The sequence below is a fragment of the Clostridium sp. TJA038 genome (assembly GCF_058310255.1).
The window spans coordinates 230,686-288,356 of sequence record NZ_JBZEFA010000001.1; the positions used below are offsets into that span (position 1 = coordinate 230,686).

Here is a 57,671-nt window from a genome sequence, read left to right on the forward strand (position 1 = left end):
ATAGCCTTAAAATATAAAAGGATTTTAAATAGGCACATAGAATATATATAATAAGGTGATGCTATGAAAATAAGAGAGAATATTGAAAGTTTTGAAAGAATTAAGTTAAACAAAGTCGCAAAATTCTCAAGTGAATCCTTAGGGAGAGAGCGTTTTGAGAAAGAAGATGAAATAAGAACTTGTTTTATGGTAGATAGAGATAGGATAATTCACAGTAAGTCTTTTAGAAGATTAAAGAGAAAAACTCAAGTTTTTATAAGGACTTATGGAGACCATTATAGAACAAGACTTGTTCATACTTTAGAGGTATCTCAAGTGGCTAGAACTATAGGAGTTGCTTTATCTTTAAATGAATATTTAATAGAGGCAATTGCCTTAGGACATGATTTAGGTCATGCAGCCTTTGCTCATATAGGAGAAGATGTTTTAAATGAATTTCTTCCTACAGGATTTAAGCATAATGAACAAAGTGTTAGAGTAGCAAGAAGAATTGAAAAAGGTGGTTTAGGTCTTAACCTTACAAAAGAGGTTTTAGATGGAATATTAAATCATAGTGGATTTTCAAATGTTAGTAAGGTATCAGGAACATTTGAAGGACAAGTAGTTAGATTTGCTGATAAAATAGCTTATGTGAATCATGATATAGATGATTCAATTAGAGCAGGAATTTTAAGAGAAGAGGATTTACCTAAAGATATAATAAATCTTTTAGGAGAAAGAGGAAGTGAAAGAATAAATACCTTAGTAAAAGATTGTATTTTTAATACTCTTTCAAATATAGAGAAGGGTGAGTTAAAGGTATCTTTAAGCAAAGAGATAGGAGATGCCTTTGTAAAGCTTAGAAAGTTTTTGTTTGATAATATATATTTAGGGAAATACTTAGAAAATGAGAGGAAAAAAGCAGAATTTGTACTAGAAAAAGTTATAGAATATTATTATAAAAATTGGAATGAAATGCCTACATTATATAAAGAAATATGCAAGGAAGAAGGAATACATAGAGGAGTTACAGATTATATTGCGGGTATGACAGATGATTACTGCACAAATGAATTTAATAAAATATATATTCCTAAGTTTGTTATGTACTAAGGATTTTTGGAATAATTAGGTCAAAATGTTGCTAAAATATAATTATTATACATTTACACTTGAAAATTTATAAAAAAAAAGTTATATTTAAAATTTGAGAAGGATTTTATCAATTGATGTCGAATAATAATTAATTGTCAAAAAATATTAAGAAGGTGAGTAGATTTCTTGCGAATTTCAGAAGAAATTATAGAAAAAGTTAAAGAACAAAATGATATTGTGGATGTTGTTTCTGAGGTGGTAAGACTAAAAAGAGCTGGTAGAAATTTTTCAGGTCTTTGCCCTTTTCATAGCGAGAAAAGTCCGTCTTTTAGTGTGTCTCCAGATAAACAAATATTTAAATGTTTTGGCTGTGGAGAGGCTGGAAATGTAATTAGTTTTGTTATGAAAACTAAAAATTTAAACTTTGTAGATGCTGTTAAAGATTTAGCAGAAAGAGCTAACATTATAATACCTGTAGAAGATGGGAAGCAGAGTGAAGCTCAAAGAAAAAAGCAAATTTTATATAACATAAATAAATGTGCAGCAAGATATTACTTTTCTAATCTTCAAAACCATAAAGAAGCAAAGGAATATTTTTTTAAAAGAGGTATAAAAGAAAATATATTAAAAAGCTTTGGTCTTGGTTACGCTAAGGAAGGATGGCAAAACACCATAAACCATCTTAGAAAAGAGGGATTTAGTAAGGAAGCTATTGAAGCAGCGGGTTTAGGAATAAAAAGTCAAAAAGGAACTTTTTATGATAGGTTTAGAAATAGAGTAATTTTTCCTGTTTTTGATTATAAGGGAAGTGTAATTGGATTTGGAGGTAGAGTTTTAGATGATTCAAAGCCAAAGTACTTAAACTCTCCTGAAACCCTAATCTTCCATAAAGGAACAAATTTATATGCTTTAAATTTTGCAATAAAGCATGGTTTAAAGGATAGAACTTTAATAATTGTTGAAGGTTATATGGATTGTATTTCACTTCATCAATATGGAATAACTAATGTAGTTGCTTCTTTAGGAACAGCATTAACTGACAATCAAGCAAGATTATTAAAAAGATATGTAGACAGAGTAATAATATCTTATGATGCAGATATTGCAGGACAAATGGCTACTATAAGAGGTCTTGAGATATTGCAAAATGCAGGATTAGATGTTAGAGTACTAACTGTACCAAAAGGAAAGGACCCTGATGAGTTTATAAGAGCTAATGGAAAAGAAGCCTTTGTAAAATTAATTCAATCTGCTAAGAAACTTATAGATTATAAGCTAAGTAGGGCAAGAATTGGAATAGATTTTTCAGATAATAATGGTCTTATAAAATATGCAGAAAGGGTTGTTAATATATTATCAGATTTAAATCCTATCGAAAAAGATGTCTACATAAAGAAAATTTCAGAAGAAACATCCATAAAAGAACAAGCATTTTATGATTTATTAAATAAAAAATCATTAAACTATAATAAAAACTATGAAAAAGTGAATAATAAGGAAGATTATGGAACAAAATTATATGTAGAGCCTCCTTATGTTAAAGGAGAAAGAAGCATTTTAAAGCTTCTTTGCATGGAGGAAAACCATTCATTAGTAAAAAAATACTTAGAAGAGGATGATTTAATATCTCCTACTATTAAATCCTTACAAAAGATAATAAATGAATCCATAGAAGAGGAAGGATTTAATGATTTAGGAAGGCATATAGAAGCTAAGTGTGAAGATCCAAAAGTTTTAAAGGAATGGTTAGAAGTAAAAGACTTACTTATTCTAGATCATTCTTCTAATATAGAAGTTCTTGTTAAAGATTATATTAACTTAATTAGAAAGTATAAATTAGAACAAGAACAGACTACTGTACTTAAAGAAATTAAAAAATGTGAACAAAACAATAGGTTTAAAGAATCACTTGAATTAGTTAAAAGAGCTAAAGAAATAAGTGATAAACTAAAAGAACTAGAAAGGAGTAAGTAGTTTTAATGGCGGAAGGAGGTAATAAAATGAAAGCTAAAACAACAAAAGCAAAAAAAGGTGAAGGTAAAGAAAAAGTTGACAAAATGGTCTTAGTAAAAAGACTTATAGATAAAGGTAAAAAGAGTGGTTCATTGACTTACAAGGAGATTATGGATGAACTTGATGAAATAGAATTAAATCCAGAACAAATAGAAAAAATCTATGAAGTTCTAGAATCTATGGGAATTGAGGTAATTAGTGAAATTGAACAAGAAGAGGAAGAAGAAGAGGAATTAGACCTTTCTGTTCCTGAGGGAATTGCCATAGATGACCCTGTAAGAATGTACCTAAAAGAAATAGGTAAAGTTCCGCTATTATCATCAGAAGATGAAATAGAGCTTGCAAAGAAAATAGAAGAGGGAAGCAATTATGCTAAGAAAAAATTAGCTGAAGCTAACTTAAGACTTGTTGTAAGTATAGCAAAAAGATATGTTGGTAGAGGTATGTTATTCTTAGACCTTATACAAGAAGGTAACTTAGGTCTTATAAAGGCTGTTGAAAAGTTTGACTATAGAAAAGGGTATAAGTTCTCAACTTATGCTACATGGTGGATAAGACAGGCAATAACTAGAGCAATTGCAGACCAAGCAAGAACTATAAGAATACCAGTTCACATGGTAGAAACTATAAATAAGCTTATAAGAATTCAAAGACAGTTAGTTCAAGAATTAGGAAGAGACCCACTTCCAGAGGAATTATCAAAACAAATGGATATGCCAGTTGATAAGGTAAGAGAAATTTTAAAAATAGCTCAAGAGCCAGTTTCTTTAGAAACTCCAATTGGAGAAGAAGAAGATTCACATTTAGGTGATTTTATACCAGATGATGATGCACCAGCACCAGCTGAAGCAGCAGCATTTACTATGTTAAAAGAACAACTAATAAATGTTTTAGATACTTTAACTCCTAGAGAAGAAAAGGTATTAAGACTAAGATTTGGATTAGATGATGGAAGAGCTAGAACTCTTGAAGAAGTTGGAAAAGAGTTTAATGTTACTAGAGAGAGAATTAGACAAATTGAAGCTAAAGCTTTAAGAAAATTAAGACATCCAAGTAGAAGTAAAAAATTAAAAGATTATTTAGATTAACATATAAAAGATTAGCACCTTTAGATAAAGGTGCTAATCTTTTTTTCTATATTTTTATAAAATTTTTGAATTAATCTTAAAAATTGTTATTTATATAGAGTTTAAGGGAAATAATAAGGTCTAAAGGCTAATTTCTGAATAAAGCTTTATTTTATGATATAATTTAAATGAGGTGAAGTAGTAAATGACAAAATTTAAGGCTAAAAGAGGACATGGAGTTTTTGAACTTCTAGTGTATCTTTTTGTAGGAAATATGCTATTAGTTATATTAGATAAAATAATTAAGGGCTATTTAGAGGAAAAGTTTATAATATTAGCAGGAGTTATTTATAGTATTGTATGCATTTATTACATTTTGCTTGATTTATCCTTAGTTTATGAGGTTTACGAAAACTTTATTGAAATAAATTGCTTTAAAGGTTTAAAAAAGTTTAGGATAAACTTTAAAGATATCAATGGTTTTTTGGAACAGTATAAAGTTATAGATGGATTTAAGTTATCAGGATTTGGAAAGCATAAATATTGTTTTGGAATATGTGTAGTTCATAATGTTGGCATAGCTAGAATGTTTGTTACATCTAGTAAAAAGGTTATATATTTACATACTGAGGATATAAGTTATGGTATATCTCCAGAGGAATTTGAAAGCTTTAAAAAATTAATATTATTAAAGGGGATAAAGGAAGAAAGTTTTAAGATAAAAATAAATAATGTACGAGATATTATAAAAGATAAAAGATTTTATATTCCCTTTATAATAACATCAATATTAATATTAGGAATTATATTAATACCAGCTATATTATATTTATTAGGAAAAATGCCTGATAAGATGCCAATTGATTTTAGTGCTTATTTAACCCCTTGTACTATAGGAAGTGCAAAGGACTTTGTAGTAAGACAAATTATATATGGAATAATGAATATGATTTTGCTAATATGTATTTATTATGCAAGTCATTTTTGTGCTAAATATGATAAAAAATTAGCTCAAAGATATATTTATTTACCTTTAGTAATAGCATTGGTGTTTTTAGTTTCACAAATACAAACACTAGTAAATTATTTGTAGAAAGTGGGATATTATGGAGTTAAGTAAAAGATTAAAAAAAATTGCAGAACATGTAGATAAATGTGAAAGCGTAGCAGATATAGGTACAGACCATGGGTATATACCTATATATTTAGTTAAAGAAGGCCTATGTAAAAGAGCTATAGCTTCAGATATAAACAAAGGACCTATAGAGAAGGCAAAGGTTAATGTTAACTTTGAAGGAGTTTCAGACAAGGTAAAATGTCTCTTAGGCCCAGGTCTTAATCCTTTAAAGGTAGGAGAAGTAGATGGAGTTATATTAGCAGGAATGGGTGGAAATTTAACTAGGGACATTTTATTAGAAGATTTAGATAAAGTAAAAAAATATGATTTTATAATATTACAACCAGCACAAAACCCAGAAGTTTTAAGAGAGTTTTTATATAAAAATAATTATAAAATTTTAGAAGAAGATTTAATTAAGGATGAAGGTAGATTTTATGAATTATTTAAGGTTAAGTATGATGAAAATTCAGAAAAACTAATTTTTGAGGATGAAATAGATTATGAAATAAGTCCTTTATTAAAAGATAGTAAGCATCCTTTATTTAAAGAATTTATTGAAGAAAAAATAAAAAAATATGAAAGTATATTAAGCTTTATAAAAGAGGATACAGAATCTGCTAATAAAAGAAAAGACTATTTAAAAGAAAAAATAAGAAAACTTAAGGGGATGATATAATGAAATTAAATGATATTATAAGAATAATAGAGGATATTGCCCCAATTAATTTAAAAGAAGGCTTTGATAATGTAGGTCTTATGGTTGGGGATAGAGAAAAAAACATAACTAAAATTTTACTAGCTTTAGATTGTACAGAGGAGGTTATTAAGGAGGCTATTGAGCTTAAGGCAAATCTTATATTAACTCATCACCCTCTTTTATTTAGAAAGCCAAATTCAATAACAACAGATACCCTTTTAGGAAGAAAAATTATAAGCCTAATAAAAAATGATATAAATCTTTATTCAGCTCATACAAATTGGGATTCAGTTAATGGAGGATTAAATGATACCTTAGTTGAAATTTTAGGTTTTAATAAAGGAATAGTAATGGACAAAAATCAATTTAATCCTGAATGTGGTATTGGTAGATTTGTAGAGTTAGATAAGGAAATTACTATTTTAGACATAATAAATGTTATAAAAAAATCTTTAGGGGTTGAAAATTTAAGATATGCAGGAGATTTAAATAATTCTGTAAAAAGAATTGCTATTATAAATGGGAGTGGACAAGATTTCTTTGAAGAGGCAAGAAAGCTTGGAGCAGAATTAATAATAACTGGAGATACAACATATCATTTTGTTTCAGATTATAAAGAAATGGGATTAAATATTTTAGATATAGGACATTTTAAGTCAGAATGGCCTGTATTAATTAAGGTTAGTGAGAAAGTTAAAGAAAAGTTAGGGGAAGATGTAGAATTTGTTATTTCAAAAAAATCTAAAGACCCTTTTGAATTTATATAAAATTTAATAGTATTAATAAGATAAATATTAAGTATTATATTTTAGTAATATTTGAATTTATATTCTTTTATTATATAATAGGTATGGTATGCATTTTTACCATACCTAAAATTTTATAAAATCCAAGCTTGTATTGGTAGAGGTTCGTAACCATCCCTCTATAAAAAACTAAGGGCTGTAACTGTATTATAGGATAGTTATACTCTTTAGTATGCCTGTAATATAGTTTTTATTATTTTTAATAGGTTTTTCTTTAAAAATAATTGCAGTTCCTTTTGGTTAATTTAAATCAAAGGGAGGAAACAAAAAATGAATAAAAGAAAGGTAATTATTGATTGCGACCCAGGAATAGATGATGCTTTAGCCATTATTCTTGCATTAAAGTCAAAGGATATTGAGGTTTTAGGGATAACTACAGTATCAGGAAATGTTGAAAGCTTTCAAGGAGCTAAAAATGCCTTAAAGGTTCTTAAACTTTTAGGAAGATTAGATATTCCAGTTTATTTAGGAGAAAGTAAACCCTTTAAAAGAAAACTTATAACTGCACAAGATACTCATGGTGAAGATGGCTTAGGAGAAACTTTTTTAGAAGAAGTACCTCTTTCTTATATTAGAGAAAATGCAGTTGATTTTATACTAAATACTTTAAAGCAGGAGGAAGAGGTTAGTATTATTGCACTTGGACCTTTAACAAATTTATTTAGAGCAATAAAAAAAGATAAAAAAACCTTTCATAAAGTTAGTGAAATAGTATCTATGGGAGGAGCTTATAAAAGTCATGGAAATTGCTCTCCTGTAGCTGAATTTAATTATTGGGTAGATCCTCATGGAGCTAGGGAGTTTTTAAAAGAGTTTGAAGGGGAATTTACTATGGTTTCTCTAGATGTTACAAGAGAAATAGTCCTAACACCAAATTTAAGAGAAATGATACATCAATTTAAGGATGAAATTGGTGATTTTATATATGATATTACTAGGTTTTATGTTGATTTTCATTGGGAACAAGAAAGAACTCTTGGTTGTGTTATAAATGACCCTTTAGCTGTGGAATATTTTTTAAATAAAAATATTTGTAGTGGTTTTAAAGCTTATGTAGATATAGCCTGTGAAGATATATCAATTGGGCAAAGTGTTGTTGATGTAGCAAATTTTTATAAAAAAAGAAAAAATGTATTTGTTTTAGATAAAGTTAATAGCAAAGAGTTTATGATTAGTTTTTTAAATAAGATATTTAAAAATCATAAAGAAGATATTGAAAATATAATAAATAATCCTAAATACGGTATTTAGGAGGTATTTATTTATGAGAAATTCAAAGAGCTTAAAATTAACAATTATGGGTATTGGAATAGCTTTAAATATGATTGGAGCTTTTATAGCTTTAAATTTAAGGCTTCCTATATATTTAGATTCTATAGGGACAATAATGGTTGGCTTTGTTTTAGGTCCTGTTTATGGTATGGTTACAGGAGTTTTAGGAAGCTTAGTTAGTGGGATAACCTTTGACATATATTCTTTATATTTTGCACCAGTTCAAATATTTACTGGTTTTTTTGCAGGATATTTCTATAAAAAAGGTTTTATGAAGGGGAAGAAAGTATTTGTTAGTGTTTTTATAATGACCCTATTTATAAGCCTTATAGGAGCCATTTTAACTGCATATATTTTTGGGGGATTAACTTCTTCAGGGTCTAGTTATTTAATAATAATTTTAAATAATTTAGGTGTAAATCCTGTTTTAAGTGCTTTTATAACACAGTTTTTAACAGATTATTGCGATAAATTAGTTGCAGTTTTATTAATGTTACAGGTTGTAAAAAGATTACCTAAAAATATTTTGATAAAATTACAAAATGCTTAATTGGAGATGAAAAAACTTGGATAGATATAATATTATAGATAATAAAAATAAAAGAGAGATAGTTCTTTTAAAATCTTTTCCTTGCCTATGGGGAAAATGTGCTTTTTGTGATTATATAGAAGATAATTCAAAAAATACTTATGAGATAGTTAAGTTAAATAAAGAGGTACTTAGCAATGTAAAGGGAGTTTATGGAGTTTTAGAAGTAATAAATTCAGGAAGTGTCTTTGAAATTCCAAAGGAAACCTTAGAGGAAATAAAGAAAATTGTAGAGAGTAAAAATATTAAAAAGCTTTTTTTTGAAGCTCATTGGTGTTATAGAAATAAATTAAAGGATATTGAAGAATACTTTGGTGTTCCTATAATATTTAAAACTGGCATTGAAACCTTTGATGATTATTTTAGGAATACGGTTTTAAATAAGAATGCTAGATTTAATAGTGTAGATGAGGTTAAAAAGTATTTTAAATCAATATGTCTTATGGTTGGAATAAAAGGTCAGACTAAAGATATGATAAAAAAAGATGTGGATATACTTTTAAAGAATTTTGAATATGGAACTGTTAATATCTGGACTGAAAATACAACCTCTTTTAAAAGAGATGAAGAACTTATCAAATGGTTTGAAAAAGAATATTCTTTTTTAAAGGATAATGAAACTATAGAGGTTTTATTTGAAAATACAGATTTTGGTGTAGGGGATTAAAGAACAGCTTAAAATAAATTTATAAATTTTTATTAAAAACCTTGTTTTATGGAAGAAACAAGGTTTTTTTCATATAATGTTATATAAAGATTTTAGGAGACATTATTTATGTGGTCAAACTTTAGAGATAATTTTCATAAAGACTGCTTTAAGGATTTAAAAAGAGATTTTAATAGATTAAGAAGAAATTTTAGAAAAAATATATATAAAAGATATTCTTTTAATAATTGTTATTTTAGAAAAGCCTTTAAATGGGGAACTATAGGAAGTATATTAACTTTTCTTATTATAAGTCAAATAGGTATTCCATTAGCTATTTTATTTATAGGAATTTTGGCTATATTTGTAATTTGTAGTAAGTGGTGAAAAAATAATTTGAAAAAATCTATTATATGTGTTAATATTAATCTTGCGAGTAAGCCAGACAATCGCTGCTAGTCTTAGAACTAGGAGAGGAAAGTCCGAGCTCCATAGGGCAGGATGCTGGATAACGTCCAGTGGAGGTGACTCTAAGGATAGTGCAACAGAAATAAACCGCCTAGAGTTTTTAGGTAAGGGTGGAAAGGTGAGGTAAGAGCTCACCAGTTTATAGGTGACTATATTGCTATGTAAACCCCATCTGGAGCAAGACCAAATAGGAGGACATTACAGGGGTTGCCCGCTCCGTCCTCGGGTGTGTCGCTTGAGCCTATTGGCAACAATAGGCCTAGATAGATGATTGTCAAATACAGAACTCGGCTTATAGACTTATCTCGTACTTTAAAACACTAGGTTAAAAGACCTAAGTGTTTTTTATTTTATAAAAAATTATACCTGTGTATTATTTCCTTATTGCCTTTAATATTACAGTATTAATTTAATTTTATTGGATATACATAATAAAGTAAGAATATAAATTGAAATGAATTGTTAATTTAGAAATTTATTAATTTATAAGAAGAAAATACAAAAGATAAATGTAATATTAAAGGAGATTAAACTAATGAAAAAAATCTTTGAGATTGTAAAGGTTATATTTTTAGTTCTTTTTTTAGGATATGATGAAAGAAAATTTAATCTATAAACCTCTTTAATATGAAAAGAATTTAAAAATAGCTCATATAATTAAAAAAATATATAAATTTTATAAATAAAATATAACTTTGTCATAATATTGTATTAAAAATAATGTATAATAGATAAATGATATTTTAAAATTTGAATTTAACTTATGAATTTGTTGGTATGGATTTTTTATTAAACTAAATTATTTTACATCGAGGAGGAAAAATGGGGAGAGATAGTAAAAAAAAGAGGAGAAGTAAAAGGAAATGGAAGACATTAGCTTTATTTATTGCCTTTGAAATCATATTTACAGCTATTACAGCACCTTTTATACTTTTATATGGACCGTTCCAAAATGCTAAGAGGACTTACGTAGGAGCCGCTATGACTAGTTTAAGTCATCAATGGATGGCCACTACATTTTTATCAGATGAAAAAATTAATAAAATATTAAATTCAAATATTGATGAAACAGATACAAACGAAAATGTAAATCATAAAACTACAAATACAAATGTAAAATTACCAACTAAACATGATAATAGTATAGAATTATATTCTTTTGAGAATTTTAAATATAATGGATATTACATAGTTATAAAAGACCCAACTAGGGTAGAGATAGGAGTTTCTAAGTACTTAGGCAAAGAAGGACAAACCACTTCTGAGATTGCAAAAGAATATAATGCTGTAGCTGCTATAAATGGAGGAGCTTTTACAGATAAATCTAGTACAGCTCAATGGACAGGAAATGGAGGTTTACCAGCTGGAATAATTATATCAGAGGGTAAATTAATATATAAAGATGTTGCTGATAATGAAAAAATAGAATTAGTTGGAATAACTAAAGAAGGTAAAATGATTGCAGGAATGTATTCTTACGATGACCTTAAAGCTTTAGATGTTAAGGAAGCTGTAAGCTTTGGACCTGTACTTGTTAAAGATGGAGAACTTACACCTATGAAAGGTGATGGTGGATGGGGAGTTGCCCCAAGAACTGCTATAGGACAAAGAGCTGATGGAGCTATAGTAATGTTAGTTGTCGATGGTAGAAGTTTAACAAGTGGAGGAGCAACCTTAAAGGAGTTACAAGAGATATTATTAAATACTTGTAATGTAGTTACTGCAATAAACTTAGATGGAGGTAAATCAACTACAATGTATTTAAATGGAAAAGTTATAAACAATCCAGCATCTAACGTAGGAGAGAGATCTATACCTTCAGCTGTAATAGTAAAGTAAAAAGAGGAGAGTTTTATGAAGAACCTAAAGCGATTTTTAAAATGGGGATTACTGTCTATAGTTTTACAGTGCTTAGTTTTGTTTGTCTTTGATAAATTTTACTTTAGGCTAAATTCTAATGTTAATGTAAAAGCAATAGACATAGCTAGTCAATATAAAAAAGAAAATAAAGAGGTTAAATTACCTTTATATATGAGAGATGAAAAAGTATCTTATGATGGAGAATATTTAGCTTATTTAAATGATAGTGGAGAACTTAAGATACTTAATACTTTAGATGATAGTGAAACTAATGTAGAACTTGATGGAGAAAAAGCATCTTATTACACATGGCTTAAGGATAGAAATAGATTACTTGTAACTACAGATATTCCTTATAACAATAAAAAGAATACAGTAATGCTATACTCTGTTGATGTTGACACAAATAAAACTAAGAAAGTTGAAGTTGGCAACATAAGTTCTTCTTATAAGGTAACAGAGATAACAGTTTCAACTAAAACAGGTGTTATTTATATTAAATTCACTAATGAAGAAACAAAAGAATCTATAGTTAAGAGAATAGATAATAATGATGATGTAACAGATGTTGATTTAACAACTAATTTATTAGGTGATATAGAAATTATGCCAAGAGCTGATAGATTAGTTTATGATAGTGAAAGAGGAACAGGAATATACTTAACTCAACCTAATAAGAAGCTAGGAATTAATCCTTCCTTTAAGGTTAGACTTTTAGGTATTGATGAAGAAGGTAATATATACTTTGGAGAAATAAAGGACAGAAAAGTTTTCAAGATTGTTTATGGAGATGTAGAAAATCCTATTGATTCTTGGAATAAGATGCCTTTAGATAAGAACATAGATATGGATGATATATATATAGGAAAAGATGGAGAAATCTATGTTTTAGATAAGGAAGAAAAAGTTGTTAAAGACATTAAGAATGGAAAAGAATTTAAATATGAAGGCGAGTTCTTACAAATGTATTCTAATGGTTTTGCAACTATAATAGATGGAAATAAACTTCATAGAGTATATTTTGATTCTGCTAAAACTGTATAAATAAAAAAATAGGAGATAACTTATTTTAAGTTATCTCCTATTTATATTTTAATATAAGAAAAGAATTAAAAAGCCCAGTTACCTTCCTTAAATATAGGAACTTCAATATTATCTTCAGTTAAGCCTGTTATTTTTAAATCCTTTGTTCCTATCATAAAATCTACATGAGTTAAAGAGTTGTTAGCACCAGCTTTTTCAAGTTCTTCACTACTCATTTTTTCTCCATCTTTTATACAGGAAGAATAGGCTTTTCCAAGAGCTAAATGACAGGAGGCATTTTCATCATATAAAGTGTTATAGAATATTATTCCTGAATTTGATATAGGAGAATTATAAGGAACAAGAGCTACTTCTCCTAAATATTTAGCACCTTCATCTGTATCTAAAAGGTTTTTTAGTGTATCATATCCTTTTTCTGCTGAAAAATCAATTACTTTACCCTCTTTAAAAGTAAGAGAAAAATTATCAATTAGATTTCCACCATAATTTAAAGGTTTTGAACTTACAACCTTTCCATTTACTCCATATTTATAAGGCATAGAAAAGACTTCTTCAGTAGGAATATTAGCTATAAATTCAATTCCAGATTGAGTGTATTCAGAACCACCAGCCCAAATATGACCTTTAGGTAATTCTATTGTTAAATCTGTTCCAAGAGAATTTTCATAATGTAATGATTTTAAATTTTTTTCATTTAAATAATTCATATGATATTTTAAGTTTTCCGTATGTTTATTCCAAGCTTCAATAGGGTCTTTAGTATCTACTCTAACAATTTTGAAAATTTCATTCCATAGTTTTCCTACAGATTCTTCTTCAGATAGCTCTGGAAAAACTTTTTTAGCCCAAGCTTTAGTTGGTATAGAAACTATTGACCAAGAGTTTTTATTGCTCATTAGCATTTCTCTAAATTCTTCTAAGGCTTTACTTGAAGATTTTCTAAAAGCTAATATTTTATTAGGGTCTATGTCTTTTAACAGTTCAGGGTCAGAGGCAGAAATTGTTAAGAAACAAGCACCTTCTTTAGCATAGCTAAGTCTTGATTCTTTCATCCATTCTGGAAAGTTTTCAAAAACTTCTAAAGGAGAGTATTCATATTTAAGTTTTCCGCAGATTTCATCACTCCATTGAACAACAACCTCTTTTGCACCTTTTTCATAAGCAGCTTTAACAAGCATTCTTGTGAAATCAACACATTCTACAGGAGATGATATAACAAGAGTTTGTCCTTTTTGAACATTTACTCCAATGTTTGTAGCTAACTTGGCATAATTTTCTAACATATTTTCAAATTTATTCATAATATCCATCCTTTCTTTACAAATTCTTACCATTATTATAATGCACTTACATTTATAAAACAATTGATTAAAATATTATTTTATAACAAACCTTCCTTTTTCATAATTTCATCATAATAAGTATCTCCATTAAAAGAAGTGCATCCATAATCTATTAAATAATAAATATCATTTATAAGTCCCCAAGAGCTTTGAACATATAAGTCTTCTTTGTATAAGAAAAAAATTTCTGAAAGAGTATATATATCTTCTAAAAAGGAGCTTTCCTCTCTAAAATTTTTTATATCAACAAAAGGACTTTTATATAGATTTGGAATAACTTCAGCTTTTGGCATGATTATAAAATTTTTATTATAAAATAAAACAGGACATAAGTATCTTTTAAATTTATAAGGGGAGTTTTTAAATACATAAGATTCAACAAAGTTTTGATGTAAGCCATCATGGTTTTTAGCAACCTTTATAACTAAGTTTTTATTTAAAGAAAATACCTTTCTTGAAATACCTTCTCCTAAAAAATTAAAATTTTTATTAAAATCCTTAAGAGATAGAGTGTTTAAATAGGAAATTAAAGTATTTAGTTTTTTTAAATCATTTAAATTCATAAAAAATCTCCAAAGTCTTTTAATATATTTTATGGATATTTTTATAAATATTTGTCCAAATCTTATAAGTTTTATATATTAAAAAGAATGATGATATTAAAAGGAATTTAAATATTTATAATAATTCTTTGAAAATGTTATAATGTTTATATGTTAAGTATTAATAAATTTAATAAAAATTAAACTAAGGAGCGAGTAAAAAGTGAAAAATTTTCTTGAGAGTTTAATAGAGAACAATAAACAATATGTTGAACATGGAAAACTGGCATCTTACATACCAGAATTAGAAAAAGCAAATAAGGAAGATTTAGGTATATATATAGTTACTCTTGATGGAAAAGAAGTTGGAGCAGGAGATTATGATAAAAAGTTTACTATTCAAAGTATATCTAAAGTAATAACTTTAATGCTTGCCATATTAGATAATGGTAAAGATAGAGTTTTTTCAAGAGTAGGCGTTGAACCAACAGGAGATAGTTTTAATAGTATAGTAAGCTTAGAGAGAAAGCCATCTAAAAAACCCTTTAATCCTATGGTAAATTCAGGAGCAATCTTAACTACCTCATTAATTGAAGGAGATAGCGAAGAAGAAAAATTTGAAAGAATTTTAGAATTTACTAGAAAAGTAACTGGCAATGAGGATATTCAATTAAATAAAGAGGTTTATTTATCTGAAAAGGAAACAGGAGATAGAAATAGAGCCTTAGCATATTTTATGAAAAGTAATGGCGTTATAGAAGGAAATATAGATGATATATTAGATTTATATTTTAAACAATGTTCCTTAGAGGTTAATGCTAAAGATTTAGCTAGGTTTGGAGCAATGCTTGCAAATGATGGAGTACTTCCTTGGAATGGCGAGAGAGTAATATCTAGAGAGATATGTAGAATTATAAAAACAATAATGGTTACTTGTGGAATGTACGATGATTCTGGTAAGTTTGCTGTGCATATAGGAATTCCAGCAAAAAGTGGTGTTGGTGGAGGCATAATGGCTGCAGTACCAAGAAGAATGGGAATAGGGATTTTTGGACCTTCCTTAGATGATAAGGGTAATAGTATAGCAGGTACACATGTTATGAAAGATTTATCAGAGGAATTAGATTTAAGTATTTTCTAAAATGTGTTAATATTATTAGAACTAATGGGAAAAATCATTAAAAGAGATAGTAATAGAATAAAATATTGGAGGATTAGAATGAAAAGATTATTAATATTAGACGGAAACAGTCTTTTAAATAGAGCCTTTTATGCTGTGCCTTTGCTTAGTAATAGTGAAGGAATTCATACAAATGCTATATACGGTTTTACAAATATGCTTTTTAAAATGAGAGAAGATATAAAACCTGATTACATAGTTTGTACTTTTGATAAAAAAGCACCGACCTTTAGACATTTAGAGTATGAGGACTATAAGGCTGGAAGAAAGAAAATGCCTCCTGAGTTAGCTGAACAATTTCCAATTGTTAAGGAAATGTTAAAGCTATTTTCAATAACAACTTATGAACTAGATGGCTTTGAAGCTGATGATATTATTGGAAGTTTAGCTAAATTTGCTGAAAGTGAAGGAATAGAAGTCTATATTATGACTGGAGATAAGGATGCACTTCAATTAGCATCTAAAAATATAAATGTTTGCATAACTAAAAAAGGTGTTTCTGAAATAGAAGTATATAATTATGACAGAATGGTTGAGGAGTATGGTGTAACTCCTACTCAATTTATAGATGTTAAAGGGCTTATGGGAGATAAATCAGATAATATACCAGGAGTTCCTGGAGTTGGAGAGAAAACAGCCTTTAAATTAATAAAAGAGTATGGTTCTGTAGAGAAGGTTTTAGAAAATATAGATAATATAAGTGGTAAAAAATTAAAAGAAAACTTAACTGAATATAGTAATCAAGCTATATTTTCTAAAAAGTTAGCAACTATAATGACAGAGGTACCTATAGAATTTGATTTAGATGAGATAAAATCAAGAGAGGATTATAATAAGGATAAATTAAAGGCTTTATTTACAAAGCTTCAAATGAAATCTGTATTAGATAGATTATCAGAGGGAGAAGAAAAAGAGCCTGAAATAAATATTGAAGTAAAAAAAGTAGAAAACAATGAAGAATTAGAAAAGTTACTTAAAAGTATAAAAAATGAGGTATATATTACCTTTTCATATTTAAATAAAGAAAAGTATTCTACTATAGAGATTAAGGAAATATTTATTAATTATAATGGAGAAAACTATCTAATTAACTTTAAAGAATTAATTAATGAAGAGGAAAATATTAATTTATTTAAGAAGTTTTTTGAGGATGAAACTATATTAAAAAATGGATATAGCGTAAAAAATGCTATAACAGCTTTAAAGAAATTAGAAATAGACTTTAAAGCACTATCCTTTGATTGTGAAATAGCTGCTTATTTAATAGATTCATCAAAGGGAGAATATACTCTATTATCCTTAATAAATGATTATCTTTCAAAATTCCCAAAGGTAAAAGAGGGAGAAGAAGACTTAGTTGGAATATCTTTTATGAAGGATTTAACCTTAATATTAAAGAAAAAAATAGAAGAAGAAAAAATGGAAAAGCTTATGTATAGTATGGAACTTCCTTTAGAAAAAGTGCTATCTTCTATGGAATCAATAGGATTTAAGGTAAATAAAGAGATATTAGATAATTTATCTGTAAAGTTTAAGAAAGAGTTAGAAGAAACTCAAAAAGAAATATTTGACCTTTCAGAAGAAGAATTTAACATAAATTCTCCAAAGCAGTTAGGAAAAATATTATTTGAAAAATTAGATTTACCTGTTATAAAGAAAACAAAAACAGGATATTCAACTAATGCAGAAGTCTTAGAAAAACTTAAGGATAAACATCCTATAATAGAGAAAATAACATATTTTAGACAACTTTCAAAAATATATTCAACTTATGTTGAAGGATTAAAGTCTGTTATAGATACAGATGGTTCTATACATTCAACCTTTAATCAAACTGTAACTACAACGGGAAGGCTTTCATCAACAGAACCTAATCTTCAAAATATACCTATAAAGTATGAAATGGGAAGAGAAATAAGAAAGGTTTTTATACCTAAAAATAAGGGCGATTTGTTAATATCAGCAGACTATTCACAAATAGAACTTAGAGTTTTAGCTCACATGGCTAAGGATGAAAATATGATAAATGCTTTTAATCATCATTCAGATATACACACCAAAACAGCTTCAGAGGTTTTTAAGGTTCCAGTTGATGATGTAACTCCTTTAATGAGAAGTAGGGCTAAGGCAGTAAACTTTGGTATAGTTTATGGTATAGGAGATTTTAGCCTTTCTCAAGATTTAAATATTTCAAGAAAAGAAGCTAAAGAATATATGGATATATATTTTGAAAGATATCCAAAAATAAAGGAATATATAGCTAAGGTTATTGATGAAGCTAAAACAAAGGGATATGTTTTAACTATGTTAAATAGAAGAAGATATATACCAGAGATTAATGCTTCAAATAAAATAGTAAAATCTCTAGGAGAAAGGCTTGCAATGAATGCACCAATTCAAGGTACTGCTGCAGATATAATAAAACTTGCTATGGTAAATGTATATAATAAGTTAGAAGACTTAAATTTAAAAAGTAAGTTAATATTACAGGTTCATGATGAACTTATAATAAATGTTTCTGAAGGAGAGTTAGAAATTGTAAAAAATATTCTTAAAGAAGAAATGGAAAATACAATAAAATTAAGTGTGCCTTTAGAAGTAGATGTGAATGTTGGAGATAATTGGTACAATTTAAAGTAAAGGGGGATTTTTTATGATTAAGGTAGGCCTTACAGGAGGAATATGCTCTGGAAAGAGCACTATTTCTTCCATGATAAAGGAATCTGGCATTGAAGTCATAGATGCAGATGTTATTGCAAGAGAAGTTTTAGAGAAATATCCCGATATACTTTTAAGAGTTAGAGCAACCTTTGGAGGTCATTTTTTTGATTGGAGGGGGGACTTTAGAAGAAGAGAGTTTGGAAATCATATATTTAGATTTCCTAAGGAGAGAGTAAAGTATGAGGAAATAATAATGCCTTATATAAAAAAAGAAATAGAAGATAAAATTAAAGAGTATGAAAAAATAAATACAAAGCTTATAGTTATAGATGGAGCTACATTAATAGAAAATGATATGCATAAGGATATGGATATCATGGTTCTTGTTTGGGTTGATAAAAGCAGTCAAATACAGAGAATGGAATTTAGAGATAAGCTTAGTAAAGGGGAAGCTATAAATAGAATAAATTCTCAATTAAGTCTTGAAAGAAAAAAGAATTATGCTAACATAATAATTGACAATAGTTCTAATTTAATTAAGACTAAGGAACAGGTAGACGATTTGTTAGAATTTTTTAATTTATATCAGTAGGAGCGAAACATGAAGAAAATAATAAGGCTAGTTATAGTTGTTTTAGCCATATGTTTACTGTTTTTAGGTAGTAGGTATGTATTAAAAAACGTTATATTTCCCTTAAAATATATGAATTATGTGGAAAAGTATAGCAAGGAATATGATTTAGATCCTTATTTCGTTATGGCAGTTATAAAAGCTGAAAGCAACTTTGAAGTTGATGCTAAGTCTAACAAGGATGCAAGGGGCCTTATGCAAATTACAACCTCTACAGGAAAGTGGATAGCTGAAAAACAGGGAATAGTAAATTTTAATACTGACTTATTATTAGAGCCAGAGATTAATATTAAGTTTGGCTGTTGGTATTTAAATAATCTTCATAAGGAATTTAATGATTGGGATTTAGTAATTGCAGCTTATAATGCTGGAAGAGGAAGAGTTCAGGAATGGTTAAATAGCAATGAACATTCTGATGATGGAAAAAAGCTTACCTATATACCTTTTAAGGAAACGGATAAGTATGTAAAAAAAGTAAATGTATATTATAATATATATAGGTCACTTTATAAATAAGTGGCCTATGTGTTTTAATTAACTAGGGATAAATTATAGGGGGAGATTTTTTGAAAAAATTGCTTATTATCTTAGGGGGAATTTTAGTTATTCTAATAGGCTTTTTGCTTTTTAATATGGAATATATAAAGCCCATTAATATGGAAGTAAATTGGGAAGATAATTTTAATCCTAAGGAAGAAAAGATACTTTTAAATTTTATTGAAAAAGATTTAAGTAAAAAAGGATATGGAATTTATACAAATTACATAAATAATACCTCAGAAGGGGATATAACTAAGGGGCATTCAGTTTTATCAGAATCAGAGGGGCTTATGATGTTATATGCAGTAAATGCTAATAACAAGGAGCTTTTTGATGAACAATTTGAAATAGTAAAAAATATGAGGCTTAAAAATGGTCTTATTAGTTGGAGAAAAGAAGGTGATGAAAATTCAGATTCTTCAGCTACTATAGATGAACTTAGAATAATAAAGGCTTTACTTTTAGCATATAATAGGTGGGATAAGTTTTACTATAAATTTTATGCTATAAATATTGCTAACTCATTATTAAAACATGCAATTGAAAATGATACTTTAGTAGATTACATAGATGTTTCTGGAAAGGGTAATACAACAACTCTTTGTTATTTAGATTTACCAACTATGAAGCTTTTAAGTCAAGCAGATGATAAATGGAAAGTTATTTATGATAAGTCTAATACTTTAATAGAAAAAGGAAAAATTTCTAAAGAGCTTCCATTATATAAAAAGGTATTTCTTCAAGAAACACAAAAATATGATGAAGAAGAAAATATTGACCTTTTATTATCTACAATAGTTATTTTAAATAGAATAGAAGCAGGAGAAAATGAGGAAGAATCTATTAATTGGATAAGAAATAGGTTTAAAGAGGATGGCTTCTTAGTAGCTACTTATAATGATAAAACAGGGGAAGCTACCTCAAAAGTTGAATCTCCTTCTATATATTCTTATGTTGCTTTAATAGCTAATAAAATTGGTGATGAAGAATTATTTAATAAGGCTATAGAAAAATTAAAGTATTATCAGATAAAAAATGAAAAAAGTATTTTCTATGGTGGATTTGGTGATGAAAATTCGAAAACTGTATATTCCTTTGATAATTTAAATGCCTTATTAGCTTTTCAAAAATATAAAGGTGAAAATTAAAAGTAATAATACTTAAAAGTAAGATTAGATAGACTAATCTTACTTTTTTCTTTAATTTATAAAGTTTAAATTTAGTCATTTTTTAATTTATACTTTGTATAATATAGTATTAATACTTTTTATAGGTGAAAAGGGGTACAATGAGTAAGAATTTTGATTATAGCTTAAAGGAAATAGATAAAGATTTAGAAAAAGCTTTAAAAGAAGCTAAAATTTTAGGAGAAGGTCATAATGGTATTGTTTTTCTTCTTAAAAATAATAAGGCTATAAAAATTTTTCGAAGAATAAGTGTTTGGGAAGATGAAAGCAGCATTTTAAAAAGAGTAGGAAGTTCAAGATTTTTTCCAAAGGTTTATGAATGTAAGAGAGGATATATTGTAAGAGAATGTGTATTAGGAATTAGGTTAGACAAGTATTTAAAGGAAAACTCTTTAAATGAAGAACTTTGTAAAGAGTTATATTTAATGATTTTAGAGTTTGAAAAATTAAATTTTAAGAGAATAGATACAAGATGTAAGGATATATATATTCAAAAGAACAATAAAATAAAAATAATTGACCCTAAAAATAATTATAAAAAAAAGGTGGATTTTCCAAGACATCTTTTTAAGGGCTTATTTAAAAGAGGACAGTTAAGCTATTTTTTTGAGTATTTAGACTCTGTAGATAAAGAAAGAAGTAACCTTTGGTTAAAAGAATTTTTATCTTATGCTAAGGATAAAAATTTTTTTGAAGAATAAAATATAAAAATTTTCTTTAAAGATTTTAAATTAAGTAGTATCTTATTAAGTAAGAAAGATTTTATACTATTTAGTTTAAAAGGAGTTGATTAATTTGAGAGAGACTTTTAAATTTAAAGATAAAGAAGGATTAGAATTACAAGGATATAAATGGAGTAATGGAAAAGATTTTAAAGCAGTAGTTCACATACTTCATGGTATGGCAGAACATTCCCTGCGTTATGATGAATTTGCAGAAAAGCTTGTTAATGCAGGATTTTTAGTTTTTGCTCATGACCATAGAGGACATGGATTTACGGCAAAGGATATAGAATCTTTAGGATATCAAGGAGAAGGGGATGGCTTTCAATGGATGATTGATGATGCTGTAACCTTAATAGAAGAATCAAAAAGAAAATATTTAGGACATAAAATAATACTTTTTGGACATAGTATGGGTTCTTTTGTAAGTCAAAAGTTAGTTGAAGAATATAATGAACTAATTGATGTTTTAGTTTTATGTGGAACAAATGGTGAGCCAGATAAACTAGTGCCTTTAGGAGAAGCTGTAGCTGAAATGGAGATTTTACTAAAGGGAAGAAAGCATAAAAGTAAGCTTATGGACAAACTTATTTTTGGTGATTTTAATAAGCATTTTAAACCAAATAGAACAGAATACGATTGGATTTGTAGTGTAGAAAAAGAAGTTGATAAATATATAGAAGATGAAAGATGTGGGTTTATTTGTTCTGCTTCATTTTATCATGATTTATTAAAGGGAATAAAGAGCATACATAAACCAGAAAATTTAAAGAGGATAAGAAAGGACATGCCTATTTATATTTTTGGAGGAGATAAAGACCCTGTAGGACATTTTGGAAAGGGAATACCTAACTTAAAGAAAAAATTAGAAGAGTATGGTGTTGAAAATGTTCAATATAAAATATACAAAGACGGAAGACATGAAATGTTAAATGAAAAAAACAAGGAAGAAGTTATGGATGATACTATTTCTTGGATGTTGAAAAATATTTAAAAGATGTATATAATTAATTAAAGTGTTTTAGGAGAGTGTCAAAATTTGATACCTCCTTTTTCCTTTCTTTAAGTTAATAAATTTTATAATAAAATAGGAGAAATTATGAAAAATGACTATAGAATTATAGATAATTATATACGTAGTGGAGATAAAGCCCATGATGAAGGTAATTTAATAAAGGCTTTAAACTATTATTTAAGAGCAGAGGAGCTTTTAGAAAATGAAAAGGATATTGATTTAACTATAAGCATAGCTTTAATGTTAGATGAACTTGGAGATAGTCTAAATGCTATAGAAAAATATAAGGAAGCTTTAAAGATAAATAGTTTTGAGGTTAGGGCTTATTATGGTTTAGCAGTTATTTATGATGAAAAAGGAGATTATTTAAAGGCAATTGAACTTTATAAAAAAGCTATTGATATAAATCCTTTTTATGATAGAGCTTTCTTTTTTTTAGCTAATGCTTTAGATAATATTGGAGATAAAGAAGGAGCTATAACCTATTATAAAAAGACTATAGAAATTTGTAAGGATGATTTTTGGGCCTATACAAATTTAGGGTCAATATATGAAGAAAAAAACATGTTAAAAGAAGCTTATAGAATGTTTTCTAAAGCCCTTGAGATTGATAAAGAACATTATTTAGCACTTTTTAATATGGGAGTTATATATAAAAAATTAAATTTATTTGATAAAGCAAAAAAATATTATGAAAAAGCAATTAAAAAGAATTTAGGATATGCCTTTTCTTATTTAAATTTAGCTGTAATATATAAAGAAGAAAATAATTTAAAAAAAGGAATAGAAGTATTATCTTTAGGAATAAAATTTAATCCTGAAAATCATTTTTTGTATTATAACAGAAGTTGTTTTAGAGCACTTTTAGAAGATAACTTAAATAATGCTATAGATGATTTAATTAAAGCTTTAGAGTTTTATCCAGAATTTAAAAAATACATATATAAAGATAAAGAATTAGTTGAAGTTATAAATAGCAAAAGGTTTAAAGAATTTTTAGAAAGCATAGATATTGTTTAAAACAATATCTATGTTTTTTTCTTTCTTTATATACAAAAATTTACAAAAAGTTATATAAATTTTTCTTATTTTTATGATAATGTATAGTTATATAGGTGTGCTAAGGGGGAATAGTTTGTGGAGTGCATAGAAAAGGATTATATGTATTTAAAGTTTAGTAAAATGCAAAATTCACTGAATATTTTAGTGTTTATTACAATTAGTTTATATATAATATATTTTTTTAAGCCAAGTACAGCTATTTACTTATCTACAACTATTGAAACCATATTAATATTTACCATAACTTTTATTGCAACTACAGTATTTAAGTTTTCTAATAAGAAGATTTTTAAGTTAATAAGTATTTATCTTCTTTTAGTTGCTATATTTAAATTTGATACTTTAGTTTATTTAATATCTTTTTTAGAGGAGAAGGATATCTTAGAAGCTTTAAGTTTAAGGTCTGTAGCATTTTGTACAATTTTAGAAAGTATTTATTGTTTTATTATGGTCTCTTATGTAAAGAATATAGATTTAAAAACTAAGGTAATAGTGCTTATATTATCCTTAATTTCCTTAACTAGCGTATTCTTTTTTAAGATAAATATTTTTTGGATATTTTCTGCAAGCCTTCTTTTAGTTGTTTTATATTCCTTGAAAAGCTTTAAAATTTTTGAAAATAAGTTTTTTAATTATTTGAAGGCCTTTGTAATAATAAATTTATCTTTAGTTATATTAGATTTTTTAGCTTATAATATGGGTTTAAAATCCTTTGTTTTGTTAGGAGATTTATTGAAAATAGGAATATACTTAATAATTTATTTATGGATTTCTGAGATGTTAATTATAAAGCCTTATGAAACTTTACATGAGGATATAATAGATAAAAATAAGAAATTAAAGGGATTAAGTAGAAAAATTGAGGAGAGTAATAGAGAGTTTAAGGAATTTAAAAAGAAGTTAAAGGAAAATGAGCTTTATTTCAAGGATTTTTTAAATAATGCTCCTATGGCTATAGTTATTTTGAATGATTATAATCATAGGATTTTAAATGTAAATGAGCGTTTTTTGTATGAGTTAAACTTAAAAAGTAAAAAGGATATAGTAAATAAGAATTTATTTAAAATTATAAATGTTGAAAATAAGGAAGAACTTTTAAGTAAAAATAAAGGGGAAGCTTATTTAGAAATTTTAGGAGCAGAAATTTTTTGGGAACTAGATATATTATTAAAATCAAATAACTACTTAATAATATCTATGAAAAATATTACGGAATTTAAGTACTCTGAAAAAATAAAATATAATTTAAGTCAAAAGACTTTATCAGAACAAATAAAAAATGATTTTTTATCTAGTATTTCTCATGACCTAAAAACACCTATAAATGTTATTTATTCTTCTGTGCAAGTTCAAGAGAAATTTTATAGTGAAGAATATATAAACAAGGTTGATTATTATAATCAGGTAAACAAGGAAAATTGCATGACTTTATTAAGACTTGCTAATAACCTAATAGATTCATCAAGGATAGATTACAATTATTTAAAACCAAATCTTAAAATATATAATATAGTAACTTTAATTGAGGATTCTATAGGTAGTTTATCAGATTATATAAAAGAGAAAAATTTAACTTATATTTTTGATACTAATGAAGAAGAAGTATATATAAAGTGTGATCAAGAATTTATACAAAGAATAATATTAAATTTAATTTCTAACTCTATTAAGCACACAAAAGAAGGAGGAATTGGAGTAGAAATTAAGGCGAAAAAAAAGAGGGTTATTATTAGTTTTACAGATACAGGAGAAGGAATGGACAAAGATTTTTTAGAAAGAGCCTTCTTAAGATACAGTAAGGGAAATGAAGTTGGTGAAAAAAACAAAAGTACAGGGATAGGACTTTATATTGTTAAAAATTTAGTTGAATTACAAAATGGTTCAATAAGCATAAGTTCTATAAAAGATGCAGGAACTAATATAAGACTAGAGTTTAATAGGGAGAAAAGTTGTGGAATATAAAGTAAAATATGAAAATCCTAAATTGCAATATTATATACTAAGGATTATATATTTTTTAATAATAGTGTCTGTATTAATTTATATAAAAGATAAGAAGTATCTTATGTTTTATAAATTTTTAGACTTGTCTTCAGTAATAATGTTAGGAGCAGCTTTATTAATAGGGGTAAGTAGTAATGTTGATAAGGAAAAGAGTTTAATATCTTATATTAACTTAGGTATATTTTGGCTTATAATACCAGAGATGTTTTCATCCTTTGTATTTTTAGAACTTTATGTTGTAGATAAAATAATAGCTTATAAACTTGTGGTTTTGGTCTTTCAATACCTTGTTATTTTTACTACTATTTTAGGAAAAAAAAGAAATTATACCTTTTTAAAGGTAAATAAAATATTATTAGTAATAAATATAGTTTTTAATTTATTTTACCTTACAATTATAAGTAATGTAGAGCTTATGAAAGGGTTTATTAGATATATTTGCTTAAATAGTTATATATATATATTTCTTATTATACTTTTTGTTGTATTATTTCTTTTAATTATTTCTGATGGAGAAAATAATTCTGATAAATTTTTTTATTATTTAATAATATATATAATAATTTTATCTGTTGGAAATATTATTTTTTTAAATAACCTTCATAATTTAACAAGGTCTAATATGCCAGGTGGATTTTTATCTCAGATTCTTGATTTATCAGCTTATTATATTTTAGCAGAGGGAATAATAAGATTTTCTTTAAATAAAAGTTTTAATAAAATAAATAGAATTATGATATTAAAAAGAAATGAGTTTAAAAAAAATAAAAAGTATTTACAAAAGAAAATTGAGGAACTTAGAGCCTTAGAAAAGCTTTTAAATAGAGAAGAATTACTTTTTAATAATATAATATCTAATATAGGAGATTATATTTTTATATCTAAGGATGAAAAATTATTTTATTTAAATAATGAAGCTTTAGAATTTTTAGAAGTTAAAAATAAAGAATCCATACTTTTTGAAAATATGGAGGTTTTATATGAAAAAATATTAGAAAAACAAGTTTACTTAAAGGAAAGAGTAAACTTAGATTATTATAAAGAAATAATCTTTAAAAATGTAAAGGGTGGGTATTCTAATGGTGAATTTTATAAGATTCCCTTTGGAGATAATTACAAGATAATAATTATAAATGATATAACTAAGAAAAATAATGCTTCTAGATTAAATAAGTATTTAAAAAACAAATTAGAAGAGGAGAATATAAAGGGAGAGTTTTTTACAAATATATCTCATGAAATAAGAACACCTATAAATGTTATAAATTCAGCCCTTCAACTAAATAACATAAATATAGAGAGTAAAAATTTAAATTCTATAGAAAGAAATAATTTAGTTATAAAACAAAATTGCTTAAGATTAATTAGAACTATAAATAATTTTATTGATGCAAATAAAATTTCAGAAGGACATTTTGAAAGTAATTTTATGGTTTTAAATGTAGTTGAAGTGGTGGAAGATATATTAGAGGCTGCATCAGAGTATATAAGTAAAAAAAATATAAATTTTGTTTTTGACCCAGATTTTGAAGAATTATTTATAGCTCTTGATATGGAGTTTTTAGAAAGAATAATATTAAATTTATTATCTAATTCTGTAAAGTATGGTAACTTTGGTGGAAATATATATGTGAAAATATATTTTGACGGGAAAGACTTAGTAATAATGATAGAAAATGATGGGGTTTCCATAAGTTATGATGAACAAAAGTATATTTTTGATAAATTTACAAAAAGTAATAAGGCTTTAAATAGAACACAAGAAGGAAGTGGACTTGGCCTTTATATAAGTAAAGCTTTTATGAAAATGCAAGGGGGAGATTTAAAGGTTGAAATAAGTAAGGGAAATAAAAATAGATTTAAGCTTTATTTTTATGATGTAGATGTTTTTAAGGAAACAGATAGAATAGGACAAGTTTTCAGTAGAAATTATTATAATTTAAAAGAAAAAGCAGAGATTGAATTTTCAGATATATACATATAATATATCTATTTGAGGAAACATATAATTACCTTGGAGGTGATTTATATGAATATATTTAAGGTAAATAAGGAGTTTAATTTAGGAGATTTAATAATAAGCTTGTTAATTACTTTAGGTGGTGGATATATTATAGGTATGATTATAAAGGATAGTATCTTTATTTATCAAAACTTAAATAAACCTTGGTTTAGTCCACCTGGTATAGTTTTTCCAATAGTCTGGACTATTTTATATGTATTAATGGCTATAGCAGCTTATAGAATATTTTTAATAGGTAAAAGAGGAGAAAACACAAAAGGTGCACTTTATATTTATGCTATACAACTTGTGTTAAATTTTGCTTGGAGCATTATCTTCTTTTATTTTAAATTATATGGATTAGCCTTTATAGAATTAGTTATTCTACTTATATTAATAATAATATGCACAATTAAATTTTTAAAGTTTGATAAAATATCAGCACTTCTTATGGTCCCATACATATTATGGGTTTCTTTTGCAGGGGTTTTAAATTTCTTTGTTTGGATGTTAAATGAAATGTAAGAGAAGAATCCTTCTTATTTTAATATTTAAAATAAGAAGGATTTTTTTATTAGTGATATAATTAAATATAGAAATTTATTAAATATAATTTGTATATTTAAAATATATAAATAAAAAAGGGGATAAGAAAATGTTAATTAAAAATGGCAAGATATTTACCTGTGAAGATGGAATAGTCTATGAAAAAGGTGATATTTTAATTAAAGAAGGAAAAATAGAAAAGATTGGAGAAGATTTAGGGGAGTTTGAAGAAGAAGAAATAATAGATGCTAAAGGGCTTATGGTTTTTCCAGGATTTATAGAGGCACATAGTCATTTAGGAATTCATGAAGAAGGAAATAATGGCGCTGGAAATTCAATAAATGAGGTTAGTAATCCAATAACACCACAGTTAAGAGCTATAGATGGAATAAATCCCTTTGATGGTGCCTTTTCAGTAGCAAGAAAGGCAGGAGTTACAACTGTAGCCATAGGACCAGGAAGTGCTAATGTAATTGGTGGCCAATTTGTAGCTATTAAGACAGAGGGAATATGTATAGATGATATGATAGTAAAGGAACCTTTAGCCATTAAGGTTGCCTTGGGAGAAAATCCTAAAAGAGTATATGCAGGAAAAAATAAAATGCCAAATACAAGAATGGCTATTGCAGCTATGATTAGAGAAACTTTAATAGAAACTATAAATTATAAAAATAAAAAGATTGAAGCTGAAATAGAAGATAAGGATTTTACTAAAAGCTTAAAATATGAATCTATGTTACCTCTAATAAATAGAGAAATTCCTATGAAAGCACATGTACATAGAGCAGATGATATTTTAACTGCTATAAGAATAGCTAAAGAATTTGACCTTAAACTAACTTTAGACCATTGTACAGAGGGGCACTTAGTAAGTGATTATATTAAAAAATCAAAGGCTCCTGCTATAGTTGGACCAACTTTAAGTTTTAATGGAAAGGTGGAAACTTTAAATAAAAGTTTTAAGACTCCTAAGGTTTTGATAGATAAGGGGGTTAAGGTAGCAATAACTACAGACCATCCTGTTGTAACAATAGATAATCTTCCACTTTGTGCAGCTATGGCTATGAAAGAAGGGATATCTTTTAAAGATGCTCTAAATTCAATAACAATAAATCCTGCAGAAATTTTAGGTATAGATGATTCTGTTGGAAGTTTAAAGGAAGGAAAAGATGGAGATTTAGTAATTTTAAATGGAAATCCCTTTGAAATAGCTACAAAAACCATTTATACAATTATAAATGGAGAGGTAGTTTATAAAGACTATGAATAAATATATTTTTATATTATAATAAATAATGTTTGAATTTGATTTTAATATTTTTAAAAGAATTTAATGGAGCTGTATCAATATAACATAGCATATAAGTAAGCTTATGTTTTGACACAGCCCTTATTATTTTAAAAAGTGAAATAAATTTTAAAATATGTCAAAGATATAGGATATAATGTAAAAATATAAAGAAAATAAAAGGAATTATAAATTAGGAGTGGTACTTTGAAAAAGGTAATAATTGCTGAAAAGCCATCTGTTGCTAGAAATATTGCAGATGCTTTTAATATAAAGAAAAGAAAAGATGGATACTTTGAAGGCGAAAAATATCTTATAACATGGGCTTTTGGTCATTTACTACAACTTTTTGATGCAAAGGATTATGATGAGAATATGAAAGGGTGGAGAATGGAGAAGTTCCCTTTTATACCAGAGGTTTTTAGATATAAAATAAAGCAAGATTCGTTAAATAGAAATATAACTGACAAGGGTGCAGAAAAGCAAATAAAAATCATAAAAAATCTTATAGATAGAGAAGATGTAGATGGTATAATTTCTGCTACTGACTTTGATAGAGAAGGACAAGTAATTGCAGATGAAATATTTCTTTATTTTAATGAAAAAAAACCAGTATATAGACTTTTATTAAATGAATGGACTTCTGATGAAGTGAAAAAAGGAATGGAAAATTTAAAGCCTAATGAACAGATGCAATCTCTTCAAGATGCTGGTATAGGAAGGCAATGGGCCGATTGGATAATAGGTATAAATTTAACTTCTGTAACTACTATAAAATACAGATTAAATGAAGGAAAGATTTTAAATATAGGTAGAGTATTACTTCCTACTTTAAAAATAATTTATGATAGAGATAAGGAAATAGAAAATTTTAAGGCAAGTTCATATTATAAGTTAAATACAATCTTTAAAACTTTAAAAAATGAGGAGTTTGAGGGAACTTATTATGAAAATAACTCAGAAAAATTTGAGGATAAAAAGTTTTTAGAAGAAATTAAGGAAAAGATAAAGGAAAAAAATGCTGAGATTATTGAAAAACAAACAGAAAGAAAAAAAGAATATCCACCATTTTTATTTAATCTTTCTAATCTTCAAGGATATATAACAAGTAAATATAAGGGATGGACTTCAGATAAGGTTTTAAAGGTAGCACAGTCTTTATATGAAAAGAAATTTATAACTTATCCTAGAACAGGGAGTATTGCCCTAGAGGAGAGTTTAGTTGATAGAACTAGAAATGTTTTAGAGAAACTAAAAATTGGATTACCCTATGAGAAAGAAATAAAGTTTGTAAAAAATAAAAGAATTTTTGACAATTCAAAAGTAGAAAGTCATAGTGCTATAGTTCCTACGTATATTAAGCCTAATAATTTAACACAAGATGAAAATATAGTATATAATGCAGTTAAAAATAGATTTATTATGCAATTTATGCCTATAGCTGAATTTGAAGAAACTAAAATAACTACTAAAGTAAAAGAAAGTTCTGTTAAGGGAGTTTTCATTTCAAAGGGAAAGGTTCAACTTGTAGAAGGTTGGAGAGTTGTTGAAAAAATAGATAGTAAAGATACAATTCTTCCAAGGGTAGAGGAAAAGGAAGTTGTAGATTTAGTAGATAGTAAAATTAATAAGGTTACAAAAAAGCCACCTAAAAAGCATACAGAAAAAACACTACTTAGAGTAATGGAGACCTGTGGAAAGAGTTTTAAAGAGGATTCTGAAGAAGATAATGAAGAAATGATGGCTTCAATATTAAGTGGATTTAGTATAGGAACACCTGCTACTAGAGCTGAAACAATAAAAAAGCTTAAGGATGTAGGATATGTTACTACAAAGGGAAAAAGTTTAACTTGTACAGAGCTTGGTAGAACTATAGTTGAAATATTTCCTGTCAAGGAACTTTTAGATTTAGAATATACAGGAAGGTTAGAAAAAACACTTTCTGATATTGAAAGAGGAAAAGTTAAAAAAGAAGATTTTTTAAAACTTATAAAAAACTTTACTATAGAAGGTGTTAATGCTATAAAAAATGATGATTCTATGGTTAAAAATTTTAAGATTGAAGCTCCAGAGGGTGTAGAGATTTTAGGAAAATGCCCAAACTGTGGAAATCCAGTTATAGAAGGAGAAAAAGGTTTTGGTTGTGTTAACTGGAAAAATGGTTGTAAATATACAATATGGAAAAATGATAAGTACATAGCATCGTTTGGGAAGCAAGTTACAGCACAAATGGTAAAGATTTTATTAGCTAATGGAAAAGTTGGTTTTAGAAATTTAAAAAGTAAAAAAGGAAATACCTTTGCAGCCTATTTTATATATGAAAAAGATAAGGATAAAGGATATTTTACTTGGAGAATGGAGTTTATTTAGTAAGGTTTTATGAAACTATAAAGTATTAAATAAGGATATGCACTTTTTTTAAAAGGGCATATCCCTAAAATATTTTATTTTTCATAAAACTTTTTTATTTATACTTTTAATAATAGTCAAAGGTAAATTTATAAGTTAATTTTGAGAAATCTTTATTTTTTAAATTAAAAAATTGATTTTCTACAGGTAGTAAAATTCTTCTTCCTTTATTTGAGGAGAGACCTTCTGGAATAAGTACTGTTTTAAAATTTTTTGATAAAATTTCTTTGTTATTAGTATCATATAAAGATATATTGAAGTTTTCTAATTTTTCAAAAGTTATATTTTCTGTTGTATTTAAGAGATAGGCATCTATAAATAAAGTATTATTTTGTTTAAATAATTTATTTATTATAAGGTTTAATTTATCCTTTTCTGTTGAAAAAGAAGTAACTTCATAAATTAGTTCTGTTTTATTTAAATTCTTAGAAATATTAAGGGGCTTTGCGTTTATTGATAAAGAACTAAAGTTTAAAAGGGTTATTAAACTTAAAATCATTAAAATTTTTTTTTGTAGTTTCATCTTTTTTCTCCTTAAAAATAGATTATAAACTTAGTATATCTATAATTAAAGAAAATATAGGATAAAATAAAAAAACAGTGAATTTTATTCACTGTTTAAACAAATTTTAATATAAAGGCTGAAAGCATGTATATAGGTGGTGCAAGGAAAACTGTTATTAATCCAGCAACTCCTATAGATAATGAACTCATAGCACCATGAGTTTCACCTATTTCTAAAGCTTTAGTAGTTCCAACAGCATGGGCAGCTGTACCCATAGAAACTCCCATAGCAACTTCGTGGTCTATTCTTAATACTTTGCAAACCATAGGAGCTATAATTGCTCCAGTTATACCAGTTATTATTACAGCTATAACTGTTATTGAAGGTATTCCACCAAGTCCACTAGCTACTTCAACACCGATTGGAGTAGTAACTGATTTAGGAACTAAAGAAGCTATAAGCTCATGCTTAACTCCTAAGAAGTATCCCATTATTATAACACAACACATAGAGGCAAAACTTCCAACTATTATTCCTGTCATTATTGGAACAAAATGATTTTTTAAAAGCTGTAACTGCTTATATAAAGGTACTGCTAATATTACAGTTGCAGGTCCTAAAAAAGCATTTATAAAACTTCCACCTATGTTATATGTTTCAAAACTTATATGACAAGTAACTAAAACTGCGATTATAATTGCAATAGATATTAATAAAGGATTAAGTAGGGGAATTTTGGTCTTTTTGTATATGGTCATACCAATTTCAAAAGCAAAAAGAGTTAATAAAATTCCGAATAAAGGATTATTAATAAGATTATTCATTAACTTCATCTCCTAGTAGTTTTTTTTCTTTTCTTCTTATTAAAGTTTGAACAACTAAACCTGTAACTCCTATTACAACAAAAGTTGAAGCTATACAAATAAATAATAATTTAAGAACATTTCCTTCTAATAATCCAACAGATGTCATAAGTCCAACTCCTGCAGGAACGAAGAAGAAGGCTAAATGATCTAAGAAAAATTGAGCTACGCAGTCAATAGACTCTACTTTAACAACTTTAGTACATAGTAAAACTAGTAATATTAACATTCCTATAATATTTCCAGGTACACTATGTATAAAACTTTTAGAAATAAACTCGCCTAAGAAGTATATAAATACAACTATAAGCATTTCTCTTAAAAGCTTCACTAGATAATCACTTCCTTTGTTTATTCAAAAAATATAAGGAACATTTTAAAGTTCCTTATACATTATAGAATGAATTTAAAATTAAAGCTATAATCAAATATTACAATAATTAAGGATTTATACTTATTAAAGCGTTTTCTATATCATTTTTTGATAGGTTACTTAAAATAGACTCATCATACTTAAGTGCCTTATTAAAAAATTCTTTAGCCTTATAGAAATCTTCTTTTTCCTTTGAAATAATTCCCATAAAGTAATAAGGCTCAGAAAAATTTACACATTCTTCGATTAGTTCATTAAAGTAAAAGTAAGCTTTTTTTAAATCACCTATTTTATAAAATATTTCTCCAAGATTAGCTCTTATTATTTGGCTTAAATCATCAATTTTTAACCCTTCATTACTTATAGAAATTGCCTTTTCAAAATCTTCTGCTTTTATTAATACATAACTATAAACTTCATAAAAATCTAAATCTTTAAAATTATTTTCTTTTAAATCTTTCAATATTTTAAGGGAAGTTTTAGTATCTTTTAATTTCCAGTATATTATAGCTTGAAGTAAGTCAATTTTATTAGCATCTTTAGGTAAAAATTTTCTTTTAGATAGAATTATATTTAAGCTTTCTAAAGCTTTTTTATAAGAGCCATACTTTAATTCTAAGAAGATATATGTTTTTATTGAGTTTACATTAGAGCTATTACATAGAGCAGCCTTTCTATAAAATGATAAAGCTTCTTTTGTTTTGTTAGCTTTAAGTTTTTTAGCTCCTTTAAACATGTAGATTAAATGCTTATTTATAGATAGTTTAAAAATTAAAAATGATATAAGAAGTAGGCTCCCCAAAAGCATACTAATTTTAAGCATTAGAAAAACTACAAGAATTATTGCAAGGATATTAAATAAATTATTTAATATAATAGAGCTTTTCATAATAATTATCCCCCTTTTAGTATTATTTTATTAAGAAAATTATACTATATTTACAAGGAGGATAATAGATTGTTAAAATTAAAGTTTTTATATTTATTATAAAAGATATATATTATTTTTTTCACAAGTATTTATCATTTCTTCATCCCACATAGAAGCTTGAACTTCTCCTATATGAGCTTTTCTTAAAAAGAACATACAAATTCTAGATTGACCAATTCCACCACCTATAGTGTATGGTAATTTTCCTTCAAGAAGCATTTGATGGAAAGGTAAATTTTTTCTTTCCTCACAGTTAGCTATTTCTAATTGTTTTAATAGACTTTCTTCACTAACTCTTATTCCCATTGAGGAAAGTTCTATAGCTTCATCAAATAGAGGGTAGTAAAATAATAAATCTCCATTTAATGACCAATCATCATAATCTGGACTTCTATCATCATGTTTTTTTCCAGATTTTAATTTTCCACCAATTCCTATAATAAATACAGCACCAAATTCTTTACATATTGCTGTTTCTCTTTCCTTACCAGTAAGGTTTGGATATAAATTTTCTAATTCTTGAGAAGTTATAAATTTTATTTCTTTTGGAAGTATTTTTTCTATATGAGGATATTTTGAGCATACAAAGTCTTCAGTATCTATAAAGGTTTTATATATTGCTTTAACAGTTTCTTTTAGAGTTTGTAAATTTCTATCCTCTTTATGTATTATTTTTTCCCAGTCCCATTGGTCTACATAAATTGAGTGAATGTTATCTAAGTCTTCATCTCTTCTTATAGCATTCATATCAGTATATAAACCTTCTCCAGGATTAAATTCATATCTATGAAGAGCTAATCTTTTCCATTTAGCTAAAGAATGGACAATTTGTATATCTTCATCTTTCATAGCTTTCATATCAAAGCTTACTGGTCTTTCAACACCATTTAAATCATCATTTAATCCAGACTTTTTATTTACAAATAGGGGAGCAGAAACTCTTGTTAAGTTTAAATTTTTTGCTAATGTATCTTCAAAAAAGTCCTTTAATTCTTTAATTGCAACTTCTGTTTCTCTAAGAGATAATAAAGGCTTATATCCTTCTGGTATGAATAATTTTTCCATTTGTTAAACAACTCCTTAAATTTAAATTTACCTATATCTTTTGTTACATAGATTTTTTTATAATTTTTTGGCCAAAGTATTTTATATATAAAATAAATAATTTTTTAGTATAATTGATAAAATAAAAAAGCCCTCATCCTATATGTTAATAGGACGAAGGCTAAATATCATCTCCGCGGTACCACCTATGTTAGTACAAATGCACTCACTTTATTAAACAGTGCTTTATAACACTGTCCTTCTTTTAACGGAAAGAAACCCGTCTAAGTCTACTGTTCAAAATTGAAGTTCGGTTAGAAGCTCAAGGATGTTCTTCATCAAAGGTATAGTATGAGGCTTACACCATTCCTCAATCGCTGAAACTCTTTCCTAGGATTACTTTTTCCCATCAATGCTTTGTACAATTTATTTATTTAATAATTAATATATACTAAAATTCTTAATTTGTGAAGGGGTTTTTTAAAAAAAAATTAAAATTATGATATAATTATTAAAAAATATATACTTTATAAAAGGAGAAAACCATGATAAAAGCAGTATTATTTGACCTAGATGGTACTTTGATAAATAGCAATGATTTAATTTTAAAATCATTTAAACATACATTTAAATCTATTTTAAATTTAGAATTAAGTGATGAAGAAATAAGTTTAAATTTTGGTAAGCCGCTTCAAGAGATTTTTAAAAATTATGATTCTGAAAAAATAGAGGAGATGATTAATACTTATAGAAAAATAAATTTGGAATTACATGATAAAGAGTGTAAAGAATTTTTGGGAGTTAAGGAAATGTTAAAAGCCTTAAAAAATAAGGGGATTAAGATTGGAGTTGTAACTTCTAAAAAGAAAGATATGGCAGAGCGTGGTGCTAAGTTAATGGGAATATTTGATTATTTTGATGTGTTTATAACACCAGAATGCACTAAAAAACATAAACCTTATGGTGAGCCTGTATTAAAAGCTTGTGAGATTTTAGGAGTATCTCCTAATGAGGCACTTATGGTTGGAGATTCTCCCTATGATATTTTAGCAGGTAAAAATGCTAAGACAAAAACCTGTGGAGTTAACTATACAGCTTTACCAATAGAAAAATTAAAAGAAAGTAAGGCAGATTTTTACATAGATAAACCTTCAGAGATTTTAGAAGTCATTAAAGACATAAAGTAAAATAAAAAAGATTTAGTCATAGACTAAATCTTTTTTTATTTAGAAGATATTTCTTCTACGTCTTCTACGTTTTCTTGTATTTATAGTTTTTATTATAAGAAGTATTACTAATACTACAACAATAGCTAAAACAAATATTCCTAAGTAACTTAAGAAATTAGCTTTTATAAGAGTGAAAGTTCCTATGTCTGCTTTCACAGGATAGTCTTTTACATAAGCTCTTTGAGAAACTGTAACAGAAGCAGATTCAGGTTTAGAGGCTAATTGCCAAGCATTTAAGCCATTTAATTTGATTTCTTCTGTTGTTTCTTCTTTGTTTACATAGTTATCATAATAGTTTATATCTTCTGTTGCAACAAAAGGCACTTCTATAGTTTTAGTTGGGCCGAACCATCTAAAAAGCTTATATTCTACAGGAAGTGTAGCTAATGTTGTTCCAGCTTTTATATAAGGAACTCTATTTACAGCATAACTATAATCTATTATTTTATTCATATCGTTAAATACAATTTCGTCTTTAGCATCATATTGAGAATTTAAAACAGTACCAACTATTTTTCTTCCATCTCTTTCATAAACTGATACTAAACATCTTCCAGCGGGAGTTGTAAATCCAGTTTTTCCACCAATATTTCCGTTTATTCCAAGTTCTTTATTTCTATTTTGTAAAAGTACTTTTTTTCCGTTTATAGTTATATCACTTTCTTTAAGTCCCATAGTTTCACTAACCCAAGGATTTTTAAAAGCATTTTGTAAAATAACAGCTAAATCATAGGCTGTTGAGTAATGATTATCATTATGTAGTCCATTTGGAGTAACAAAATGAGTGTTTTTTAATCCAAGTTTTTTTACTTCTTCATTCATCATATTACTAAATTTTTCAGGACTTCCAGCAATTCCATCAGCAATTACTGAAGCTGCATCATTTGCGGAAAACATAAGTAAGGCTTTCATTAAGTCGTTAGCATTCATTCCTTCTCCTACAGGAATTGGACCGTAGCTATCATTTAAAGTATAAGGTTGCTGTGCCTTTGCATCAGCAGTATATGGAAAAGAGTCATTTTTTGAAGCATTTTCAGCAAATAAAAGACTAGTCATAACTTTTGTAGTACTAGCTGGGTAGGCTCTTTCATCAATTTCCTTTGCATAAATTATTTCGCCGGTATCATAATCTAAAGTTACAGCATACTTACCAGCTATGTTAGGTGCAGTAACTTCAGAAGCCATAACATTTGCTTTTGCTGGAGTAAAAAGTGATACTGATAGAGCAATCAACATTGAACTTAAAAGCTTTTTCTTAATTTTAATCAATTTTCATCTCTCCTAATAAAAAGTCTAATTAAACTTTTTCTATTATAACATCTATAGGGCATAATAACAATAAATAATAAATAAAGCTATGTAAAGCTTTAAATTTGTGGTATTTATAGGAAATATCTTATATAATATAAAGGATATTTATAGCAATTAAATAATATTTAGGATGTGATAATATGGCAGCTTTAACTGTAAATGATATTTTGAAAAATAGTGAAGTAGGAACTTTAATTCCTTTAGTAGTTGAATTAGAAAATAAAGCAGTCCCTATAATATTTGTTAAGGATTATTTTGAGGTTTTAAAAGATATTGAAGACAATGTATTAGTTGGATTAAAAAGTAGTATTATAAGTAATAATAAATTAGAGTTACTTCTAATTATGCTAAGATTTGATGAAAAGATAGAAAATACATATGATTTATGGTTAAACTATGGATTTAACTGGCATCTTGAGTTTTTAAATGAACTTATTAAACAAGATACTATATTAATTGATTTTAGGGATGAAGAAAATAATAGAGTTAAAACAATATATATAATTAATACTATTAAAGAGGATATTAAGGAATATAAAGAATCTTGCGAAAAGTCTTCTTTAATTAAGGAAAGTAGAGAAGATAATATAATAAATGTTGTTAAAAAGAAGAAGTATGAAACTTGGAGTAATGAAGAAGCTATAGCTTTAATAAATAAAGTTTTAGATGATTTTGATAGTGTAGAGGAAATGTGGTATAACTTATAATATTTTTTGTATATAAAAAATATTGCCTTGAAATAATAAATTTAAGGAAGGTGATATATATATGAAAAATAAAAAAGTAAAAAAACAAAAAAATAAAGGTAACATTGAAGCAGATAATGGAACTTTCATTTCTTATAAGAGTAGGGATGAGTTTACTAATAAAACCTTGAAGTATGGCTATGAGCAGGATAGTTGTGATTTGTAAAAAATAGAATAAGGGTCCCTATTAATACTTTAATGGGACCTTTTTTATTTTTAATATATAGCAAATCTTTTTTCTCTAGGACATAATTTTAAGTCATTTTCTTCAATGTATGTAATTTTTGAAAAGCCATTTCCTTGTAAAAGCTTAGTTTTAAAGGTTTCTATGGAAGAATATTCTCCTTGAACTTCTACATGAACATCTCCATTTTCTAAATTTTTAGCATATCCAGTTAGGGATAATAGAGAGGCTTGATATTTACAAAAAAATCTAAAGCCCACCCCTTGAACCTTGCCTTTTATAAAAAATTCTTTTCTAATCATAGTAAAGACACCTCCTAATTTAATTATATTACATATTAAAGATATTCTCTAATTTATAAATAATATATAAAATAAAAACAATTTATGTTAATGTTTACATAAATAGGAATAAAAATGTATAATATATATAAAATAAATATTTTAGGAGGAGTTTTAATGGGTTTAGAAAAAAGCCTTGTTTTAATAAAACCTGATGCAGTAGAGAGAAATTTAATAGGGAAAATACTAGAAGTTTATGAAGGAGAAGGCTTAAAAATTAGAGCCATAGAAATGAAAAAAATAAATAAAGATTTTGCAAAAAAACATTATGAAGAACATAGAGAGGAGGATTTTTTTGATTCTCTAATAAAATATATAACAAGAAGTTTTCTTGTAGCTTTAATTCTTGAAGGAGAGGATGCAATAGATAAAATAAGGAAAATAAATGGGGATACAAATCCAGAAAAGGCTGCTTTTGGAACTATAAGAAGAAGATTTGCTTTAACTAAAACTGAAAATTCTGTTCATTCCTCAGATTCTTTAGAAAGTGCTAAAAAGGAAATTAAACTTTGGTTTCCAAATATATTTTCTTAGAAAAAATTTTATAAATTTAAATAAAAAATAAAACCTATATTTTAAAATATAGGTTTTATTTTTTTTAATAAACACATTTTATTTCTAGCCATGCCTCATCATATTTTCTAAGAATATCAGGAGGAAGGTCTATAAATACCTCGCAATTTTTTAAAGATTCCTCTGAAGGATATGCAACTTTATCATCTCGTATATCTTCAGGTAAAAGTTCATAGGCAGCTGTGTTTGGAGTAGAGTAACCAATATATTCTACATTTTGTTTAGCATTTTCAGGGTCGCATAAAAAGTTTATAAATTTCTCTGCATTTTCTTTATGCTTAGCATTTTTAGGGATTGCAATTGCATCAAACCATTTATTTGAACCTTCTTTAGGAATTGCATAAGCTAAATCTGGATTTCTTTCTATCATTGTAACTGCATCTCCAGACCAGGCTACAGCAAGAGAGGCTTCTTCTCCTACCATAGCATCTTTAACTTGGTCAACCATATAAGCTAATATTAAACCATCTTTTTTCTGTGTCATAAGTTCTTCCTTAGCTTCTTCGATTTGATTTAAATTTTCTGTATTTAGAGAATAACCTAATTTTTTTTCAGCAACGGCCATAGCATCTCTAACACTATCTGGCATAATAACTTGATCTTTATATTTTGTGTTCCAAAGAATATCCCAGCTATCTACAGGGTCAGTAACTTTTTTTGTGTTATAAATTATACCAACTGTTCCCCACATATAAGGTACAGAGTATTCATTAGTTTCGTCATAAGCTAAATTTTTAAATTGTTCTCCTATATATTTATAATTAGGAATATTATTATAGTCTATTTTAGCTAACATATCTTCATTTTTCATTTTTTCTATCATGTAGTCAGAAGGAATTATTATATCATAAGATACATTACCACTACTTAATTTTTGGTACATAATTTCATTAGTATCAAAAACATCATATTTAACTTCTATTCCTGTTTCCTCTTTAAATTTTGTAAGAAGTTCTGGGTCTATGTAATCACCCCAGTTATATACATATAAAACATTACTGTTTTTATCCTGTACTTCTTCTTCATTTTTTTTACCGCATCCAAGAAATACTGAAGATAAAAGGATAACTAAACAAGGTAAAGTTAAAAATTTTTTTAGTTTCATAGTTAATTTTCCTCCTTTACTAAGGATTGCTTTCTATTTGCAATAAGAAGAAGAGCTAATACAACTATAAACATTAAAGTTGAAAGTGCATTTATTTCTGGTGAAATACCTCTTCTTGCCATTGAGTAAATTTCAATAGACAGGTTAGAAACTCCAGGACCTGTAGTAAAGAAACTTATAACAAAATCATCTATAGACATTGTAAATGCTATTAAAAATCCTGCTGCTATACCTGGCATTATTTGAGGAATAACAACTTTTCTTAAAGCATAAGAAGGTTTTGCACCTAAATCTAGAGCAGCATCTACTAAGTTTGGAGGTAACTGTCTTAACTTAGGTAAAACTGATAATATAACATATGGAATATCAAAAGTTATATGAGCTAAAAGCATAGTCCAAAAACCTGGTTTTAAATTAAAAAGTACACCACCTAAAGCAAATAAGCTCATTAAAGATATACCAGTAACTATATCAGGGTTTAAAACTGGTAAGTAGTTTATATTTAATAATAATGTTCTAGGTCCTCTTCTCATACTATTAATTCCAATAGCACTTATAGTTCCTATAATTGTTGATACAACAGAAGCTATTACAGCTATTAAAATAGTATAGTAAAGGGCTGATATTATCCTATCATTTTCTAGTAAAGAACCATACCAATCAAGGGTAAAGCCACCCCAAACAGCCATAGATTTTGTCTTGTTAAAAGAGAAAATCATAAGTGTTACTATTGGTGCATATAAAAATATAAAAATTAATAATAAATAAAATTTAGATATAAAAGCACCTAATTTTTTCATCATAGCTGTTTACCTCCTTCTTTTCCAGTCTTTTCATATCTTGACATGAATGCCATTGAAATTAAAATTAATATCATCATAAATATTGATAAAGCAGAACCAAAGTTCCAGTTACCTATAGTAGTAAACTGTTGTTCTATAAGATTACCTACTAACATGTATTTTCCACCACCTAAAAGGCTAGGGATTACAAAGTTTGATACAGCAGGCATAAATACCATAGTTATTCCAGAAATTATTCCAGGAATACTAAGAGGTAATATAATTTTTCTAAAAGTTTGTGCCTTGTTTGCTCCTAAATCATAAGATGCATTAACTAAGTCTTTATCGATTTTTATAAGTACAGTATATATTGGTATAACCATAAATGGTAAAAAGTTATAAATCATTCCAAGTAAAATAGCACCATCAGTATAAAGCATCTTTATAGGACCAATACCTAAATATCCTAAAAGAGTATTTATAATTCCATCTTTACCTAATATGGCCATCCATGCATAAGTTCTAAGTAGAAAGTTCATCCACATTGGTAATATAAATAGAAGTATTAAAATATTTCTTCTCTTTATAGGCAGTTTAGAAATTATATATGCTATAGGGTACCCTAAAATTAAACAAGCAACAGTTGATAAAATAGCAAGCCATAGAGAACGTACAAAAACTGTAAAATATATAGGCTCAAATAATCTTTTAAAGTTATCAAAAGAAAATACAAAATGACCATCTACTTTATTTGTAAAGCTAAAGAAAACTATTAAAAGTAAAGGAATAACTATGAATATAGCACTCCATAAAACATATGGATAAGCTGCAAAAGATAAATTATTTTTTTTGTTTTTCATTAATGTTCACTCTCTTTTTTCATTATATGTATGCTTTCAGGGTCTAAGGATAATCCTATTTTTGAACCTATTTCTGCATGTTTTGTATTGTGTAATATCCAAGTGTTTTCTTCATCTTTTACATCTATTTCATAGTGAACTCCCTTAAATATAACAGAAGTAACAGTTCCTTTTAGCATTCCTTCTTCATATTTAACCATTTCAAAGTCCTCAGGTCTTATTACAATTTCAACTTTTTCATTTTTATCAAAACCTTTATCTACGCAGTTAAAGGTTTTTCCTGCAAATTGAACTTTAAAATCTTCTAACATTATTCCATCAACAATATTACTTTCACCTATAAATTTAGCAACAAAAGAATTTTTTGGTTCATTATAAATGTCTTCAGGAGAGCCCATTTGTTGAATTTCTCCTTTATTCATAACAACTATTGTATCTGACATAGTTAAGGCTTCTTCTTGGTCATGAGTTACAAAAATAAAAGTGATACCTAATTTTTGTTGTATTCTCTTTAGTTCTAGTTGCATTTCTTTTCTAAGTTTCATATCTAAAGCACCTAAAGGTTCATCTAATAAAAGTACCTTTGGTTCATTTACTAAGGCTCTAGCAATTGCAACTCTTTGTTGTTGACCACCACTTAAAGCATCGATATCTCTTTTTTCATAACCTTCAAGAGCTACTAATTTAAGCATTTCTTTAACTTTTTTATCTATGACATCCTTAGACATTTTTTTGATTTTTAATCCAAAGGCTATATTTTCATAAACATTCATATGAGGAAATAAAGCATACTTTTGGAAAACAGTATTTAATTGTCTTTCATAAGGAGGTATATCATTAATAATATTATTTTCAAAGACAACCTGACCGCTATCTGCACTTTCAAATCCAGCTATAATTTTTAAAGTTGTAGTTTTACCACATCCACTAGGTCCTAAAAGAGTTAGAAATTCATTCTTTTTTATATTTAAAGAAAGATTATCTAAAATTGTATCTTTTCCATAAGATTTTGTTATTCCTTTTAATTCAATAATATTATCTTTCAAATTTAACACCTCTGCTTTCTTAAAATTTATTTAAAATGATGGTGGAGTACTTACCCATAAAACCTTTGCAGAAATTTTTCCTGCATTGGAAATATAGTGGTTTGCTTTAGGTTTAAAATAAAAGCTTTCTCCTTTACGCACCTTTACTTTTTTATCTCCTAAGTGTAAATATATAGAGCCAGATAATACATATCCAAATTCTTCACCTTCATGAGGTTCTTCTTCAATATATTGTCCACCTGGTTCTAAAGTTATCATTATAGGTTCCATATCATTTTTTTGAGCATTTGGAACTAGCCACATAAGATTATATTTTAATTCTTCGTTTTCAGTTTCAAACATATCATCTTTAGAAAAAGCTATTTTTTCATTAGTGTCTTCACTAAAAAATTCTGTTAAGTTAGTTCCTAATATGTCTAAAATATCTATTAAAGTAGCTATAGATGGAGAGGTTAAGTCATTTTCTAGTTGAGAAATAAACCCCTTTGATAATTCACATCTATTTGCTAATTCTTCTTGAGTTAATTGTTTGGCAACCCTTAGACGTCTGATTTTATCTCCTATTTCCAAGATATACACCTCAATTTCAATTAATATAAGTTTTACTAAACTTTAAGTTTAAAATTACTAAACAAACATAAATAATTATATATATATTTAAGATAAAAATCAACAAAAAAATGAAAAAATATTAATACCTAGTATTTCTCTTAAATATAGTGATTTAGCAAGGTTATAAGGAAAAAAATGTTATGGAGTTTACAAAAGATTATTATTTAATTTAGTATAACTAAACAATAAGAGGTGAATTATTAAATAATGATTAAAAAATTTCACAATTTGTGGTAATTTATGATAAAATACTCTTGAATTAATAAATGATTGGTGTGGTAATTTTATGGAAAAAAGACTTTGTTATAGGAGAGAGGGAAGAAAAGTTTATATAAAAACACCAAACTTAAATGAGCTTGAATATACAGAGAAATTATGGGGAGATGTGGATAGCATGAAAGATGTAGGGAAAACCATATCATTTCCAAGGTACAAATGGGATAGCTTTTATAAAAAGATGGTAAGTCCTACAGATGGTAGAAACCTTTATTGCTTAGTTTATGACTATAATAATAATCCTGTAGGAGAAGCTAGTTTTCATGGATATGACTCTGTAACTAAAACAGCTAGGTTAAATGTTAGAATAGAGGCTTCTAAAAGAGGGTTAGGATATGGCAGTGAGGCTGTTCAACTTATTTTAGAGTGCTTTTTTTATGAGTTTGGTGGTTTATATATGCTAGATACTGTTTACTTAGAAGAAAATAGAAACAAACTTGAAAAGATAGGATTTAAAATAATGTATAAGAACAAGGAAGGATATTCTTATAGATTATTTAAAGAGGATTTTAAAAAGCAAATTAAGGTTATAAATAAGAAAAAATTTGGTATATTTATTTATGAAAATATGACAGTTAGTACAGTTATATGCTTTTTAGAAATATTTAATAGCATAAATAAATCTTTAGGAGAGGAAATAATTTCTGTAGAATTAATTGGAGAAGAGGATAACCTTATAAAAGATAAATCATATGATATAAAATTTAAAGATTTAAAGTCTATAAAAGATACTAAACTAGATGTCATAATTGTTCCAGGAAGTAATAGCAATAACTTTTATGAAAATCCTAATTTTGAAAATCTTTTAAATAATATAAATGGTTGTGAAATTGTATGTATTATAGGAAAGGCTATAATTCCATTTATAAAAAGCAACCTTTTAATAGGGTTAAAAGCGTATTACTCTAAAGAATGGTTAGGACTTTTAAAGGATGAAGTTAAGTATTTAACTTATTCTGATGAAAACATAATTGATAATGGAAGATTTATAATCATAAAGAAAAAATCCTTTGAAATAGAGGGAATAAAATACATAATAAAAAAATTATTTGGAGAATCTTTATTAGATAGGCTTGATTTATAAATTAAGAGTTACTCTTTTTTTATATTCTTAAAGAAGAGGAGTTGTTTATTAGATGATAAACATAAAATTAGATGAAGACAAAAGAGGAAAAGTTATATTTAGAGCTAACATTGATGAGGCTCTTAAGGAAAATAGAATATTAAAAAGAGCTTTATTTGAAAGTAAAGTAGTCAAAAATGAGTTTAAATATAATATACCAATGAAATACTTTTGGCCTATAATAAATAATTTAGATAAGAGTTTGATAAGTATAAATAAGGATAGTAAGCTTGAAGTTTTAGAATTTTCAGATGAATATGAAGAAATTTATTATTATAATTACAAAGCTACACCAACTTATATGAAAAAATGGAGAGAAGAAGGGTGCCCACCAATTTTTAAAATTACTATAAATTTAGAAGATATAACTGTAGAGAAAAATATTGTATTTGAAAGATTAATATAAAAAAGCTTTGAGAAAAATCTCAAAGCTTTTTTGTTATTGCCATTCTTCTACATTTTCTAATCCAGGGATTGAAGAGGCTTTAAATATAGGGTCCTTTATTCCAGCTTTCTTTTGACTTGTGTAGTCCTTAAGAGCTAAGAATGCATATTTTCCTAATAACAATATGGTTATTATATTGAGTATAGCCATCAATCCCATAAAGACATCGGCCAGATTCCAAACTAAATCAACTTTTGCCATAGCACCAAATAGAACCATTCCGATAACAAGTATCCTATAGACATTTAATAAGGTTTTATTTGTGTGTATAAATTCTATATTAGTTTGTCCGTAATAGAAGTTACCAACTATAGAACTAAAGGCAAATAATAATATACAAATTGCTATAAATCCAGCACCAAAACTTCCTATTTGTGAAACAAGAGCTTGTTGTGTTAATTCTATACCAGTTAATGAGCTATCTGCATATTGACCTGATAGAAGTATTATAAATGCTGTACATGAACAGATTAATAAAGTATCTGTAAATACACCTAAAGTTTGTATTAATCCTTGTTTTACAGGATGGCTAACATCAGCAGTTGCTGCTGCGTTAGGAGCACTACCCATACCAGCTTCATTTGAGAATAAACCTCTCTTAATACCTTGCATAACAGCAGCACCAAGACCACCAGCAGTTAATTGCTTTATTCCAAAGGCTGATTCAAATATAAGTTTAAAAACTGAAGGTATTTCACTAATATTTAAAACTAATACTATAAGAGCAACAAGAATATAAAGAACTGCCAAAATAGGAACTATTATTTCTGAAACCTTAGCAACTCTATGAATTCCACCGAAGATAACTAATGCAGTTACAACTGCTAGTATTATACCTATAGCACCTCTTGAAAGTCCGAAAGCACTATTGAAGGCAACACTTACTGTGTTAGCTTGAACGGCATTAAATACGAATCCAAAACAGATTGTAATAAGAATTGAAAATATTATACCTAACCATCTCTTGCCAAGACCTTTTTCCATGTAGTAGGCAGGTCCACCTCTAAAGGAATCTTTATCCCTAACTTTATATATTTGAGCTAAAGTACTTTCTACGAAACTAGATGCAGAGCCTATTAAAGCTATAAGCCACATCCAAAAAACAGCCCCAGGACCACCAACAGCTACGGCTATGGCAACACCAGCTATATTACCAGTACCAACTCTAGAAGCTGTACTTATACAAAAGGCTTGGAATGACGAAACTCCGCCTTTTTCTTTATTTGATTTTCCTATACCATCACCTAATAAACGAAACATTTCTTTTATGTATCTAAATTGAACAAATCTAGTTTTAAAAGAAAAGAATAGTCCAGCACCAATTAATAAAATAATTAATATATAGCCCCAAAGAAAATCATTAAAACTAACTACAAAATTATTAAGTATTTCCATATATTCCTCCTCCTGTTGTGATATGTTTTAATTTTTGCGTAATCTTTATAATTAATTTTAATATGAATAATAAAAAAATGCAAGAACTAATGTTGATTTATTCATATGTGCGATTTTTGAAGGAGAGGTATAGAGAATAAATGTTAATAAAAAGTAAATAGAAAGATTCTTTAGTATTAGTATATACAAAGGATATAGAGAAAAAAATTTTAACAATAAAGCCACTATGAAATAAAAAATTCATAGTGGCTTTGTTTAAAATCATACTAAAATGCAATAATCATGTCTTTCTATTGCATAGGGTTATGATTTTGATTATTTTGGTTTTGATTGTTTCCATGATTTATTTCTGGTTTATTGTTATTAGGCTTATTATTTCCTGGTTTATTTTGTGAAGGAAATAAGGAGTTTCCTCCATTATTTTCATTTTCTTCATCTCTATGACTATCATTTGAATTTTCAATTTCTTTATCATCATCTTTATCTGATTCATTATCTCTATGAGAGTTATTTGTATTATCTTTTTTATCCTCTGTAGGAGATTGATTTATTGTTGAATTAGGTTCCGGTGAATAATAAGCTGTTTTATGGTTGTAGTTACAATATTCAGTAGGGATAAATTTATCTATAAACCAGTCATAGTAAACTTGACTTCCTCTATAATCTTCGGTGCAATAAGAAGTAGGCTTTAAGCCAGAATCTTTACAAACTGCAATTTGTGTTATACCTGAAGGCTTTTCAACTTCTTTATACTGTAATCCTTCATGAGCAACCCCCATTATTTTACCGAAGATAGGTGTTGTAACTATACCACTACTAGTTCTCATTTCTGTTGGTTGATCATAACCAACCCAAACAGCAGCAGAGTAATAAGGAGTTAAACCTGCAAATAAATAATCTTTATCACCTGTTGTAGTTCCTGTTTTACCAGCTACAGGAATGTTTCCAAATCTAGCAGGTCTTGCAGAACCATTTTCAACTTGTTCCTTAAGCATATCATACACTATATAAGAAGTTTGTGGTGTAAAGACCGTAACTGTTTCAGGAACTGAGGTATCTAAAAGTACATTACCATGAGAATCTAAAACCTTTGTATATAGTTTTGCTGTAGTCTTTACTCCTTGATTTCCAAATACTCCAAAGGCAGAAGCTAAAGTATATGTGTTTCCACCATCAGGATTATTAGGGTCATTTTGAAATTGACCTAAAGCTGTTGTGGAAATACCTCTAGAGTGAGGACCATAAACAAGACCTAGTTTTTCTCCATAAGCTATTGAATTTGAAACTCCAACTTCATTAGCAACCTTTATTGCTGCTAAGTTACTAGAGATTTTTATAGCTTCTCTATAAGTTAAAGGTCCCATATAGCTATTATATTCATTTTTAGGTTGTTCTTTATAGCCAGTAGATGCTAATTCTTTTTCACTTAAATATGAATCATTTACTACAGAGCCTGCACCACCGCCTATGCCTAAGTCAAGAGCAGGACCATAAACAGTTAAAGGTTTTGTAGCAGAACCTATGGATTTTAAATCATAGTAAGCTCTGTTATGAGACATAGCAGGTTGTTCTCCTCTTCCTCCTACTAAGGCTTTAACATGGCCAGTTTTGTAATCTACAATAGTTGCTGAAGATTGTAATTTGTAAACGCCATCTTCATTTTTCTCATTTGGATTGCTAGTTATAGCCCTATAATTATTTGGGTCATCTAAAATGTTTTGAACATTATTTTGTAGATTTCTATCCATTGAGGTATATATTTTTAATCCACCATTAGCTATAAGTTTGTCAACTTCTTCTTGAGTGTATTTGTATTTATTCATTAAGTCTTGTTTAACTTGAGTTATAGCAGGTCTTGTAAACCACTCGAAGTTAGTTTTGCTTAATTTATTGTTTGGAGTAAATTTTATGCCATTTGTATCAATTTCATTTATAGCATCAACATACTCTTGATTTGATATATATCCAAGTTCCTCCATTTTAAATAAAACAGCTTTAGTTCTATTTAAATATCTACTTGGATCTTTTTTATTTGCTTCTGAAAGACCATCATAAGAAGTAGGAGCTTGAGTAAGTCCACCTAAATAAGCACATTCTATTAAATTTAAGTCTGAAACAGGCTTGCTAAAGAACCTTTGAGCAGCTGCACTTACGCCATATTGGTATCCTCCCATTGGAATTGTATTTAAATAAGTCGTTAAGATTTCATCTTTTGAAAGGTGTTTCTCTAACTCTAAAGCTAAGTACATTTCTTTAATTTTTCTTTCATAGCTAACTTCATTAGTAAGTACAGCATTTTTTATAAGCTGTTGAGTTATGGTAGATGCACCTTGAACTGTATTACTTCCTGAAAGTTTGCCTTTAATATTAGAGGCTATTACCCCAAAAACTCTCTTAGGGTCTATCCCTTTATGTTCATAAAATCTTTCATCTTCAATAGCTACGAAAGCATTTTTTAAATTAGCAGGTATTTCTTCTGATTTTACAACATAACGCTGTTCTCTAGTTATTACGTTATCCATGAAGTTTCCCTGGTCATCGTAAAGAATGGATGGCTGATTTAGAGATTGAATTGCCTCAATATCAAGTTCTGGAGAAGAACGTATAATTGATAAAACATAAACTCCAGCTAAAGTTGCGGCAGTTATCCCTAGAAGCAGAATTATTATAAAAAACCATTTAAAAAACTTTTTTACTTTACTTGTTTTTTTAGATTTTTTATTCTGCCTTCTATTATTAAACTCTCTTTTTTCTTCAGTCATTTTTTCCTCCTATCATAATAAAACTTTCTATTTCTAAAAAACTACATAATTATATTATTATACATTTTAAGAAATATTATATTATATTATAGCATAATAATATTAAGAGTAAACTAAATTGTAAGAGGTGTGATATTTGTATTATGTAAATAAAAATAAACGTAAAGTTATAGATTTTAAAAAATATTTAATAATTTTTCTAGTAATAATTATTACCTGTTTTTTAATTTTCATATATGTTTTTGATAAAATAATTGCACCTACAGTATTACTTGTTTCTGATTCTGAAATGCAAGCTAAAACTTTAGATATTATAAATAGCAATATAGCTGAAGTTTATACTGAAAAATTTAATTATAATGATATTATAAAGGTTGAAAAGGATTCAGAAGGGAAAATAAAAATGATTAATGCAGATACTGTAAAGTTAAATGAATTAGCTACAGAAGTTGCAATAAAGTCTCAAAGAGATATAAAAGAGGTAGGTTCTATAGGAGTAAAGATGCCAATTGGTTATATAACTAAAAATAATATAATGTCTTATTGGGGACCTAGTATTACCGTTAAGATGGAACCTATAGGCAAAGTTTTAGTAACTTATGATTCTGTTTTTGAAAGTGCAGGAATAAATCAAACAAGACATAAGATAATAGTTAATGTAAAAACCAATTTAAAAATAATATTACCACTTCAATCAAAGGAGGTTGAGGTAGTAAATCAAATTCCAATTTCAGATACCGTAATAGTTGGAGAGGTGCCAGATAGTATTTGGGGTGGAAATGTTCTTAAGGAATTAGATTAAATATTAAAAGGAAGGGATAATCCCTTCCTTTTAATTATTTTCCCAGTTAAATATATAAGGTACATTTCTATAATGGTCCCCATAATTTAAACCATAACCTACAACAAATAAGTCTTCTATTTCAAAACAGCAATAATCTGGCTTTAAATCTACTTTTCTTCTAGAAGGTTTATCTAAAAGAGTGCAAGTTTTAACAGATTTAGCACCTAATTTTTTTACATGGTCTATAACAAAATCCATTGTTATACCAGAATCTATAATATCATCAACGATTAAAACATCTAATCCTTCAATATTGTCAGGAATATCATTTACAACTTTAACTACACCAGTACTTTCTTCACCATGACCGTAACTTGAAGTAGTCATAAAGCCTATTTGAGCTTTAGTATCTATTGCTCTAACTAAATCTGCTGCAAATATGAAACTTCCTCTTAATAAAGATAGAACATAAAGATTTTTATCTTTATAATCCTCAGTTATTTTTTTACCTACGATAGCTATTTGTTTTTTAATTTCATCTTCAGAAAGTAGTATATTTCTATTCTTATCTTCCATTATTTTCTCCCCTAACTATGCCATATTATTTACAATATTGTATTTATAGTATAAAATTAAATGAAAATTGTCAAGAAACACAATAAATATCACGAGGTGGTAATATATGATACACGGAAATACTGATGGAATAAGGAATTCAGTTATAAAAGAATTAGAAGAACTTTATAAAATAACTGTACCAAAGTATAGCATTTGTACAGAAGATATAATAAGAGTTATTTCTAGATTATCTTCACAGATAGAAAGAGAGATAAGTGTTGGAATAAATAGAAAAGGAAAGGTAATAAGTGTGGCTATAGGGGATTCTTCTAGTGTAGAAATTCCTTTAATAGATATACATGAGAAAAGACTATCAGGAGTTAGAATAATACATACTCATCCAAGTGGAGTTTCTAGGTTGTCAGCCTTAGATATATCAGCTTTAATGAAGTTAAAATTAGATACAATAATGGCTATTGCAGTTTATGAAGGAAAAGCAATAGATGCTTCCTTAGGCTTTTGTTATGTAGAAAATGAACTTCTTATAAGTGAAGAAGTTCCTAATTTAAGCATAGAAAAGTGCTTACAAATTAATATTTTAGATAAAATAAATCATATTGAAGAAATTATTAAAACAAGTAAGGTTGAGGAAGATGATAGTGAGAGAGCTATTTTAGTAGGTTGTGATACAAAGGAAAGTTTAGATGAGTTAGAAGAACTTGCAAAAGCTTGTGATATTCCTACATTAGAAAAAGTATTCCAAAATAGGAGTAAAATAGATGCATCTTTCTATATAGGAAGAGGAAAGGTTTTAGAAATTGCCAATATAAGACAGTTAACTAGAGCTAACTTAGTAATTTTTGATGATGAACTATCAGGGGCACAGGTTAAAAATCTTGAAGCTAATTTAGGCGTTAAGGTAATTGATAGAACAACTCTTATTTTAGAAATATTCTCAAGAAGAGCAAAAACGAGAGAAGCTAAAATTCAAGTTGAACTTGCTCAATTAAAGTATAGAGCTTCTAGACTTATGGGACTTGGAACTGTTATGTCTAGAACAGGTGGAGGAATAGGAACAAGAGGTCCTGGGGAGAAAAAGCTTGAAATAGATAGAAGGCATATAAGAGAGAGAATATATGACCTTCAAGCTGAGCTTAAAAAAATAAAGAAAATAAGGGAAACTCAAAGAGAGAGAAGAAGTAAGGATAAAACATCTCAAGTTTCTTTAGTTGGTTATACTAATGCTGGAAAATCTACTTTAAGAAATACTTTATGCTTAGAGTCTGCATCTACTGTAGCAACTCAAGTTAAGGATAAGGTTTTTGAAGCTGATATGCTTTTTGCAACCTTAGATACCACAACAAGAGCTATAAAACTTCCAGATAATAGAGATATTACCTTAACTGATACTGTTGGATTTGTAAGTAAACTTCCTCATGAATTAGTGGAAGCCTTTAAGTCAACCTTAGAAGAAGTTATTTATTCAGATCTTCTATGTCATGTTGTAGATGCTTCATCAAATAATGCTAAAGAAGAAATTATAGCTGTAGAAAAAGTTTTAGGAGAACTTAAGGCTCTAGAATCAGCTAAAATATTAGTTCTTAATAAAATTGATAAGGCTTCTGAAGAAGAATTAAAAGAATTAGAAGATAAGTATTCTAAAATATATAGTAAGGTAGTAAGAGTTTCTGCAAAGGAAAAAATAAACTTAGATAAATTATTAGAAGCAATAAGTGAAGAATTACCTTATACTTTAAAGAGTAAAGAATATATAATTCCTTATTCAGCACAACAGGTTGTAGCTTATCTTCATAGAAATGCTAATGTAAGTGAAGAAGAGTATAAAGAAGAAGGAACATATATAAAAGCAGAGGTAGATGAAGAAGTAGAAAATAAATGTAGAGAATACGAAGTATAAAAATATTTGATTTTTTGTAATAAAAGCTAAATTCTTTTAGAATTTAGCTTTTATTTATTACATTTTTAAAATCATAAATTATAATATATATAAGTATAATAATAATGATACAAATTTTTAATAGGTAAAGCCTATTTTTAAGAAGATATATTTATATTTTTATTTAAAGGATAATTGTTTATATTTAAGACTTTTTAAAAGGAGAGTTTTTAAGGAGGAAAAAATTTGAGTGAAATAATATTAAAGTATCAAAATTCTTTTAAATCTGTTATAAGAGACCTTGAAAAAAATGATGATGTTATAGCAGTAACTGCCTTTGGAAGTATAATAAATGGAGACATATGGGAAGGCTCTGATATAGATTTATTTGTTATTGTAGATGGAAATTTTAAAGGTATAAGAGATGTTTATGGAGAAGAATTAGGAGTATCTTCACATTTAAAGATAGTTTCTAAAAAGTTTCTAGTTAACTTTTGCCAAGAAGAAATTACAGGTAGCACAATACATAGAAAGTTTATATCTTCAAAATTAATTTTTTGTAAAGACCAAGAAATATCAGATAAATTTACATCAATAAAATATTATACAGAGGCTCATAGTGAAAAGTGGAATCTTGTTTATTTAAGTGATCTTATACAAGATATGAATCTATATAAAAAATGCATTCATAATGAAAATTTTTATGCAGCTTTTGAAGCGCTTATGTATTCTGTTGATAGTTTTAGTAGATTGTATTTAAATTTTAATGGATACCTAATAACTAAAAGTTCTACAGGAATGCTTATGAAGTTAGATGAAAATTTTGAAAAAATGGTTAATGGTATTTTTAAAGCTGCAGATAAAGAAGCTTTAGAATATGTGAATTTTTATATTGATAGTTTTCTAGATAGAAATATTAGAGGAATAATAAAAGCATTAGTTGATTTTATGAAAACTCAAAAAGACTACTTAAGTTCGGAAGAAATAAAAAGGTCAGAGGAGTTTCAAGGATTTAAAATAGATTTTGAAGAATTATTAGGTTATCTTTATAAAAAAAATATAGTAAAAAAAGAGGGGAGAGAAAGATATTCTCCTTGCGGTGCAAAGCTTGTAACAGAGAAGGTATATTTAATTAAAGATAACTTTTAATTTAAGAGGTATTAGATGAATAAATTTAAATTAGAGTTTAAAGAGGGGTTTAGTAAGTATTTATTAATATATGAAAAGATAAAAAGCTTAATTGAAAATGATAAAATTTTAGAAGGAGAAAAATTACCTCCTATAAGAGAACTTTCAAGTTTTTTAAATGTTAATAAGGTAACTATAATAAATGCCTATAAGAAACTTGTTCAAGAAGGATATGCATATCAAGTACAAGGAAGTGGAACTTATGCTAAGAATAAGGATTTAGGTAGAAGTTTTAAACAAGATTATAATGAGTTATTTAGAAAAATTGCTTCAGGTGATTTAAAAAGTTGGATAGATTTTACTGGAGAAACTACAAGTGCAAACTTTTTTAAGGTAGAGAGATTAAAGAATGTTTTAGATAATGTCTTAGTTAGAGATGGAGTAGAAGCACTTATGTATAGCGACCCCTTAGGATATCTAGAATTAAGAAGAAGTATAAATGAGGAGTTTTGGAAGGGAAAAAATAATTTAGATAATATACTTATAATTTCAGGAGCACAACAGGGAATTGATATTGTAGGTAAGTCTTTAGTTAACATAAATGATAATATTTTAGTAGAGAAACCAACCTATGGAGGAGCACTTTTAGTTTTTAAACTTAGAAGAGCTAATATTTTAGAAGTTAAGATGGAAGAAGATGGACCAGATATAGATAAATTTGAGAGTTTATTAAAAAAAAATAATATAAAGTGTTTTTATACAATGAGTTATTTTCAAAATCCAACAGGAATAAGTTGTTCCTTAGAAAAGAAAAAAAGAATAATAGATTTAGCCTATAAGTATGACTTTTATATATTAGAAGATGATTATCTTTCAGAGCTTGTTTATTCAAAAGATTTAGATTACATTCCTTACAGAAGTTTAGATTCAGAAAGAGTAATATATATAAAAAGTTTTTCAAAAATTTTTCTTCCTGGTATAAGAATGGGATATTTAATAGCTCCAGATAAGTTTAAGGAGGAGTTTCAAGCTTTAAAATTTAATAGTGATATAGCAACTTCAAGTCTTATGCAAAGAGCATTACAAGATTATATAGCAAAGGGATATTGGAGAGAGAATATAAAAATATTAAATAAAGAATATTCAAAAAGATATAATTTTATAAGGGAACTTATAAATAATAACTTAGGAAATATGGTATCTTATAGTGAGCCAAAGGGAGGGTTAAATCTATTTTTAAAAATAAATAAGGATGTGAAAATAACATCTAAGGAATTATTTTATGAACTTAAAGATAGACAAACTATAATAACTCCTGGAAGTATATTTTTTAAAAATCCTAATGATGGAGATAACAGTTTTAGAATTGGATTTTCACAAATAGATTATGAGAAAATAAAGAGAGGTATAAAAAACATAGAGGAAGTATTAAAAGGTAGGTGCAATATAAATGAGCTATATAACAGTAAAAAAAGAAGCGGAAGATAGATTTGAAGAGAAAAAATCAGTTTTTATAGGGTATGTTAAGAGAGTTACAACAGAGGAAGAAGCAAAGGAGTTTATAGCAGAAATAAATAATAAGCATAAAGATGCAAGACATAATTGTTATGCTTATGTAATAGGTGAAAATATGGGAATACAAAGGTATAGTGATAATGGAGAACCACAGGGAACAGCAGGAATACCTATATTAGAAGTTATAAAAAAGCAAGGTATAACTGATTGTGTAGTTGTTGTAACTAGATACTTTGGAGGAATTTTATTAGGAACAGGTGGTTTAACAAGAGCTTATACTAAGGGGGCTATAGTAGCTATAAATGCTTCAGGGCTTGTGGAAAAGGTACATGGATTAAGGCTTTCTTTAGAGATAGATTATGACCTTTATGGGAAAATACAATATATATGTGGGCAAAATAATTGGCATATAGAAGATACGGAGTTTACAAATAGTGTTAAAATATATATATTAGCTGAAACAACAAAGGTTAATGAAATGGAAGAAGCATTTATTGAAGCTACAAATGGAAAAGTAAAAATAAACAAGGACTTAGAAGGTGTGTATTTTAAGGAAGGAAATAGACTTTATAAGGAGATTTAAGAATAAATATATAGACAAATGGGCCAAGTTGAATAGAAAAAATCTCTATGATATAATGTTTAAGTGTTATTTTTAGATATTTAAAGAATTTTAAAACAGAGTTTACATATATGTTAGGAGGAATAAATATGTCAGGACATTCAAAATGGCATAATATACAGGCTAAAAAAGGTAAAATGGATGCCAAAAGAGGAAAAATATTCACTAAGATAGGAAAAGAGATTGCCGTTGCAGTTAAAGAAGGCGGAGCAAACTTAGATGGTAACTCAAGATTAAAAGATGCTGTAGCAAAGGCTAAAGCTGCCAATATGCCAAATGATAACATTCAAAGAGCTATAAAGAAAGCTGCTGGTGAGGGAGATTCAGTAAACTATGAATCAATAGTTTATGAAGGATATGGACCATCAGGAGTTGCTGTAATGGTTGAAGTATTAACAGATAATAAAAATAGATCAGCAGGTAATGTAAGAAGTGCTTTCACTAAAGGTGGTGGAAACATGGGAACATCAGGATGTGTTGGTTTCATGTTCCAAAAGAAGGGTGAAATAGTAATAGAAAAAGCTGATTTAGATGAAGATGAGATAATGATGATGGCTTTAGATGCTGGAGCAGAAGATTTTTCATCAGAAGAAGAAGTATTTATAGTTACAACTTCACCTGAAGATTTTGGTACAGTAAGAGAAGCTTTAGAGGAAAATGGATTAGAATTCTTAGAAGCATCAGTTAAAATGATACCAGATACTGAAAGTGCAATAAGTGAAGAAGATGCTAAGAAGTTCCAAAAAATGCTTGATTTACTTGAAGATGACGACGATGTTCAAGAGGTTTATCACAATGCAGAATTCCCTGAAGGATGGGATGAATAAAAATATAAATTAATATAGCACATATTAAGAGGCAATTAATTTTGCT

Annotated in this window: 54 protein-coding genes, 1 other RNA gene, 1 riboswitch and 1 other annotated feature; of the genes, 38 read left to right on the forward strand and 17 right to left on the reverse strand. The window is 27.2% G+C overall.

Going from position 1 to position 57,671, the window contains the following annotated elements:
• The first annotated feature begins 63 nt into the window (after positions 1 to 63).
• The 13 genes from AC4FQV_RS01080 to AC4FQV_RS01140 all read left to right on the forward strand — a co-directional run bounded on the left by AC4FQV_RS01080 (position 64) and on the right by AC4FQV_RS01140 (position 12,656).
• Positions 64 to 1,092 carry a deoxyguanosinetriphosphate triphosphohydrolase gene (locus tag AC4FQV_RS01080; RefSeq protein WP_491139309.1) on the forward strand — a complete coding sequence of 343 codons (1,029 nt, stop codon included), beginning with the start codon at positions 64 to 66 and terminating at the stop codon, positions 1,090 to 1,092.
• A gap of 168 nt (positions 1,093 to 1,260) precedes the next feature.
• Complete coding sequence (dnaG, locus tag AC4FQV_RS01085) at positions 1,261 to 3,048, forward strand: DNA primase (RefSeq protein ID WP_491139308.1); 1,788 nt, start codon at positions 1,261 to 1,263, stop codon at positions 3,046 to 3,048.
• A gap of 26 nt (positions 3,049 to 3,074) precedes the next feature.
• Positions 3,075 to 4,175 (forward strand): RNA polymerase sigma factor RpoD, encoded by a 1,101-nt coding sequence (gene rpoD / locus AC4FQV_RS01090; protein WP_003451215.1) that lies wholly within the window; start codon positions 3,075 to 3,077, stop codon positions 4,173 to 4,175.
• A 184-nt stretch (positions 4,176 to 4,359) separates the two neighbouring features.
• The gene (locus AC4FQV_RS01095; protein ID WP_491163897.1) at positions 4,360 to 5,247 is read left to right on the forward strand and encodes a PH domain-containing protein; all 888 of its coding nucleotides are present in this window, start codon (positions 4,360 to 4,362) and stop codon (positions 5,245 to 5,247) included.
• Positions 5,248 to 5,260: 13 nt separating this feature from the next.
• Complete coding sequence (locus AC4FQV_RS01100) at positions 5,261 to 5,950, forward strand: tRNA (adenine(22)-N(1))-methyltransferase (RefSeq protein ID WP_491139306.1); 690 nt, start codon at positions 5,261 to 5,263, stop codon at positions 5,948 to 5,950.
• Positions 5,950 to 6,738, forward strand: a complete 789-nt coding sequence (locus AC4FQV_RS01105) for a Nif3-like dinuclear metal center hexameric protein (RefSeq protein ID WP_491139305.1) — start codon at positions 5,950 to 5,952, stop codon at positions 6,736 to 6,738. Before AC4FQV_RS01100 ends, AC4FQV_RS01105 begins: the two co-directional genes overlap by 1 nt.
• 133 nt (positions 6,739 to 6,871) lie before the next feature.
• Positions 6,872 to 6,916, forward strand: a riboswitch (PreQ1 riboswitch).
• 131 nt (positions 6,917 to 7,047) lie between these two features.
• Positions 7,048 to 8,028 carry a nucleoside hydrolase gene (locus AC4FQV_RS01110; protein WP_491163901.1) on the forward strand — a complete coding sequence of 327 codons (981 nt, stop codon included), beginning with the start codon at positions 7,048 to 7,050 and terminating at the stop codon, positions 8,026 to 8,028.
• A gap of 13 nt (positions 8,029 to 8,041) precedes the next feature.
• Positions 8,042 to 8,599: an ECF transporter S component gene (locus AC4FQV_RS01115; RefSeq protein ID WP_491163906.1), complete on the forward strand. Its 558-nt coding sequence runs from the start codon at positions 8,042 to 8,044 to the stop codon at positions 8,597 to 8,599.
• 16 nt (positions 8,600 to 8,615) lie between these two features.
• Complete coding sequence (locus tag AC4FQV_RS01120) at positions 8,616 to 9,305, forward strand: radical SAM protein (protein ID WP_491163908.1); 690 nt, start codon at positions 8,616 to 8,618, stop codon at positions 9,303 to 9,305.
• Between the two features lie 108 nt (positions 9,306 to 9,413).
• A complete protein-coding gene (locus AC4FQV_RS01125; RefSeq protein WP_491139301.1) occupies positions 9,414 to 9,671 on the forward strand; it encodes a hypothetical protein in 258 nt (85 codons plus the stop codon).
• 46 nt (positions 9,672 to 9,717) lie between these two features.
• An RNA gene (gene rnpB, locus AC4FQV_RS01130) (RNase P RNA component class A) lies at positions 9,718 to 10,064 on the forward strand.
• Between the two features lie 510 nt (positions 10,065 to 10,574).
• Complete coding sequence (locus AC4FQV_RS01135) at positions 10,575 to 11,591, forward strand: phosphodiester glycosidase family protein (protein WP_491139300.1); 1,017 nt, start codon at positions 10,575 to 10,577, stop codon at positions 11,589 to 11,591.
• 15 nt (positions 11,592 to 11,606) lie between these two features.
• Positions 11,607 to 12,656 (forward strand): hypothetical protein, encoded by a 1,050-nt coding sequence (locus tag AC4FQV_RS01140; protein ID WP_491163910.1) that lies wholly within the window; start codon positions 11,607 to 11,609, stop codon positions 12,654 to 12,656.
• 65 nt (positions 12,657 to 12,721) lie between these two features.
• Here AC4FQV_RS01140 and AC4FQV_RS01145 read toward each other — a convergent pair whose 3' ends face one another.
• Positions 12,722 to 13,957: an aminopeptidase gene (locus AC4FQV_RS01145; RefSeq protein ID WP_491139298.1), complete on the reverse strand. Its 1,236-nt coding sequence runs from the start codon at positions 13,955 to 13,957 to the stop codon at positions 12,722 to 12,724.
• An 80-nt stretch (positions 13,958 to 14,037) separates the two neighbouring features.
• Positions 14,038 to 14,562, reverse strand: a complete 525-nt coding sequence (locus tag AC4FQV_RS01150; protein WP_491139297.1) for a hypothetical protein — start codon at positions 14,560 to 14,562, stop codon at positions 14,038 to 14,040.
• A gap of 202 nt (positions 14,563 to 14,764) precedes the next feature.
• Between AC4FQV_RS01150 and glsA the strand changes: the two genes are divergently transcribed.
• The 13 genes from glsA (at position 14,765) to AC4FQV_RS01215 (ending at position 31,749) form a co-directional block, all read left to right on the forward strand.
• Complete coding sequence (gene glsA, locus AC4FQV_RS01155) at positions 14,765 to 15,682, forward strand: glutaminase A (protein WP_491139296.1); 918 nt, start codon at positions 14,765 to 14,767, stop codon at positions 15,680 to 15,682.
• A gap of 78 nt (positions 15,683 to 15,760) precedes the next feature.
• A complete protein-coding gene (gene polA, locus AC4FQV_RS01160) occupies positions 15,761 to 18,361 on the forward strand; it encodes a DNA polymerase I (RefSeq protein WP_491163914.1) in 2,601 nt (866 codons plus the stop codon).
• 13 nt (positions 18,362 to 18,374) lie between these two features.
• Positions 18,375 to 18,974, forward strand: coding sequence for a dephospho-CoA kinase (gene coaE / locus AC4FQV_RS01165; RefSeq protein WP_491163917.1), 600 nt, complete (start codon positions 18,375 to 18,377; stop codon positions 18,972 to 18,974).
• Between the two features lie 9 nt (positions 18,975 to 18,983).
• The gene (locus AC4FQV_RS01170) at positions 18,984 to 19,529 is read left to right on the forward strand and encodes a lytic transglycosylase domain-containing protein (RefSeq protein WP_491139293.1); all 546 of its coding nucleotides are present in this window, start codon (positions 18,984 to 18,986) and stop codon (positions 19,527 to 19,529) included.
• A gap of 50 nt (positions 19,530 to 19,579) precedes the next feature.
• Positions 19,580 to 20,701: a glycosyl hydrolase family 8 gene (locus AC4FQV_RS01175; RefSeq protein WP_491139292.1), complete on the forward strand. Its 1,122-nt coding sequence runs from the start codon at positions 19,580 to 19,582 to the stop codon at positions 20,699 to 20,701.
• A 140-nt stretch (positions 20,702 to 20,841) separates the two neighbouring features.
• Positions 20,842 to 21,441 carry a hypothetical protein gene (locus AC4FQV_RS01180; protein ID WP_491163919.1) on the forward strand — a complete coding sequence of 200 codons (600 nt, stop codon included), beginning with the start codon at positions 20,842 to 20,844 and terminating at the stop codon, positions 21,439 to 21,441.
• A 94-nt stretch (positions 21,442 to 21,535) separates the two neighbouring features.
• Positions 21,536 to 22,456, forward strand: a complete 921-nt coding sequence (locus tag AC4FQV_RS01185) for an alpha/beta hydrolase (protein WP_491139290.1) — start codon at positions 21,536 to 21,538, stop codon at positions 22,454 to 22,456.
• A gap of 105 nt (positions 22,457 to 22,561) precedes the next feature.
• Positions 22,562 to 23,497, forward strand: a complete 936-nt coding sequence (locus AC4FQV_RS01190) for a tetratricopeptide repeat protein (RefSeq protein WP_491139289.1) — start codon at positions 22,562 to 22,564, stop codon at positions 23,495 to 23,497.
• A gap of 117 nt (positions 23,498 to 23,614) precedes the next feature.
• Positions 23,615 to 25,501, forward strand: a complete 1,887-nt coding sequence (locus AC4FQV_RS01195; RefSeq protein WP_491163922.1) for a sensor histidine kinase — start codon at positions 23,615 to 23,617, stop codon at positions 25,499 to 25,501.
• The gene (locus tag AC4FQV_RS01200; protein WP_491163926.1) at positions 25,491 to 27,527 is read left to right on the forward strand and encodes a sensor histidine kinase; all 2,037 of its coding nucleotides are present in this window, start codon (positions 25,491 to 25,493) and stop codon (positions 27,525 to 27,527) included. Before AC4FQV_RS01195 ends, AC4FQV_RS01200 begins: the two co-directional genes overlap by 11 nt.
• Before the next feature lie 45 nt (positions 27,528 to 27,572).
• Positions 27,573 to 28,070 (forward strand): TspO/MBR family protein, encoded by a 498-nt coding sequence (locus tag AC4FQV_RS01205; protein WP_491139286.1) that lies wholly within the window; start codon positions 27,573 to 27,575, stop codon positions 28,068 to 28,070.
• Positions 28,071 to 28,200: 130 nt separating this feature from the next.
• Positions 28,201 to 29,361, forward strand: a complete 1,161-nt coding sequence (locus AC4FQV_RS01210) for an amidohydrolase (protein WP_491163928.1) — start codon at positions 28,201 to 28,203, stop codon at positions 29,359 to 29,361.
• A gap of 225 nt (positions 29,362 to 29,586) precedes the next feature.
• Complete coding sequence (locus AC4FQV_RS01215; RefSeq protein WP_491139284.1) at positions 29,587 to 31,749, forward strand: type IA DNA topoisomerase; 2,163 nt, start codon at positions 29,587 to 29,589, stop codon at positions 31,747 to 31,749.
• A gap of 106 nt (positions 31,750 to 31,855) precedes the next feature.
• Here the strand turns inward: AC4FQV_RS01215 and AC4FQV_RS01220 are convergent, their stop codons facing one another.
• From AC4FQV_RS01220 to asnA, 5 genes are all read right to left on the reverse strand, one after another.
• On the reverse strand, positions 31,856 to 32,311 hold the full coding sequence (locus tag AC4FQV_RS01220) for a hypothetical protein (protein WP_491139283.1): 456 nt from the start codon (positions 32,309 to 32,311) through the stop codon (positions 31,856 to 31,858).
• A 95-nt stretch (positions 32,312 to 32,406) separates the two neighbouring features.
• Entirely contained in the window at positions 32,407 to 33,117 is a 711-nt protein-coding gene (locus AC4FQV_RS01225; protein ID WP_491139282.1) for an LrgB family protein, read from the reverse strand.
• Positions 33,110 to 33,487 (reverse strand): CidA/LrgA family protein, encoded by a 378-nt coding sequence (locus AC4FQV_RS01230; protein ID WP_265917766.1) that lies wholly within the window; start codon positions 33,485 to 33,487, stop codon positions 33,110 to 33,112. Before AC4FQV_RS01230 ends, AC4FQV_RS01225 begins: the two co-directional genes overlap by 8 nt.
• 109 nt (positions 33,488 to 33,596) lie before the next feature.
• Entirely contained in the window at positions 33,597 to 34,418 is an 822-nt protein-coding gene (locus AC4FQV_RS01235) for a tetratricopeptide repeat protein (RefSeq protein ID WP_491139281.1), read from the reverse strand.
• A gap of 96 nt (positions 34,419 to 34,514) precedes the next feature.
• Entirely contained in the window at positions 34,515 to 35,525 is a 1,011-nt protein-coding gene (gene asnA / locus AC4FQV_RS01240; protein ID WP_491139280.1) for an aspartate--ammonia ligase, read from the reverse strand.
• A gap of 146 nt (positions 35,526 to 35,671) precedes the next feature.
• Positions 35,672 to 35,926 (reverse strand) — a binding site (T-box leader).
• Positions 35,927 to 36,049: 123 nt separating this feature from the next.
• Here asnA and ppaX point away from each other — a divergent pair.
• Positions 36,050 to 36,691, forward strand: a complete 642-nt coding sequence (ppaX, locus tag AC4FQV_RS01245; protein WP_491139279.1) for a pyrophosphatase PpaX — start codon at positions 36,050 to 36,052, stop codon at positions 36,689 to 36,691.
• 39 nt (positions 36,692 to 36,730) lie between these two features.
• Here ppaX and AC4FQV_RS01250 read toward each other — a convergent pair whose 3' ends face one another.
• Positions 36,731 to 38,002 carry a D-alanyl-D-alanine carboxypeptidase family protein gene (locus tag AC4FQV_RS01250; protein ID WP_491163932.1) on the reverse strand — a complete coding sequence of 424 codons (1,272 nt, stop codon included), beginning with the start codon at positions 38,000 to 38,002 and terminating at the stop codon, positions 36,731 to 36,733.
• A gap of 182 nt (positions 38,003 to 38,184) precedes the next feature.
• Between AC4FQV_RS01250 and AC4FQV_RS01255 the strand changes: the two genes are divergently transcribed.
• On the forward strand, positions 38,185 to 38,751 hold the full coding sequence (locus AC4FQV_RS01255) for a hypothetical protein (protein WP_491139277.1): 567 nt from the start codon (positions 38,185 to 38,187) through the stop codon (positions 38,749 to 38,751).
• Positions 38,752 to 38,812: 61 nt separating this feature from the next.
• Entirely contained in the window at positions 38,813 to 38,956 is a 144-nt protein-coding gene (locus AC4FQV_RS01260) for a hypothetical protein (RefSeq protein WP_491139276.1), read from the forward strand.
• Between the two features lie 50 nt (positions 38,957 to 39,006).
• On the opposite strand, the gene AC4FQV_RS01265 is transcribed toward AC4FQV_RS01260, so the two are convergent.
• Positions 39,007 to 39,276 carry an acylphosphatase gene (locus tag AC4FQV_RS01265; RefSeq protein ID WP_491139275.1) on the reverse strand — a complete coding sequence of 90 codons (270 nt, stop codon included), beginning with the start codon at positions 39,274 to 39,276 and terminating at the stop codon, positions 39,007 to 39,009.
• Positions 39,277 to 39,432: 156 nt separating this feature from the next.
• Here AC4FQV_RS01265 and ndk point away from each other — a divergent pair, with 156 nt between their 5' ends.
• Positions 39,433 to 39,849, forward strand: a complete 417-nt coding sequence (ndk, locus tag AC4FQV_RS01270; RefSeq protein ID WP_491163936.1) for a nucleoside-diphosphate kinase — start codon at positions 39,433 to 39,435, stop codon at positions 39,847 to 39,849.
• A gap of 64 nt (positions 39,850 to 39,913) precedes the next feature.
• Here the strand turns inward: ndk and AC4FQV_RS01275 are convergent, their stop codons facing one another.
• From AC4FQV_RS01275 to AC4FQV_RS01295, 5 genes are read right to left on the reverse strand one after another with little or no spacing between them, the layout of a single operon-like run.
• Entirely contained in the window at positions 39,914 to 40,993 is a 1,080-nt protein-coding gene (locus AC4FQV_RS01275) for an ABC transporter substrate-binding protein (protein ID WP_491139273.1), read from the reverse strand.
• 2 nt (positions 40,994 to 40,995) lie between these two features.
• Positions 40,996 to 41,796: an ABC transporter permease gene (locus tag AC4FQV_RS01280; protein WP_491139272.1), complete on the reverse strand. Its 801-nt coding sequence runs from the start codon at positions 41,794 to 41,796 to the stop codon at positions 40,996 to 40,998.
• Entirely contained in the window at positions 41,793 to 42,635 is an 843-nt protein-coding gene (locus AC4FQV_RS01285) for an ABC transporter permease (RefSeq protein WP_491163941.1), read from the reverse strand. Before AC4FQV_RS01285 ends, AC4FQV_RS01280 begins: the two co-directional genes overlap by 4 nt.
• Positions 42,635 to 43,681, reverse strand: a complete 1,047-nt coding sequence (gene potA, locus AC4FQV_RS01290) for a spermidine/putrescine ABC transporter ATP-binding protein (protein WP_491139270.1) — start codon at positions 43,679 to 43,681, stop codon at positions 42,635 to 42,637. The genes AC4FQV_RS01285 and potA overlap by 1 nt, the downstream gene beginning before the upstream one ends.
• A gap of 30 nt (positions 43,682 to 43,711) precedes the next feature.
• Positions 43,712 to 44,251 carry a helix-turn-helix domain-containing protein gene (locus tag AC4FQV_RS01295; protein ID WP_491139269.1) on the reverse strand — a complete coding sequence of 180 codons (540 nt, stop codon included), beginning with the start codon at positions 44,249 to 44,251 and terminating at the stop codon, positions 43,712 to 43,714.
• 328 nt (positions 44,252 to 44,579) lie between these two features.
• On the opposite strand from AC4FQV_RS01295, the gene AC4FQV_RS01300 reads away from it, so the two are divergent.
• Together AC4FQV_RS01300 and AC4FQV_RS01305 are read left to right on the forward strand one after the other, a co-directional pair.
• Positions 44,580 to 45,653, forward strand: coding sequence for a GNAT family N-acetyltransferase (locus AC4FQV_RS01300; protein WP_491163945.1), 1,074 nt, complete (start codon positions 44,580 to 44,582; stop codon positions 45,651 to 45,653).
• Between the two features lie 52 nt (positions 45,654 to 45,705).
• The gene (locus AC4FQV_RS01305; RefSeq protein WP_491139267.1) at positions 45,706 to 46,098 is read left to right on the forward strand and encodes a hypothetical protein; all 393 of its coding nucleotides are present in this window, start codon (positions 45,706 to 45,708) and stop codon (positions 46,096 to 46,098) included.
• 33 nt (positions 46,099 to 46,131) lie between these two features.
• Here AC4FQV_RS01305 and AC4FQV_RS01310 read toward each other — a convergent pair whose 3' ends face one another.
• Positions 46,132 to 47,532, reverse strand: coding sequence for an alanine/glycine:cation symporter family protein (locus AC4FQV_RS01310; protein ID WP_491163948.1), 1,401 nt, complete (start codon positions 47,530 to 47,532; stop codon positions 46,132 to 46,134).
• A 290-nt stretch (positions 47,533 to 47,822) separates the two neighbouring features.
• Entirely contained in the window at positions 47,823 to 50,294 is a 2,472-nt protein-coding gene (locus AC4FQV_RS01315) for a transglycosylase domain-containing protein (RefSeq protein ID WP_491139265.1), read from the reverse strand.
• Positions 50,295 to 50,430: 136 nt separating this feature from the next.
• Between AC4FQV_RS01315 and yunB the strand changes: the two genes are divergently transcribed.
• Positions 50,431 to 51,096 (forward strand): sporulation protein YunB, encoded by a 666-nt coding sequence (yunB, locus tag AC4FQV_RS01320; protein WP_491163952.1) that lies wholly within the window; start codon positions 50,431 to 50,433, stop codon positions 51,094 to 51,096.
• 30 nt (positions 51,097 to 51,126) lie between these two features.
• Here the strand turns inward: yunB and hpt are convergent, their stop codons facing one another.
• On the reverse strand, positions 51,127 to 51,654 hold the full coding sequence (gene hpt, locus AC4FQV_RS01325; RefSeq protein WP_491139263.1) for a hypoxanthine phosphoribosyltransferase: 528 nt from the start codon (positions 51,652 to 51,654) through the stop codon (positions 51,127 to 51,129).
• Positions 51,655 to 51,760: 106 nt separating this feature from the next.
• On the opposite strand from hpt, the gene hflX reads away from it, so the two are divergent.
• The 5 genes from hflX to AC4FQV_RS01350 all read left to right on the forward strand — a co-directional run bounded on the left by hflX (position 51,761) and on the right by AC4FQV_RS01350 (position 57,625).
• The gene (gene hflX, locus AC4FQV_RS01330; RefSeq protein WP_491163954.1) at positions 51,761 to 53,554 is read left to right on the forward strand and encodes a GTPase HflX; all 1,794 of its coding nucleotides are present in this window, start codon (positions 51,761 to 51,763) and stop codon (positions 53,552 to 53,554) included.
• Between the two features lie 225 nt (positions 53,555 to 53,779).
• Positions 53,780 to 54,682: a nucleotidyltransferase domain-containing protein gene (locus AC4FQV_RS01335; RefSeq protein WP_491139261.1), complete on the forward strand. Its 903-nt coding sequence runs from the start codon at positions 53,780 to 53,782 to the stop codon at positions 54,680 to 54,682.
• A gap of 15 nt (positions 54,683 to 54,697) precedes the next feature.
• Entirely contained in the window at positions 54,698 to 56,149 is a 1,452-nt protein-coding gene (locus AC4FQV_RS01340) for an aminotransferase-like domain-containing protein (RefSeq protein WP_491163958.1), read from the forward strand.
• Complete coding sequence (locus tag AC4FQV_RS01345) at positions 56,112 to 56,759, forward strand: YigZ family protein (protein ID WP_491139259.1); 648 nt, start codon at positions 56,112 to 56,114, stop codon at positions 56,757 to 56,759. The genes AC4FQV_RS01340 and AC4FQV_RS01345 overlap by 38 nt, the downstream gene beginning before the upstream one ends.
• Before the next feature lie 128 nt (positions 56,760 to 56,887).
• Positions 56,888 to 57,625 (forward strand): YebC/PmpR family DNA-binding transcriptional regulator, encoded by a 738-nt coding sequence (locus AC4FQV_RS01350; RefSeq protein WP_491139258.1) that lies wholly within the window; start codon positions 56,888 to 56,890, stop codon positions 57,623 to 57,625.
• Positions 57,626 to 57,671 lie beyond the last annotated feature (46 nt).

Bases quoted from the DNA above. Each gene is read 5' to 3' on its own strand.
- AC4FQV_RS01080 (WP_491139309.1), top strand. From the start codon at position 64: ATGAAAATAAGAGAGAATATTGAAAGTTTTGAAAGAATTAAGTTAAAC.
- rpoD (WP_003451215.1), top strand. From the start codon at position 3,075: ATGAAAGCTAAAACAACAAAAGCAAAAAAAGGTGAAGGTAAAGAAAAA.
- AC4FQV_RS01095 (WP_491163897.1), top strand. From the start codon at position 4,360: ATGACAAAATTTAAGGCTAAAAGAGGACATGGAGTTTTTGAACTTCTA.
- AC4FQV_RS01100 (WP_491139306.1), top strand. From the start codon at position 5,261: ATGGAGTTAAGTAAAAGATTAAAAAAAATTGCAGAACATGTAGATAAA.
- AC4FQV_RS01105 (WP_491139305.1), top strand. From the start codon at position 5,950: ATGAAATTAAATGATATTATAAGAATAATAGAGGATATTGCCCCAATT.
- AC4FQV_RS01110 (WP_491163901.1), top strand. From the start codon at position 7,048: ATGAATAAAAGAAAGGTAATTATTGATTGCGACCCAGGAATAGATGAT.
- AC4FQV_RS01115 (WP_491163906.1), top strand. From the start codon at position 8,042: ATGAGAAATTCAAAGAGCTTAAAATTAACAATTATGGGTATTGGAATA.
- AC4FQV_RS01125 (WP_491139301.1), top strand. From the start codon at position 9,414: ATGTGGTCAAACTTTAGAGATAATTTTCATAAAGACTGCTTTAAGGAT.
- AC4FQV_RS01135 (WP_491139300.1), top strand. From the start codon at position 10,575: ATGGGGAGAGATAGTAAAAAAAAGAGGAGAAGTAAAAGGAAATGGAAG.
- AC4FQV_RS01140 (WP_491163910.1), top strand. From the start codon at position 11,607: ATGAAGAACCTAAAGCGATTTTTAAAATGGGGATTACTGTCTATAGTT.
- AC4FQV_RS01145 (WP_491139298.1), bottom strand. From the start codon at position 13,957: ATGAATAAATTTGAAAATATGTTAGAAAATTATGCCAAGTTAGCTACA.
- AC4FQV_RS01150 (WP_491139297.1), bottom strand. From the start codon at position 14,562: ATGAATTTAAATGATTTAAAAAAACTAAATACTTTAATTTCCTATTTA.
- polA (WP_491163914.1), top strand. From the start codon at position 15,761: ATGAAAAGATTATTAATATTAGACGGAAACAGTCTTTTAAATAGAGCC.
- coaE (WP_491163917.1), top strand. From the start codon at position 18,375: ATGATTAAGGTAGGCCTTACAGGAGGAATATGCTCTGGAAAGAGCACT.
- AC4FQV_RS01170 (WP_491139293.1), top strand. From the start codon at position 18,984: ATGAAGAAAATAATAAGGCTAGTTATAGTTGTTTTAGCCATATGTTTA.
- AC4FQV_RS01180 (WP_491163919.1), top strand. From the start codon at position 20,842: ATGAGTAAGAATTTTGATTATAGCTTAAAGGAAATAGATAAAGATTTA.
- AC4FQV_RS01190 (WP_491139289.1), top strand. From the start codon at position 22,562: ATGAAAAATGACTATAGAATTATAGATAATTATATACGTAGTGGAGAT.
- AC4FQV_RS01205 (WP_491139286.1), top strand. From the start codon at position 27,573: ATGAATATATTTAAGGTAAATAAGGAGTTTAATTTAGGAGATTTAATA.
- AC4FQV_RS01210 (WP_491163928.1), top strand. From the start codon at position 28,201: ATGTTAATTAAAAATGGCAAGATATTTACCTGTGAAGATGGAATAGTC.
- AC4FQV_RS01220 (WP_491139283.1), bottom strand. From the start codon at position 32,311: ATGAAACTACAAAAAAAAATTTTAATGATTTTAAGTTTAATAACCCTT.
- AC4FQV_RS01225 (WP_491139282.1), bottom strand. From the start codon at position 33,117: ATGAATAATCTTATTAATAATCCTTTATTCGGAATTTTATTAACTCTT.
- AC4FQV_RS01235 (WP_491139281.1), bottom strand. From the start codon at position 34,418: ATGAAAAGCTCTATTATATTAAATAATTTATTTAATATCCTTGCAATA.
- asnA (WP_491139280.1), bottom strand. From the start codon at position 35,525: ATGGAAAAATTATTCATACCAGAAGGATATAAGCCTTTATTATCTCTT.
- ppaX (WP_491139279.1), top strand. From the start codon at position 36,050: ATGATAAAAGCAGTATTATTTGACCTAGATGGTACTTTGATAAATAGC.
- AC4FQV_RS01255 (WP_491139277.1), top strand. From the start codon at position 38,185: ATGGCAGCTTTAACTGTAAATGATATTTTGAAAAATAGTGAAGTAGGA.
- AC4FQV_RS01260 (WP_491139276.1), top strand. From the start codon at position 38,813: ATGAAAAATAAAAAAGTAAAAAAACAAAAAAATAAAGGTAACATTGAA.
- AC4FQV_RS01265 (WP_491139275.1), bottom strand. From the start codon at position 39,276: ATGATTAGAAAAGAATTTTTTATAAAAGGCAAGGTTCAAGGGGTGGGC.
- ndk (WP_491163936.1), top strand. From the start codon at position 39,433: ATGGGTTTAGAAAAAAGCCTTGTTTTAATAAAACCTGATGCAGTAGAG.
- AC4FQV_RS01275 (WP_491139273.1), bottom strand. From the start codon at position 40,993: ATGAAACTAAAAAAATTTTTAACTTTACCTTGTTTAGTTATCCTTTTA.
- AC4FQV_RS01280 (WP_491139272.1), bottom strand. From the start codon at position 41,796: ATGATGAAAAAATTAGGTGCTTTTATATCTAAATTTTATTTATTATTA.
- AC4FQV_RS01285 (WP_491163941.1), bottom strand. From the start codon at position 42,635: ATGAAAAACAAAAAAAATAATTTATCTTTTGCAGCTTATCCATATGTT.
- AC4FQV_RS01300 (WP_491163945.1), top strand. From the start codon at position 44,580: ATGGAAAAAAGACTTTGTTATAGGAGAGAGGGAAGAAAAGTTTATATA.
- AC4FQV_RS01305 (WP_491139267.1), top strand. From the start codon at position 45,706: ATGATAAACATAAAATTAGATGAAGACAAAAGAGGAAAAGTTATATTT.
- AC4FQV_RS01310 (WP_491163948.1), bottom strand. From the start codon at position 47,532: ATGGAAATACTTAATAATTTTGTAGTTAGTTTTAATGATTTTCTTTGG.
- AC4FQV_RS01315 (WP_491139265.1), bottom strand. From the start codon at position 50,294: ATGACTGAAGAAAAAAGAGAGTTTAATAATAGAAGGCAGAATAAAAAA.
- hpt (WP_491139263.1), bottom strand. From the start codon at position 51,654: ATGGAAGATAAGAATAGAAATATACTACTTTCTGAAGATGAAATTAAA.
- hflX (WP_491163954.1), top strand. From the start codon at position 51,761: ATGATACACGGAAATACTGATGGAATAAGGAATTCAGTTATAAAAGAA.
- AC4FQV_RS01340 (WP_491163958.1), top strand. From the start codon at position 54,698: ATGAATAAATTTAAATTAGAGTTTAAAGAGGGGTTTAGTAAGTATTTA.
- AC4FQV_RS01345 (WP_491139259.1), top strand. From the start codon at position 56,112: ATGAGCTATATAACAGTAAAAAAAGAAGCGGAAGATAGATTTGAAGAG.
- AC4FQV_RS01350 (WP_491139258.1), top strand. From the start codon at position 56,888: ATGTCAGGACATTCAAAATGGCATAATATACAGGCTAAAAAAGGTAAA.